General features: G+C 72.2%; 36 protein-coding genes. 19 read left to right on the forward strand and 17 right to left on the reverse strand.

Annotated features, from left to right (window positions below):
• The first annotated feature begins 114 nt into the window (after window positions 1-114).
• The 3 genes from AB0G50_RS31915 to AB0G50_RS31925 all read left to right on the forward strand — a co-directional run bounded on the left by AB0G50_RS31915 (window position 115) and on the right by AB0G50_RS31925 (window position 3175).
• Window positions 115-1056, forward strand: a complete 942-nt coding sequence (locus tag AB0G50_RS31915; RefSeq protein WP_360116278.1) for an alpha/beta hydrolase — start codon at window positions 115-117, stop codon at window positions 1054-1056.
• Window positions 1056-2024, forward strand: a complete 969-nt coding sequence (locus AB0G50_RS31920; RefSeq protein WP_360116281.1) for an aldo/keto reductase — start codon at window positions 1056-1058, stop codon at window positions 2022-2024. Before AB0G50_RS31915 ends, AB0G50_RS31920 begins: the two co-directional genes overlap by 1 nt.
• Window positions 2025-2119: 95 nt before the next feature.
• Window positions 2120-3175, forward strand: a complete 1056-nt coding sequence (locus tag AB0G50_RS31925) for a helix-turn-helix transcriptional regulator (protein ID WP_360116284.1) — start codon at window positions 2120-2122, stop codon at window positions 3173-3175.
• Between the two features lie 276 nt (window positions 3176-3451).
• Here the strand turns inward: AB0G50_RS31925 and AB0G50_RS31930 are convergent, their stop codons facing one another.
• Window positions 3452-3994 (reverse strand): LuxR C-terminal-related transcriptional regulator, encoded by a 543-nt coding sequence (locus tag AB0G50_RS31930; RefSeq protein WP_360116287.1) that lies wholly within the window; start codon window positions 3992-3994, stop codon window positions 3452-3454.
• Window positions 3995-4365: 371 nt separating this feature from the next.
• Here AB0G50_RS31930 and AB0G50_RS31935 point away from each other — a divergent pair, with 371 nt between their 5' ends.
• On the forward strand, window positions 4366-5004 hold the full coding sequence (locus tag AB0G50_RS31935) for a hypothetical protein (protein ID WP_360116290.1): 639 nt from the start codon (window positions 4366-4368) through the stop codon (window positions 5002-5004).
• Window positions 5005-5088: 84 nt separating this feature from the next.
• A complete protein-coding gene (locus AB0G50_RS31940; RefSeq protein WP_360116293.1) occupies window positions 5089-5661 on the forward strand; it encodes a hypothetical protein in 573 nt (190 codons plus the stop codon).
• Window positions 5662-5685: 24 nt separating this feature from the next.
• Here AB0G50_RS31940 and AB0G50_RS31945 read toward each other — a convergent pair whose 3' ends face one another.
• The 3 genes from AB0G50_RS31945 to AB0G50_RS31955 all read right to left on the reverse strand — a co-directional run bounded on the left by AB0G50_RS31945 (window position 5686) and on the right by AB0G50_RS31955 (window position 11314).
• On the reverse strand, window positions 5686-8727 hold the full coding sequence (locus AB0G50_RS31945) for an NACHT domain-containing protein (protein ID WP_360116296.1): 3042 nt from the start codon (window positions 8725-8727) through the stop codon (window positions 5686-5688).
• An 81-nt stretch (window positions 8728-8808) separates the two neighbouring features.
• Window positions 8809-10242, reverse strand: a complete 1434-nt coding sequence (locus tag AB0G50_RS31950) for an aldehyde dehydrogenase family protein (protein ID WP_360116299.1) — start codon at window positions 10240-10242, stop codon at window positions 8809-8811.
• 88 nt (window positions 10243-10330) lie between these two features.
• On the reverse strand, window positions 10331-11314 hold the full coding sequence (locus AB0G50_RS31955; RefSeq protein WP_360116302.1) for a helix-turn-helix domain-containing protein: 984 nt from the start codon (window positions 11312-11314) through the stop codon (window positions 10331-10333).
• 253 nt (window positions 11315-11567) lie between these two features.
• Here AB0G50_RS31955 and hpaD point away from each other — a divergent pair, with 253 nt between their 5' ends.
• From hpaD to AB0G50_RS32000, 9 genes are all read left to right on the forward strand, one after another.
• Window positions 11568-12434 carry a 3,4-dihydroxyphenylacetate 2,3-dioxygenase gene (gene hpaD / locus AB0G50_RS31960; RefSeq protein WP_360116305.1) on the forward strand — a complete coding sequence of 289 codons (867 nt, stop codon included), beginning with the start codon at window positions 11568-11570 and terminating at the stop codon, window positions 12432-12434.
• On the forward strand, window positions 12431-13828 hold the full coding sequence (locus AB0G50_RS31965; protein WP_360116308.1) for a fumarylacetoacetate hydrolase family protein: 1398 nt from the start codon (window positions 12431-12433) through the stop codon (window positions 13826-13828). Before hpaD ends, AB0G50_RS31965 begins: the two co-directional genes overlap by 4 nt.
• On the forward strand, window positions 13825-14499 hold the full coding sequence (locus tag AB0G50_RS31970; protein WP_360116310.1) for a GntR family transcriptional regulator: 675 nt from the start codon (window positions 13825-13827) through the stop codon (window positions 14497-14499). The genes AB0G50_RS31965 and AB0G50_RS31970 overlap by 4 nt, the downstream gene beginning before the upstream one ends.
• The gene (dapA, locus tag AB0G50_RS31975; protein WP_360116313.1) at window positions 14496-15422 is read left to right on the forward strand and encodes a 4-hydroxy-tetrahydrodipicolinate synthase; all 927 of its coding nucleotides are present in this window, start codon (window positions 14496-14498) and stop codon (window positions 15420-15422) included. Before AB0G50_RS31970 ends, dapA begins: the two co-directional genes overlap by 4 nt.
• A gap of 17 nt (window positions 15423-15439) precedes the next feature.
• On the forward strand, window positions 15440-16912 hold the full coding sequence (hpaE, locus tag AB0G50_RS31980) for a 5-carboxymethyl-2-hydroxymuconate semialdehyde dehydrogenase (RefSeq protein WP_360116316.1): 1473 nt from the start codon (window positions 15440-15442) through the stop codon (window positions 16910-16912).
• Between the two features lie 482 nt (window positions 16913-17394).
• On the forward strand, window positions 17395-17979 hold the full coding sequence (locus AB0G50_RS31985; protein ID WP_360116319.1) for an SDR family oxidoreductase: 585 nt from the start codon (window positions 17395-17397) through the stop codon (window positions 17977-17979).
• Window positions 17976-18764, forward strand: a complete 789-nt coding sequence (locus AB0G50_RS31990) for an SDR family oxidoreductase (RefSeq protein ID WP_360116322.1) — start codon at window positions 17976-17978, stop codon at window positions 18762-18764. The genes AB0G50_RS31985 and AB0G50_RS31990 overlap by 4 nt, the downstream gene beginning before the upstream one ends.
• A gap of 10 nt (window positions 18765-18774) precedes the next feature.
• Window positions 18775-19551: a molybdenum cofactor biosynthesis F family protein gene (locus AB0G50_RS31995; protein WP_360116324.1), complete on the forward strand. Its 777-nt coding sequence runs from the start codon at window positions 18775-18777 to the stop codon at window positions 19549-19551.
• A 10-nt stretch (window positions 19552-19561) separates the two neighbouring features.
• Complete coding sequence (locus AB0G50_RS32000; RefSeq protein ID WP_360116327.1) at window positions 19562-19951, forward strand: nuclear transport factor 2 family protein; 390 nt, start codon at window positions 19562-19564, stop codon at window positions 19949-19951.
• 634 nt (window positions 19952-20585) lie between these two features.
• Here AB0G50_RS32000 and AB0G50_RS32005 read toward each other — a convergent pair.
• The 3 genes from AB0G50_RS32005 to AB0G50_RS32015 all read right to left on the reverse strand — a co-directional run bounded on the left by AB0G50_RS32005 (window position 20586) and on the right by AB0G50_RS32015 (window position 25335).
• Window positions 20586-22655, reverse strand: coding sequence for a molybdopterin cofactor-binding domain-containing protein (locus AB0G50_RS32005; protein ID WP_360116329.1), 2070 nt, complete (start codon window positions 22653-22655; stop codon window positions 20586-20588).
• Window positions 22656-22745: 90 nt separating this feature from the next.
• Window positions 22746-23207: a (2Fe-2S)-binding protein gene (locus AB0G50_RS32010; RefSeq protein WP_360116332.1), complete on the reverse strand. Its 462-nt coding sequence runs from the start codon at window positions 23205-23207 to the stop codon at window positions 22746-22748.
• Window positions 23208-23295: 88 nt separating this feature from the next.
• Window positions 23296-25335 (reverse strand): diguanylate cyclase, encoded by a 2040-nt coding sequence (locus tag AB0G50_RS32015; RefSeq protein WP_360116335.1) that lies wholly within the window; start codon window positions 25333-25335, stop codon window positions 23296-23298.
• A 267-nt stretch (window positions 25336-25602) separates the two neighbouring features.
• Between AB0G50_RS32015 and AB0G50_RS32020 the strand changes: the two genes are divergently transcribed.
• Window positions 25603-26262: a transcriptional regulator gene (locus tag AB0G50_RS32020; protein ID WP_360116338.1), complete on the forward strand. Its 660-nt coding sequence runs from the start codon at window positions 25603-25605 to the stop codon at window positions 26260-26262.
• A 73-nt stretch (window positions 26263-26335) separates the two neighbouring features.
• Here the strand turns inward: AB0G50_RS32020 and AB0G50_RS32025 are convergent, their stop codons facing one another.
• Together AB0G50_RS32025 and AB0G50_RS32030 are read right to left on the reverse strand one after the other, a co-directional pair.
• The gene (locus AB0G50_RS32025; protein WP_360116341.1) at window positions 26336-28465 is read right to left on the reverse strand and encodes an EAL domain-containing protein; all 2130 of its coding nucleotides are present in this window, start codon (window positions 28463-28465) and stop codon (window positions 26336-26338) included.
• Window positions 28466-28641: 176 nt separating this feature from the next.
• Complete coding sequence (locus AB0G50_RS32030; protein WP_360116344.1) at window positions 28642-29853, reverse strand: cysteine desulfurase-like protein; 1212 nt, start codon at window positions 29851-29853, stop codon at window positions 28642-28644.
• Between the two features lie 239 nt (window positions 29854-30092).
• Between AB0G50_RS32030 and AB0G50_RS32035 the strand changes: the two genes are divergently transcribed.
• Both AB0G50_RS32035 and AB0G50_RS32040 read left to right on the forward strand, forming a co-directional pair.
• Complete coding sequence (locus tag AB0G50_RS32035) at window positions 30093-30434, forward strand: Lsr2 family protein (RefSeq protein WP_360116347.1); 342 nt, start codon at window positions 30093-30095, stop codon at window positions 30432-30434.
• Window positions 30435-31537: 1103 nt separating this feature from the next.
• On the forward strand, window positions 31538-32158 hold the full coding sequence (locus AB0G50_RS32040; RefSeq protein WP_360116350.1) for a DedA family protein: 621 nt from the start codon (window positions 31538-31540) through the stop codon (window positions 32156-32158).
• Between the two features lie 229 nt (window positions 32159-32387).
• Here the strand turns inward: AB0G50_RS32040 and AB0G50_RS32045 are convergent, their stop codons facing one another.
• The 7 genes from AB0G50_RS32045 to AB0G50_RS32075 form a co-directional block, all read right to left on the reverse strand.
• Window positions 32388-32981 carry a hypothetical protein gene (locus tag AB0G50_RS32045; RefSeq protein WP_360116353.1) on the reverse strand — a complete coding sequence of 198 codons (594 nt, stop codon included), beginning with the start codon at window positions 32979-32981 and terminating at the stop codon, window positions 32388-32390.
• 67 nt (window positions 32982-33048) lie between these two features.
• The gene (locus tag AB0G50_RS32050) at window positions 33049-35406 is read right to left on the reverse strand and encodes an immune inhibitor A domain-containing protein (RefSeq protein ID WP_360116356.1); all 2358 of its coding nucleotides are present in this window, start codon (window positions 35404-35406) and stop codon (window positions 33049-33051) included.
• 183 nt (window positions 35407-35589) lie between these two features.
• Window positions 35590-36183 (reverse strand): hypothetical protein, encoded by a 594-nt coding sequence (locus AB0G50_RS32055; RefSeq protein ID WP_360116359.1) that lies wholly within the window; start codon window positions 36181-36183, stop codon window positions 35590-35592.
• The gene (locus tag AB0G50_RS32060; RefSeq protein WP_360116362.1) at window positions 36180-37793 is read right to left on the reverse strand and encodes a substrate-binding domain-containing protein; all 1614 of its coding nucleotides are present in this window, start codon (window positions 37791-37793) and stop codon (window positions 36180-36182) included. Before AB0G50_RS32060 ends, AB0G50_RS32055 begins: the two co-directional genes overlap by 4 nt.
• Entirely contained in the window at window positions 37790-38941 is a 1152-nt protein-coding gene (locus AB0G50_RS32065; protein ID WP_360116365.1) for a toxic anion resistance protein, read from the reverse strand. Before AB0G50_RS32065 ends, AB0G50_RS32060 begins: the two co-directional genes overlap by 4 nt.
• Window positions 38941-40029: a hypothetical protein gene (locus tag AB0G50_RS32070; protein ID WP_360116368.1), complete on the reverse strand. Its 1089-nt coding sequence runs from the start codon at window positions 40027-40029 to the stop codon at window positions 38941-38943. Before AB0G50_RS32070 ends, AB0G50_RS32065 begins: the two co-directional genes overlap by 1 nt.
• A gap of 106 nt (window positions 40030-40135) precedes the next feature.
• Window positions 40136-41419, reverse strand: coding sequence for an MFS transporter (locus AB0G50_RS32075; protein ID WP_360116371.1), 1284 nt, complete (start codon window positions 41417-41419; stop codon window positions 40136-40138).
• A gap of 115 nt (window positions 41420-41534) precedes the next feature.
• Between AB0G50_RS32075 and AB0G50_RS32080 the strand changes: the two genes are divergently transcribed.
• The gene (locus AB0G50_RS32080) at window positions 41535-42329 is read left to right on the forward strand and encodes a TetR/AcrR family transcriptional regulator (protein ID WP_360116374.1); all 795 of its coding nucleotides are present in this window, start codon (window positions 41535-41537) and stop codon (window positions 42327-42329) included.
• Between the two features lie 11 nt (window positions 42330-42340).
• Here AB0G50_RS32080 and AB0G50_RS32085 read toward each other — a convergent pair whose 3' ends face one another.
• Entirely contained in the window at window positions 42341-42622 is a 282-nt protein-coding gene (locus AB0G50_RS32085) for a zinc-ribbon domain-containing protein (protein ID WP_360116377.1), read from the reverse strand.
• Between the two features lie 248 nt (window positions 42623-42870).
• On the opposite strand from AB0G50_RS32085, the gene AB0G50_RS32090 reads away from it, so the two are divergent.
• The gene (locus AB0G50_RS32090) at window positions 42871-43629 is read left to right on the forward strand and encodes an SAM-dependent methyltransferase (RefSeq protein WP_360116380.1); all 759 of its coding nucleotides are present in this window, start codon (window positions 42871-42873) and stop codon (window positions 43627-43629) included.
• Window positions 43630-43892 lie beyond the last annotated feature (263 nt).

A 43892-nucleotide genomic window follows, 5' to 3' on the forward strand; every position in this document is an offset into this window, starting at 1 on the left:
GGGTGCGCGACCGGTCGGGCCGACTCCCGTCCCGGCCCGGTGAGCACGGCGCCCACCGGGCCGACGCACGACCCACCTCCGCCGGTCGGCGGACCGGACACGAAAGGACTTCGGATGCCGCTGCACCCCGAGGCCGAGGCGGTGATCAAGGCGACCGACGCGGCCGGCGGGCTCATCCCGCTGGACGAGGGGCTCACGCCGGCCGGGATCCGGGCGAGGTTCGCCGCGTCCTGGCGGCCGTCGCCGGACGCCCGCGCGCTCGCGTCGGTCGTGGACCGGACCATCCCGGGCCCGGCGGGCGCACTGCCCGTCCGGGTGTACACGCCCGCGGGCGACGGCCCGTTCCCGGTCGTCGTCTGGTACCACGGCGGTGGCTGGGTCCTCGGCTCGCTGGACGAGAACGACTCGACCTGCCGCGTGCTGGCCGACGAGGTCGGCGCGGTCGTCGTGTCGGTGGACTACCGGCTCGCGCCCGAGCACCGCTTCCCCGCCGCGGCCGACGACGCGTACGCGGCCCTGGAGTGGGTCGCGGCGCACGGCGGCGAACTGGGCGTGGACGGCCGGATCGCGGTCGCGGGCGAGAGCGCGGGCGCGAACCTGGCCGCCGTGGTGGCGCTCAAGTCCCGCGACCTCGGCGGGCCGGCGATCCGGCACCAGCTGCTCGCCTCGCCGGTGCTGGCGCCGCCGGGCGACCGACCGTCCTACGTGGACTTCGCCACCGGCCACTTCCTCACCCGTGAGAGCATGGAGTGGTTCTTCGAGCAGTACCCCCGGTCGGCGCGCGACCTCGCCGACCCCTACCTGTCGCCGATCGCGGCCGACGACCTCTCGGGCGTCGCACCCGCCTCGGTGATGACCGCGGAATTCGACCCTCTGCGCGACGAGGGCGAGGACTACGCCCACCGGCTGCTCGACGCGGGCGTGCCGGTGCGACTGATCCGCTACGAGGGTCAGATCCACGGGTTCTTCGCCCTGCTGGCCGACCGGCTCTCCGTGTCCGCAGAAGCACACGCCACTGCCGCGTCCGCGTTGCGCGCGGCTTTCAAGGAGGCATGATGACAATCCCGAAGCGCCGGATCGGCGTCGACGGTCCCGAGGTCGGCGTGCTGGCCCTGGGCTCGTGGCACATCTACGACCGGATGTCGTTCCACGACGCGGTGGCCATGGTCCGGCACGCCGTCGACCAGGGCATCGACCTGTTCGACGTGGGTTACTACGCCGGGTTCAGCATCGACGGCAAGTCGGTGCCCGAGTCCTACACCGACGTGCTGTTCGGTCGGATCGTCCAGGCCGCGGGCGTGGCCCGGGAGGACTACAAGCTGTCGGTGAAGCTGTGGGTGAACGGCTTCCCCCAGCAGTCGATGGGCGACCAGCTCGACCGGCTGCTGTTCCGGGTCGGCACGGACCGCGCGGACTACGCCGTGCTGGGCGACCTGTTCGGCACCGAGCCGGACCTCGAGCTGCTCACCAAGCAGCTCGGCGAACTGGTCGCCGACGGCAGGCTCGGCGCGTGGGGCGTCAACAACTGGTCCGTCGACCACATCCGGGCGCTGCACGAGGCGGCCCGCGCGCAGGGCGTGCCGGGTCCGTCGATGGCGCAGCTGAAGTACAGCGTCGTGCGTCGGTCCATTCCGGACGGCGCGCCGTTCCGGTCGCTGGTCGACGAACTGGGCATCACCATCCAGGCGTCCGACGTGCTGGAGGGCGGCATCCTCGCGGGCAACTACACGCCCGAGCGGATGATCGGCCGCGACCCGGGCGGCATCCGGGACCAGATCGCCGACGCGGGCCGGCAGCTCGCGGTGATCGCGAAGGACTTCGACGCTACCGCGGCGCAGCTGGCCATCGCGTTCTGCCTGGCCGACCCGGTGGTGTCGACGGTGCTGTTCGGCACCAGCAGGCTGACCCAGCTCGAGCAGAACCTCAAGGCGGTCGAGTTGGCGCAGTCGCGCGGCTTCGAGGTGCGCCGCGCGGTGGACCACCTGTGGCTGGACCGCGACGTGGTGGATCCGACCGGTCACTGACAGTTTGGTGCGCAGAGCACCCGGCTTGACCCGCAGCGCACTGTGACGTGCGCTGCGGGTCCCGCCTATTGTCCGGCTCACCCGGTGGTCGTAAGTTGTCGATCTACCCCCACCAGGAGGCCCGGTCGATGGACACCACCCGCGTGGCGTCGGCGGTGCGCATCGGCGCCGCCCTGGGCAGTGGCGCGCACGTGGAGTGGGAAGAGGTCTTCGCCGGGTTGCGCAGCGCGCTCCCGCAGATGTGCGCGGTCCAGATCGCGGGCTGGGACCCGGTGGCGCGCCGGTTCGTGGTGATGGCCGAGGACGGCTACAACCGCTCGATCTCCCAGGAACTGGCGCACGAACTGCCGCGCACCCGGTGGGGCGGCCAGCTGTTCGACTCCGCGCGACCGCTGTTGATGAGCGACGAGGTCGAGCACGACTTCCGCGAGTCGCCGCACTACCAGGAACGGCTCCGGCCCGCCGGGTTCGAGGACGGCCTGTCCGCGGCGCTCAAGCTCGGCCGGCGTCAGGTGGTCGGCGTGCTGCACATGAACGCGCCGGTGCGCGCCGCGTTCGACGAGGACACCCGCGATTTCGTCGAGTCCGTCGGTCAGGCGCTCGCGCGTCGGGTGGACCCGTTGCACTGCCCCAAGTTCGACGCCTGGTTCGGTCCGGAGTGGACGGCCAGTTGGCTGCTGCCGACGGTCGCGGCGGTCGCGGGCCGCACCCCGTCACCGCTGTCGGGCGACCCGAGCCTGCGCGCGCTGGCGGAGTCGTTCGCCGCCCTGGGCGTCCGCACCGTCCCGTTCCTGTGGCCGTCGCGCGACGGCTGGTACCGGGTGCGGCTGATCAGGGTGTCGGACGGCCCGCGCGGCGGCGTGGTGGCCGCGAGCACCCCGTTCGAGAACCCGGCGGGGTTGACCGCCCGCGAGCTGGACATCGCGACGGGCCTGGTGGCGGGCCTGAGCAACCAGGCGATCGCGGAGAGCCTCGTGGTCAGCAGGCGCACGGTGGAGACCTACGTCGAACGCCTGCTGGGCAAGCTCGACTGCCAGTCCCGGGGCGAGGCGGCGGGCGTGGCCGCCCGCGCGGGCTACCTCCGCCCCTCCCCCGCCGGCATGGGCGAACTCTCCCGCCTGACCAGGGGCTCCGACCCGAACTGGCTGTAGCGACCGCGCGCGCCGCGCCGGCGTCCCGAACCGACCCGATCCCGCGGTGGCGGCACCCTCCCGCCCGGAGCCACCCCGAGCCGACCGCCGGACACCCCGCGGCCACCGACCCCGCCCGACCGCGAACCCCGCCCCCACCGCGCGCGGTGGCGAACACCCCCGCCTCAGGCCGGAGCCGAGCCACCGGTCCAGGCACACCTCGATCACCCGCGCCGTGCCGCCGTCCGGAGTGGACGGCGGGACGGACCTCCCCGGCCGGGCGACGCCCGCGTGGCGTCACTCCTCGGCGACCGACCTCGACCGCTCCCGGTCGTGGCCCATGAGGCCCGACCTCCAGGCGGTCACGATCAGCTGCTCCCGGTCGCGCAGCGCGCAGCGTTGCAGGATCCGCGACACGTGGCTCTTGACCGTGCTGATCTCCACGAAGAGGTCGGCCGCGATCTCCGCGTTGGACATGCCCTCGCCGATGAGCCGGACGATCCGCCGCTGCTGCTCGGTCAACCCGGCCGGGAACTCCTGCCGGCCGGCTCTCGGCAGCGGGACGGCGTGATCCTCCGCGGCGGGTTCGCACGCCGGCTCGGCGGCCGGGTCCGCCGGGGCGTCGTCCGGCAGGGTCGTCAAAGCGCGAACCGCGTCGGCCGACTCGTCGTAGAGCTCCTCGACCAGCCGGTCCAGCATCACCCGTTCGATCCGCCAGCGCCCCAGTACGCGGAACGCGGGCAGTCGCCTGCTCGCGATCAGCTCGGCGACATGGCGGGCGGACAACCCCAGCTCCCGTTGGACCTGGATCCTCGACAGGTACTCGTGCTGGTGGTGCAACGTTCCCTCCCGGTTGTCGAATACCGGCCCCGATCCGATTCCCGACCCCGGTCCGACGGCGAATCGGGCGACCCCGCCGCGAAGGGCGTCCTGGAGTCGGAACGGCACCCTTCCCGGGATGTCCGCCGTCAGCCGGAATTCGTCCTGCGGTCGTAGTCCTCCGGATTCCTCCCCCGGCCCGTTGAAGGACGCCCGGCGCGGCGACCAGCATTGTCCGTGTCGTCACCTGCGGTTCCGAGAGCACCACAGCAGGTGACGAACGGGTGGGAGCACACGCCGTGACCCGACCCGATTCGTCCGCGACGGCGCGGAATTCGCGCCGCGCCAGAACCCGGATCCGACGCGGTCCGGGAAATCCGAAAGGCGACACCATGACCTCGTACAAGCTCAACGTGATCAACAAGTCCGAACTGGACCGGCCCATCTTCGCGCTGTTCGCGAAGCTGCCCCAGACGAGCGACTACGACTCCCTGCACACCGCCTGGTTGACCCAGCAGGTCGACACCGGCAACCGCTACTCGTTCACCTGGGACGTCGCGTGGGGTCTCGCGTGGTCGGCGCAGGGCATCGGCAAGGGCGTCCGGTGGACGGCGGGCAACGAGCTGACCGCCGATCCGAACTCGACGGCCAAGAGCGCCGCGCGACTCGACTACGACGGCGACTTCACGCTGGACTTCGTGCCCGGCACGCCGACCGGCGACACGCTGACCGTGACCGACACCGGCAAGGTGCCGCTGCGCAGCGTGAAGCCCAGCTCGATCGGCGTCACCCTCGACGGGAACGTCGCCTGCGTGACGAACGCGGGTCCGAACCTGACCCAGACGTTCACCCTGCACCCGACCTACTTCATCGACGCGGGCAACTACGTGCAGGGCCAGATGGTCGACGGCTCCAGCGCCACCACCTACCAGGAGCTCGAGTTCGCCGGCGGCGTCACCGAGCTGACCGTGACCCTCAACCCGGACAACACCTGGACGTTCGGGTCCGTCGACGCGCCGAAGGCCGCCTGACCACACCACGGGACCCGGCCGCCGCCGGCCCCCGACCGGCGGCGGCCGGCCCTTGAGTCCACTGAGGAAGGAAGGAACGACACCATGGCCTGGATCCTGTGGGACACCGGCACGACCATCGACCGGGATGTCGACGTCCGGTCGCCCGACGGCGGCGGCGTCCGGTGGTTCCGGCGACTGGACCACACCGACGGCCGGTACCGCTACTCCCAGGACTCGACCTGGAACCGGAGCACCGACCGACTCCCGAGCGGACTCGACGAGGAGGCCCCGACCGTCCACGTGACCGACTCGGACGGCGCCCTCCGCTGCTTCGCGGCGCTCTCGGCCCTGGCCGTCGACCTCGCGGGCACGCTGGTGGCGATCGCCGTCGACGCTCCGGCCGTCGCGGAATGGGCCCGCAGGCGGGCACGGGCGACCGAGGCGGCGGTGGACTCGGCGAACGAGTCGCGGAACGAGGCCCAACGGGCGCGCAACGACATCGACCGCACCCGGCTCGTCCGGCTCGGTGTCCGGCAGCTGACGGACGCGCACAGCCACACGCTGGACGAAGTGCGGCACCGGAGCGGGCAGGTCGGGCGACACCTCGAGGTGCTGCTCGCGATCGCCGGACGTGGCCGGTCCATCGGCACGAGCCTCTACAGCGCGCTCAGGTGAGGGCGGGTGGTGGAGGGCGCGGTCTCAGCCGTCGACCCGGACGCGGGGCGGCAGCGTGCCGGCGACCGCGCCCTTCACCACCACGTCCACCTCCGCCAGCACCTCCAGCGCGGACGGGTCGAAGTCGGCCGCCGTCACGTCCAGCCGCACGCTCTCCAGGTTCGGCAGGCCGGCCAGCTCCTCGGCCTCCGCCGGGGTCAGGCCGCCGAGCACCGACACGGTCCGCAGCGCCGGGAACCGGGACACGCCCTCGACCGAGTTCGACCGCGACTTGAGCGACAGGTGCTCCAGCGGCAGCGACGCGGGCAGCGTGTGCAGGCCGTGCGCCAGGTCCGGGTGCTTCACGGTCAGGCTGGTCAGGTGCGCGCCGTCCAACGTGGCGAGCTTCGCGACCGGGCCGCCCGGGAACGGGACGCCGACCAGGTTCAGCGTGGTCACCGGCAGCCTGGCCAGCGCGGACAGGTCCTCCAGGGCGCTGAACACCGACAGCACCACCGTGCGCAGGCTCTCGGTGCCGAGCAGCCCGTCGAGCGACCGGCACACCTGGTTCGAGCGGATCTCCAGCCGGGTCAGCCGCGGCAGGTCGGCCAGCGGGCGCAGGCCGGCGCGCGGGTCGGCGAGTTGGAGGTCGCCCACCAGCACCACCCTGGTCAGCGTGCGCAGGTGCCGCAGCCCGCACAGCATGTGCCAGCGGTGCACCTCCAGCTCGCGGTCGCCGAAGTCCACCAGGCCGAGGTTCTCCGCGGCGTAGGTGTCGGAGTACTCCGTGTTGCGCCACGCCCGCAGCAGCTCGTTGGTGACCGCCGCGCCGTAGGCCCTGGTGAAGGGCTGGATCGAACCCCAGTCGCCGACCACGGCCAGCGTCCGGATCACGTACCGGGCGAGCTCCGCCGGGTCGGCACCGGTCAGCTCGGCCTGCTCGGCCAGCGCCACCGGGTCGGGCAGCAGTTCCGGCACGAAGGAGCCCGCCCTGGCCAGCAGCTCGGCGTCGTCGTACCCGCGCGGCGGCACGAGGTCGCGAACCGTGTCGACCACGTCCGCGCGCACCCGTTCGGGCTCGATCACGTCGACGTAGCCCAGCGAGGCGGCGGCGAGCAGCCGAAGCCGGTGGGCCTGCGCGGTCGGCAGCGACCGCCTGCGGGCGCGTTCGAGCAACCCGTGCAGCAGGTCGCCCGCCTCGTGCGCGCGGGCCTGGGCGGCGGCCATGAAGATCACCTCGTCCAGCTCCTTGGCCGCGTCGTGCGCGTTCTCCACGAGGTAGGCCAGGTCGCCGGACTTCACGAACTCGCCCGCCGCGAGGAAGTCCCGGAAGATCCGGTGGACGAACCGGATCCCGCCGTCGCCCTCGTCGTCGCGCAGCAGGCCGGTGCGCTCGACCAGGTGCCGCAGCACCTCCGGCGGGTCGAGGTCGGTCGACCGCAGGCCGGTCATCGCGCGCTCGATCCGGCGCCGGGCGGCCGCCTCGGTCACCACGTGCTCGCCGTTGCGCACCATGGGCGCGGCGAACCGCTCCAGCAGCACGACCTTCTCGTTGCCGGTCATCCGCAGCGCGGCGTCGACCGGCACGCCCCGGCGCACGTCCCACTCGCCGAGCAGCAGTTCCAGCGCCCGGCCGAGCAGGTCCTTGCGGCTGTGCGGCAGGTACATGTTCTCCCGCCGGTACAGCGCGCACAGCAGTGAGCACAGCAGCGGGCTCGACACCAGCTTCAGCACGTCGGGTCGGTTCTGCAACGCGTCCTTGAGCTTGTGCTCGCACCGCCGCAGCCAGTCGTGCGCGGACTCGGGCTCGTTCTGCCGCACCGCGCCGAACCAGTTGCCCACCAGGTCCTGCACGCCCGGCCCGCTCAACGGCATCAGCTCGAACCGGGCCAACCCCGGCTCGCCGTCCTCGGTCGGCGCGAGCCACGTCTCGTCCACCGCCGACGGCCGGGTGGTCACCACGTACCAGGCGTCCGGGTAGTTGCGCACCAGGCCCTCGAGCCAGGTGCGGGCCCGGTCGCGACCCTCGCGGAGCAGTTCGTCCACGCCGTCCACGAGCAGCAGCGCGCGGCCCTCGGCGAGCAGGCCGGTCACCCAGCGCTCGGGCTTCTCACCCGCCAGTGCGGGCGCGGTCGCCTGGACGAGGTCCTCGGCCAGCGGCAGGTCGCGGTCCGCGTACTGGCGCAGCGGCACGAAGAACGGCACCACGTCGCGCCACGCGCTGTCCGGGTCGGGCTGCCTGCCCGCCTGCGCAGTCACGTGTGCGAGCCAGTGCAGGAACGTCGTCTTGCCCGCGCCGGCGCGGCCGAACAGCAGCACCCGGCGCGCGGCCGTCACGGTGTGCGCGCCGTTCACGCCCTGACCGGTCAGCTCCACGTCCGAGCGGCGCTGCCAGCGGTCGATGGACGGCGGCGAGTAGAACGTGCCGAAGTCGTGCTTGGCGGGCCCGCCGATCTGGCCGCCCGCCTGGAACAGCTCGAACCGGGCGAACGCCCGGGACACCTCGGCCAGGTAGCGGCGCTCGAAGCGGGACCGCTCGTCCCGGTCCCGGCGCACCGGCGCCTCGGCCAGGTCGGTGACCGACAGCTTGAGCCCGTGCAGCCCGTCCAGCGACCGCCGCAGCCCGTCGGCCAGGTCGACCCCGCCGCGCGCCACCGCCGACCGCCAGATGCTGTCCACCTGGCGCGCCTGCTGCGCGATCTGCTCGCACGTCTCGTGCAGCAGCCGCCGGTAGGCCTGGCCGGCGGCTTCGCCGAGCCCCGCGTCCGGCGCCGGGCGCAACCGGGCGCGCAACGTCGCGGCGTCCACCACGACCTGGGGTTCCAGCTGGGCCACCCGCCCGATCGACGCGGCCAGCAGGGTCGTCGCGACCTCGCCGACGACCGCCTCCCAGTCCGCGTCGGTCAACGCCGGGAACTCGGCCGCGCGCAACTCCGCGAGGTCCGCGGCCGCGGCCGCCACCTGCCGCTCGACCGAGCCGAGCCGCTGCCCGCGCCGCGACAGCGCGCCGTCCACGAGCTTGCCCAACGCCCACTGGTGCAGTGCGGAGAAGGTCGCACCCAGCACCGTCGTCAACGGATCGATCACGGCCCCCCTGCCGACGCCACCGGTACTCCGGACCAAGGTAGCGAAAACAGGGGGGCCGCGACACGCACGGTGACTCCGAGGTCAGCCCTTCGGGCCGTGGTGGATCCAGGTGCCCTTCACCTCGGTGTACGCCTCCAGGGCGTACGGGCCCATCTCGCGGCCGTAGCCGCTGGACCGGAAGCCGCCCCACGGCGCGGCCGCGTCGGGGATGCACGGCATGTTCACGAACACCGCGCCGGACCGGATGCCGTCGGCGAGCCGGTGGGCGCTGCGCACGTCCTCGCTCCACACGGAGGCGCCGAGGCCGTACGGCGAGTCGTTCACCCGGAAGAGGAGCTCGTCCTCGTTGTCGTAGTCGAGCACCGCGAGGACCGGGCCGAAGACCTCCTCGCGGGCGATCTCCATGTCGTCCTTGACGTCGCAGAAGACCGTCGGGCGGTAGAAGTTGCCCGGACCGTCCACGGCCGAGCCGCCGGCCAGCAGCGACGCGCCCGCGTCGACCGCGCCGCGCACGAAGCCGTCCACCCGGTCGCGGTGCTCGGAGGTCACCAGCGGGCCGAGGTCGGTCGTGTCCTCGACGCCCGGGCCGAGCTTGAGCGCGGACACGGCCTTGGCGAGCTTCGTGGCGAACTCGTCGCGGCGCTGCGAGTCGACGTAGACCCGCGCGTAGGCGGCGCAGACCTGGCCGGAGTTGAGCAGACCGCCCATGACGGTGCCGGCGACGGCCGCGTCGATGTCGGCCTCGCGGGCCACGATCACCGGGGTCTTGCCGCCCAGCTCGAGCGTCACCCGCTTGAGGTCGGCGACGGAGGCGGTGAGGATCGAGCGGCCGACCTCGGTCGAGCCGGTGAACGACACCTTGTCCACGCCGGGGTGCTTCACCAGCGCCGCGCCGGTTTCCGGACCGCCGGTGACCAGGTTGACCACACCGGCCGGGAACCCGGCCTCGACGCACAGCTCGACCAGCCGGACGGTGGTCAGCGAGGTCTGCTCGGCAGGCTTGAGCACGGTGGTGTTGCCGCAGGCCAGCGCGGGCGCCAGCTTCCACGCCATGATCATCAGCGGGAAGTTCCACGGCGCGATCAGCGCGCACACGCCCACCGGGACCCGGCGGTCGAACTGGAGCGTGTTCGGGAACGCGACGGAGTTGACCGCGCCGGTCAGCTTGTCGGCCCAGCCCGCGTAGTACCGGAAGTGCGCCGCCGCGCCCGCCACGGACACGTTGCGCGAGATCGGCAGCGGCTGGCCCTGGTCGCGGGTCTCCAGCAGCGCCAGTTCCTCGGCGTTGGCCTCGATCAGGTCCGCGAGCTTCCACAGCAGCGCGCCGCGGGCGGATCCGGGTGTCGCGGACCACGACGCGAACGCGCCGCGCGCGGCGGACACCGCGGCGTCCACGTCCGCGACCGAAGCCGACGCGCACACGGCCAACGACGTGCCGTCCGCGGGGTCGTAGCTGGTGAACTCCTCGTCAGCGCGGACCCACCGGCCGTCGATGTAAAGACCTGTCGAGCGCATGTCGGCTCCCCTCCACTGGCAGAACGAGAGCAAGTGTCGGATGCCGGGGTGTCGCGAGGATTGAATCCGCGCGCACACCCGTTGACGCTCAGTGCGCCCGTGGCTCCAGGCTCGCCCGGCTCTCGAAGCTGCGCATGCGGTACTCGGAGGGCGACAGCCCGTACTCGGTCTTGAACGCCCGGCTCAGGTAGGAGGCGTCGACCAGACCCCAGCGGGCGCCGATGACGCCGATGGCCAACTGGTGCTTGGCCGGGTCGGCGAGGTCCTGGCCGCAGCGCTCCAGCCGCCGGTGCCGGATCCACGCGGACACCGTGGTCCCCGCCTCGCTGAACAGCTTGTGCAGGTACCGGGTGGAGATGTGGTGCGCCGCCGCGATGTCGCCCGGGGACAGCTCCGGGTCCTCCAGGTGCGTCTCCACATAGGACTTGATCTTCACCAGCATCGCCGCGCGGGTGCTCTCGGCCGGCACGTCGGCGTAGTCCACCTGGTCGGCGAGCGCGGTGCCGAGCAGGTCGACCACGTTGCGCGCCAGCCGGACGCTGCCGTGCACCTGGGGGTCGTCCATGTTGCGCGCCAGCTGCACGAGCGTGGTGGACACGATGCCGGAGACGCCCTGGCCGCCGACGAACCGGATCGCGGTCAGCTTCTCCACCTGGTTGCCCGGCAGGCACAGCATCGCGCGCGGGAACATCAGCACCAAAGTGGACGACACGTCGTCGAACGCGAGCGAGTACGGACGCGTGGTGTCGTAGATGGCGAAGTCGCCGGGGCGCAGCGCGGCCTGCCTGCCGTCTTGGCTGAGCTTCGCGGTGCCGTGCAGCTGGAGCGACAGCTTGTAGTAGTCGGGAGTGGACTTGGCGATGGCGCGGTTGGTCCGTCGCACGGTGTGCGCGTCCGCGGACGCCTCGTACACCGCGACGCTGCCCAGGTTCTGCCCGCGCAGCCGACCCCGGAACGCGGATCGCTCGCCGGCCGTCGCCTCCAGGGGCACGAACGTCTGCGACACCGCGGATTCCCACAGGTCGAACTGCTGGGCCGCGGGAACTCCCGCGGTGGTCAGCGCGTAGGACATCGCCGTCCTCCTATCCTGCACCCGACGTGACACTGGGTGACTGGCAGCGTTTCCCGCGAACGGGTGAAGAGTCAAGGGTTGTTGCCAACCCGTGAGTGTGCGGGCACTCGGTGCACTCCGGGACAACCGCCGTGCGTCTCAGGTCAACGGTACTCCGCCCCCGCTTTGTTAAACCTGTGATGCCGACCGCGAAGACGCGTCGGTGCTCGGATCGTATGCGATCCGCTACACGATCCCCTATGTGGAGGTGACCATGGGTGAGGTAGTGCTGGCCGCGAAGATCACGCACGTGCCGTCGATCTGGCTGTCCATCCAGGAGGGCAAGCACCACGGCATCCGCAAGCCCGCCGAGCTCGGCCTGGCCGAGATCGGTCGTCGGGCGCGTGCCCTCGGCGCCGACACCTTCGTGGTAGCGGACTCGCACTGGATGAACAGCATGGGCTTCCACCTGAACGGGAAGGCCAGGCACCACGGCAGCTACGCGTCCCACGAGCTGCCGCACTTCATCGCGGACCTCGAGTACGACTACCCCGGCGACCCGGAACTCGCGCAGCTGATCGGCGAGGAGATCCAGGCCGGCGGCCAGAAGGCCATGGTGCACGACGTCCGCGACCTCGGTCTCGAGTACGCGACGCTGGTGCCGATGCACTTCATGAACCGCGACGTGGAGAAGCCGCTGCGGATCGTCCCGATCGGGTGCAACATCTACTCGACGATCGACGAGAACCGCCGGGTCGGCGAGGCCATCGCCCGCGCCGCGCTGCGCTCCGACCGCAAGATCGCGTTCCTGGCGAGCGGGTCCCTGTCCCACCAGTTCCCGCCGAACGAGATCTCCTCGAACTACCTGAACACCATCAGCAACCCGTACAACGAGCAGACCGACCGCATGGTCCTCGACCAGTGGCGCGAGGGCCGCATCGCGGAGTTCCTGGCCGCGCTGCCCGCGTACAACCAGCGCTGCACCGGCGAGGCCGCGATGGCCGACACCGGGATGCTGTTCGGCATCCTCGGCTGGGACTCCTACGACGGTCACGGCGAGCAGTTGTGCGACTACTTCCCGTCCAGCGGCACCGGACAGGTCATCGTCGATTTCCCCGTTCCCGATCGGTTGCACTCATGAGCCACCCCCTCGGCCTCCGGCCGACGAAGATCATCGCGGTCCACCTCAACTTCCGCAGCCGCGCCGCCGAGCGCGGGCGGTTCCCCGAGGAGCCGTCCTACTTCCTCAAGCCGCCGTCGTCGCTCACCTGGTCGGACACCGAGTTGGTCCGGCCGCAGGGCACCGAGCTGTCGGCGTTCGAGGGCGAGATCGCGGTGATCATCGGCCGCTTCGCCAAGAACGTCTCCCGCGCGGACGCCCACGAGTACATCGCGGCCATCGCGCCGGCGAACGACTTCGGCGTGCACGACCTGCGCTACGCCGACCGCGGGTCCAACCTGCGCAGCAAGGGCGCGGACGGGTACACCCCGGTGGGTCGGGCCATCGACCCCGCCGAGGTGGACCTGGGCGACCTGCGGCTGCGCACGTGGGTCAACGGCGAGGTCGTGCAGGACGACAACACCTCCGACCTGCTGTTCGACTTCGCCTACCTGATCGCGGACCTGTCGCGGACGATCACGCTGGAGCCGGGCGACATCATCCTCACCGGCACCCCCACGGGCGCGACCACCTGCGAGCCGGGTGACGTGATCGAGGTCGGTATCAACGACTTCGAGCGCCTGCGCAACGTGATCGTGGAGGCCGACGAGGAGCTGCCCAAGCCCGGCGCGCGGCCGAAGGTCACCGCGGCGGACAAGTCGGCGGCGGTCGGCGGCGAGGTGCCGGCGATCAAGCCGGAGACCGAGAAGCTGCTCCAGCAGGTCTGCACCGCCACGATCTACAGCCAGCTGCGCAAGCGCGGCATCCACCACACCTTCTTCACCGGTCTCAAGCCGTTCCGGCCGGACCTGAAGATGGTCGGCGTCGCGCACACGCTGCGCTTCCTGCCGCTGCGCGAGGACCAGTTCACCGAGCGCGGCAACGGCATGAACGCGCAGAAGCGCGCCGTCGAGTCGATCGGGCCGGGCCAGATCCTGGTCATCGACGCCCGCGACGACCACGAGGCGGGCACGCTCGGCGACATCCTGGCGGCGCGGCTGATCAAGCGCGGCGCGGCCGGCGTGGTGTCGGACGGCTGCTTCCGGGACAGCCCGGCGTTCTCCGAGATCGAGCTCCCGTCCTACGCGGCGGGCGCGCACGCGGCCGTCCTCGGGCGCAAGCACGTGCCCTGGGAGGTCGGCGTCGACGTCGCGTGCGCCGGCGTCCTGGTCCGACCGGGCGACATCCTGGTGGGTGACGGCGAGGGCGTGATCCTGATCCCGCCGTCGATCGTGGACGAGGTCGCCCGCGACTCGGCCCAGCAGGAGCACGAGGAGAAGTTCATCCTCGAGCGCGTCGAGGCGGGCGAGTCGATCGACGGCCTGTACCCGCTGGGCAAGGCCAAGCGCGCCGAGTACGAGGACTGGGCCACGTGACCGCGGCCCCGGTCCGGTCCAAGACCCAGTACGCGTACGACACGCTGAAGGAACGGATCGTCGAGGGCCGCTACGGCCCCGGCGCCCGCCTGGTGTTCGACCGCATCGCCCGCGAGCTCGGGGTCAGCCCGGTCCCGGTCCGCGAGGCGGTGCGGCGGCTCCAGGCCGAGGGCTGGGTGGTGTTCGAGCCGAACGTCGGCGCGCAGGTGGCCGACTTCGCGCACGACGACTACCGGCACTGCATGGAGGCGCTCGCCCTGCTGGAAGGTCACGCGGTCGCCACGGCCGTGATCACCGACCAGGTGCTGAACCGGGCCGAGCACCTCAACGCGCTGATGCGGGAAAGCCTGGAGCGGTTCGACCCGCTCGGGTTCACCCGCCTCAACCGCGAGTTCCACCTGCTGCTGTGCGGTGCGTGCCCCAACCCGCGGCTGCGTGAACTGATCACCATCGAGTGGTCGCGGCTGGACTTCACCCGTCGCACCACGTTCAGCATCGTGCCCGGTCGCGCGGAAGAGTCCGTGGCCGAACACTCGGAGCTGCTCCGGCTGCTCCGGGCCGGCGCGCCCGCCGAGGTCGTGGAGCGGCACGCCCGCGACCACAAGCTCAACACCCTCCGAGCCGTGGATTCGAAGTCCGTGGCCCCGCTCCCAGGGGAGTTCCCGTCATGAAGTTCCGTTCCGACCCGACGACCATCCGCGGCTCGATCGCGCCCGTGGTCACCCCGTTCACCGCCACCGGCGAACTGGACACCGAGAGCCTGCGCGCGCTGGTGCGCTGGCAGAAGGAGTCCGGCTCGCACGGCGTCTCCATCGGCGGCTCCACCGGCGAGCCCAGCGCGCAGTCGGTCGAAGAGCGCATCACCGCGATGAAGGTCGTGGCCGAGGAGCTGAACGACGAGATCCCGTTCCTGCCGGGCACCGGCGCGGCGACGCTGGAGCACACGTTCGAGCTGACCGAGGCCGCGAGCAAGCTCGGCGCCGACCTCGCGCTGGTCATCACGCCGTACTACAGCCGGCCGACCCAGGAGGGTCTGATCGCCTGGTACGGCGCGGTCGCGCGGGAGTTCCCCGACCTGCCGATCGTGATCTACAACGTGCCCTCGCGCACCGCCGTGGACATCGCGCCGAGCACCGTCGCCAAGCTCCGCCGTGCGCACGACAACATCGTGGGCATCAAGGAGACCACCAAGGACTTCGAGCACTTCTCGCACGTGCTGCACCAGTGCGGCCGTGACTTCCTGATGTGGTCCGGCATCGAGCTGCTGTGCCTGCCGCTGCTGGCGATCGGCGGCCGCGGCTTCGTCAGCGCGCTGGCCAACATCGCGCCGGCCGCCGTCGCGAAGATGTACGAGCTCTACGTCGCGGGCGACCACGAGGCCGCCATCGACCTGCACTACCGCCTGCACCCGCTGGTCGACCTGCTCTTCGTGGAGACCAACCCGGCGCCGGCCAAGCACGTCCTCGCCGACCTCGGCCGCATCTCCAGCGGCTACGTCCGCCCGCCGCTGATCGAGCCGACCCCGGCCGGTCTCGAGCGCATCAACGCCCTCCGTGCCCAGGCCGAAGACCTGCTGATCCCGGCTTCGGCCTGAACCACCCAGGAGTCACCATGAGCATCCCCACGGAACTGCTGCACCACATCGACGGCAAGGACGTGCCCTCCGTCGACGGCGCGACCTTCGGCGTTGCCGACCCGGTCACCAACGTCGAGTACGGCCGCGTGGCCGCCGGCGGCCCGGCCGACATCGACCTGGCCGTCGCCGCCGCCACGCGCGCGTTCAACGAGGGCCCGTGGCCCAGGCTGTCGCACCGCGAGCGGGCCAACGTGCTCGTCCGCATCGCCGACGCCATCGAGGCGCGCTCGGACCGGCTGGCCGAGCTGGAGACGTTCGACACCGGTCTGCCGATCACCCAGGCCAAGGGCCAGGCGCACCGCGCGGCCGAGAACTTCCGCTACTTCGCGGACGTGATCGTGGCCCAGCACGAGGACGCCTACCTCGTGGGCGACAAGCAGGTCAACTACGCGATCCGCCAGCCGGCCGGCGTCGCGGGCCTGATCACGCCGTGGAACACCCCGTTCATGCTGGAGACGTGGAAGCTCGCCCCGAGCCTCGCGGCCGGCTGCACGGTCGTGCTGAAGCCCGCCGAGTGGTCGCCGCTGTCGGCGAGCCTGCTGGGCGAGATCATGGCCGAGGCGGGCGTGCCGCAGGGCGTGTTCAACCTCGTGCACGGCATCGGCGAGTCGGCGGGCGCCGCGCTGGTCGAGCACCCGGGCGTGCCCCGCCTGTCCTTCACCGGCGAGAGCGGCACGGGCCAGATCATCATGCGCACCGCGGCGCAGAACCTGAAGGAGGTGTCGATGGAGCTGGGCGGCAAGTCGCCGCTGGTGGTCTTCGCCGACGCCGACTTCGACCGCGCCGTCGACGCCGCCGTGTTCGGCGTCTTCTCGCTCAACGGCGAGCGCTGCACGGCCAGCTCGCGGGTCATCGTCCAGCGGGAGATCTACCACGACTTCGTCGCCGCGCTGGCCGCCCGCGCGTCGGCGGTCCGGGTGGGCCTGCCGAGCGACCCGACCACCGAGGTCGGCGCGCTGATCCACCCCGAGCACTACGCCCGGGTGCTGGAGTACGTCGAGATCGGCAAGTCCGAGGCCCGCCTCGTCGCCGGCGGCAGCCGTCCGGACCACCTGACCGAGGGCAACTTCCTCTCCCCCACCGTGTTCGCCGACGTGTCGCCGGACGCGCGGGTGTTCCAGGAGGAGATCTTCGGCCCGGTCGTCTGCGTGACGCCGTTCGAGACCGAGGAGGAGGGCGTCGCCCTCGCCAACGCCACCAAGTACGGCCTGGCGGCCTACGTGTGGACCGGCAACCTCCAGCGCGGCCACCGCGTGGCGCGGGCCATCCAGTCGGGCATGGTGTGGATCAACTCGCACAACGTGCGCGACCTCCGCACCCCGTTCGGCGGCATCAAGGCCAGCGGCGTCGGCCGTGAGGGCGGTGCGCACAGCATCGACTTCTACAGCGACCTGCGCGCCATCCACACCGCCGTCGGCGACCTGAAGCCCCCGCGCTTCGGAGCCTGACCGCGACCGTGTTCCGGCACGCGCGACCAGTGGTGCGCGTGCCGGAACACCGGCGGTGTCGGCGGTGTCCGGCGGCAGAGCCTCGGTTCACGCCCGGGAACGTCACGGGCGCGACCGGACATCGGACGGCGGAGCTTTCAGCCCTCCAGCCCGGGAAACGTCACGGGCACGGCGCCACCGGACAGCGGGCGGCAGAGCTTCGGCCCTCCGGCCCGGGAAACGTCACGAGCGCCGCGCGACCGGACGTCCGCGCGGCGGTCCACGCGTGCCGGAACCCCGGTGGCGGCGCGAGCGGACCGCGGTGGCGGAACTCCGCCCCGTCGGCGGGGTTGACGAACGAATCGGGCGGGTCGGCCCGCCTCCGGACGCGTTTCGCGGCCCGGTGGCGGAGTTGCCCGACGGCGTACAGCGGTTGACCGCGGGCGCACCCTTGGCCGCGCAACTCTCGGCTCGGGGCGCGCCCGCGATCTACCGTCCGCCGCATGGCTTTCGACGGCAAGGTCGCGCTGGTCACCTGGGCGGGTGCCGGTGTCGGCGCGGCGGTGGCACGACGGCTCGACGCCGGCGGCGCCCGGGTCGCCGTGCTGGACGACGACTCCACCGCGGTGGAGCTGGTCGGCGGAGACCTGAGGTGCGGCATGGCGGTGCGCGCGGACGCGAGTGACCCGGCCCAGCTGGACCACGGGGTGGATGCCGTCGTCGAGCACTACGGACGGTTGGACGTGCTGGTCACCGCGACGCCGTGGGGACCGTGTCCGACCGGGTCGGTGTTCGAAGTGGACGACCAGGGGTGGCACGACTCCCTCGGGTCCCGCTTGGACTCCGTGTTCTACAGCGTGCGGGCGGGGTTGCGGGTCATCCGCGGCGGAGTGATCGTCGCGGTGGCCGCGGGCTGTCCGCACCTGCCCCACCACACCGCGGCGGCCGGCATCACCGCACTGGTCGACCTGGTCGCCAAGGAGGCCGCACCGCTGGGCGTGCGGGTGCACGCCGTGCAAGCGCACTGCTCCCCCGATCCGCACGAGGTCGCCGAGACCGTCCTCGCCACCATTGGAGACAACGCATGAGGTTCACCGACCGGGTCGCCCTGATCACCGGCGCCGGCACCGGCATCGGAGCGGCCACCGCGCGCCGCGTCGTCGCCGAGGGCGGGAAGGTCGTGCTCGTGGGCCGCCGGCCCGTGCCGCTGTACGAGGTCGCCGAGCAGCTCGGTACGTCAGCCCTGGTGCTGCCGGCCGACGCCTCGGACAGCGCCGCGATGGGGGCGGTGGTCGAGCAGGCCACCGCCCACTTCGGTCGGGTCGACGTGATCGTGGCCAACGCGGGCGGGCACGGGCTCGGCGCGGCGGGCGACACCACCGACGCCGGCTGGCGCCAGGCCCTCGACGCGAACCTGACCAGCGCGTTCGTCACCATCCGGGCCGCGCTGCCCGGTCTGGTGAACGGCGGCGGCTCGGTCGTGCTGGTGTCCTCGCTCGCCGGCCTGTTCGCCGGTCCGGAGGTGCTCGGCTACACCGCCACCAAGCACGCGCTGATCGGCGTGACCCGCTCCATCGCCCGCGACTACGGCAAGCACGGCGTGCGGGCCAACGCGGTGTGCCCCGGCTGGGTGCGCACGGCGATGGCCGACGAGCAGATGGACCGGTTCGGCGAGTCCCGGGGCCTGACCCGGGAGCAGGCCTACGACCTGGTCACCGAGAACACCCCGCTGGGCAGGCCCGGCACCGCCGACGAGATCGCGAACGTGATCGCGTTCCTCGCCTCGTCGGACTCCGCCATCGTCAGCGGCGCCGTGGTGACCGCGGACGCGGGCGCCAGCGCGGTCGACCTGCCCACCATCGAACTCGCCTAGGAGGACACCGATGTCCGACGAGTGGAAGACCGTTGACGACTTCGCCAAGGGCATCGACGGCAACCGGTTGCCGGCGACGTCGAGCCTGGCCGGCGCGAAGTGGACGTTGAGGCACGACGACGGCGAGACCACCGAGCTGTCCTTCGTGGACGCGGGCTCGGTGCACTGGTCCACCGGCGACGCGCACGGCACCGACCGGTACGAGGCGGTGGAGGGCGCGCCGGGCACGCTGTTCGTGGACCGCACGTTCACCAGCCGGCCGCGGCAGGCCGAGGTGCACGTGGTGGACCTGGCGACGCGGCGGGTGCTGACCGTCGAGTCGACCATCGCCGAGGAGAACACCCCTGGTGTTCCCCAGGTGTCGCAGCGGTTCCGGCCCGGTGTGCTCGACCTCGGCGACGGTGTCGAGCCCTCGGGTGAGGCGCCGGCCGAGTCGCGTGACCTGATCGGGTTCCGGGCGCTCTACCGGTACAGCCCGAACCACCTGTACGAGCACGTGTACCTGAGCTCGACGCGGTACGCGTGGCAGTGCCTGGTCGGCGAGCAGCGCGGGCATGGCGACGTGGACCTGGCGACGGCGTGGAAGATCGCGGAGAACCGGTACGTGTTCACGTTCCGCGAGTTCCGCATCGCCGTGGCGACCACGTGGCTCTACGACCTCGACGCCCTGCGCACGACCGGCGCCTTCTTCGGCCTGTCCGGCTCGGGTGAGGTGCGCAACGCGCCGGGTGGCGCGTTCATCATCCCGCTCGGCCGGGTGTCCTACCCCGACGACCAACCCGTGTGAGGAAGCCTTCATGACCGCTTTCGACGTCGTCCGCGCCCACTACGAAGCCTCCGAGCGCGGCGACCTGGACGGCATGCTCGCCCCGATCGGCCCCGAGACCACCTGGACCGAGGCCGCCGGCGCCACCATGGGCGGCACGTACACCGGCCTGGACGAGATCAAGGAGAAGGTCTTCTTCCGCATCGGCGCGGAATGGGACGGCTTCGGCGCGACCGTCTCCGACCTGATCGACGGCGGCGACACGGTCGTGGCGCTGGGCCACTACTCGGGCACCAACAAGGCCACCGGCAAGTCCATCCACGTCCGCTTCGCGCACATCTGGCGCGTGGAGGGCGACACTGCGACCTCGTTCGAGCAGATCGCCGACACGGCCCTGCTCCGCGCCGCCGAGCCCGCCTGACGCACCACCGCTCCGACACCGACCGGTGCCGGCCACGGACCCGTTCCGCGGCCGGCACTGTTCGTTCAACAAGAGAATCGCCCCCTGGTTCAACGACAGGATCGTTGAACAACCAGACAATCCCACGATCGACAGCGCCGGCACGCAGAGAGTGCCGAGGCTGCGTGTGGCGCCGGGCCGCGGAGAGTGCAGAGGTCACGGAGGGTGCCGAGGTCACGGAGCAGACCAGGGCTGCGGAGGACGTCAGGGCAGCAGAGAACCGGCCGGGCCGCGGAGGGTGCGCGGCTGCGGAGAGCCAGTCGGGCATTGCGCCGAATTCCGCGATACCGCCGCGACAACGCGATCGACGCGACCGGCACGACCGACTTCCGGGCGCCGCACGCGCAAGCCAAGATTTCGGCACGCCTGCCCGCTGCCCGCGCGACCACCCGGTTCTCGATCATTGTTCCCACCGCGCCCGCGCCATTCCCGAACCGCCACCGCTCCCCCGACGGCACGCACACGGCACGCACTTTGCGAACCGCCACCACTTTCCCGACGGCACGTCTTTCCAGACCGGCACGGCATCTCCAGACCGGCGCGGCATCTCCGGACCGGCGCGGCGTTTCGGCCGTCTACCCACCACCGGTGCGATTCAGGCGGTCTCGCCGAAGTACGGCATTCCGGTGACCGGCACACCCGTCACCGCGGCGAAGGCGGCGGACAGGGCCGCGGCGGCGGGCGGGTAGGCCAGTTCGCCCAGGCCGCCCACCGGGTGGTCCGAGGGGACGATCACGACGTCCACCTCCGGCGCGCGGTCGATCCTCGTCCAGGCGTAGTCGCGGAAGCTCGACTGCTGGACCCGGCCGTCGCGCACGGTGATCCGCGCGCCGGTCACCGTCGCCACGGCGTCCATCACCGCGCCCTCGACCTGGGCCCGCACGCCCGACGGGTGCAGCGCCACGCCCACGTCCACCGCCGCCGTCACCTTCAGCGCCCTGGTCGCGTCCGTCGTCGCCACCACCGCGATCGCCGAGTCGTAGTCCGCGTGGCACGCCACACCGCCCACCTCGCCCGCCCGCGCGACCGCCGCGTCCAGCACCCGGCGCAGCCGCGAACCCGGCGGCAGCAGGCGACGGCGCAGGTCGGCCTGGCCGAGGCCGGCGCGAAGTCCCAGCGCCGACAGGAAGTTCTCCTCCGCGTACCCGAACTGCCCCGCGTACACCGACCGCCAGAACCCCGTGCGCAACGGCGCGGGCGACGACGTCACGGTCACCTCACCCGGCACCGAGTACGGGAAGTGGTCGCCACCGGCCCGGATGACCGCGGGGTTGTCGAACACCGGCAGGACGGTCAGCGGCCACGTCGCCACCTGGTGGTGCCGCCACGTCGGCACGCCCGCGCCGTCCACCACCGCGAACAGGCGGTGCACCGACATCGGCCGGTACGAGTCGTGCTTCAGGTCGTCCTCGCGGGTCCACTGCACGGTCACCGGCGCGTCCGCCGCCCGCGCGCAGGCGACCGCCTCGAACACCACGTCGGGCTCGATCCGCCGGCCGAACGCCCCACCGGCCAACGTCGGCTCGACCACCGCCGGCACGCCCAGCCGGGCCGCGAGCAACGTCCGCAACCCACCCGGGTCCTGCACCGGCGCCCACACCGCCACCCCGTCCGCGCCGAACCGCGCGGTGGCGTTCGCGGGTTCCATCGGCGCGTGCGCCAACAGCGGCAACCGGTAGGTCGCCGACACCACCGGCCCGGGCGCGACGGGCGGTGGCGGCAACGACGCCTCCAGGTCGGCGAGCCACCGGCGGCTGTCCGCGTCGGGCGTGCCGCCGGTCCACGTCACGCGCAGCAGGTCCCGCCCCCGCAACGCCTCGGGCATCGTGCGCGCGACCACCGCCACCCCGCCCTGCGCGCCGACCGCGGGCGTGAGCACCACGACCCGCACCACGCCGGCCGAGGACCGCGTCGCGCCGTCGTCCACCGACGCCACCGAGGCGCCGAGCCACGGCGGCCGCAGCACGACCGCGACCAGCGTGCCCGCGGGCCGGGTGTCGATCCCGTACCGGGCCCGCCCGGTCACGATCGCCGTCGCGTCCACCCGTCCGGCGTCGGTGCGCCCGAGCAACCGCCACCTCGCCGCCGGCAGCAACGACACCGCCACCTCGGCCGGGTCCAGCCGCGCCGCCTCCGCCACCAGCGCCCGGTACCGCAGCGACCCCCGTCGCCGGTGCCGCACCGAGCCGTCCCGCGCCTCGCACTCCTCGACCGGCACCCGCCAGCGCCGGGCCGCCGCCGCGACGAGCAGGCACCGCGCCTTCGCCGCCGCCCACCGCAGCGGCTCGTGCAGGTGCCGGGCGGAGGAGGAGTTCGCGACCACCTGCGAGCCGTACCGCGCGGTGTCACCGGTGGCCTGCTCCAGCACCACCTCGGCGGGCTCCACCACCAGTTCCTCCGCCACCAGCAGCGCGACCACGGTCCGCACGCCCTGCCCGGTGTCGGGCTTCGGCACGGTCGCGGTGATCCGACCACGCGCGTCCAGCCGCACGAACACCGTGGGCGCGAGCACCGCGCCGGACCCGGCCGGCGCGCCCACCACCAACACCCCGCCGACGAACTCCCGCCGGGTGATCACCCCGCACCACCCGCCGGCACCACGCCGGCACAAGCCCGCCAGGTGATCACGCCACACCACCCACACCCACCGCCGGTACGCGCCCACCCGCTCCCACCACCGACACCCCACCGGCGGGCGATCACCGCGCACCCACCCGACCCACCGCCGGCACCCCGCCGACGAACGCCCGGGTGATCACCCCTCACCGCGCGCGAGCCGCGCCGCCCGGCGCACCGCCGACCGGATCCGGGTGTAGGTGCCGCACCGGCACACGTTGTCCCGCAACGCCTCGTCGATCCGCGCGTCGTCCGGGTCGGGGTCGCGGGCCAGCAGCGCGACCGTCGTCATGATCTGCCCCGGTTGGCAGTACCCGCACTGCGCGACGTCCAACTCCCGCCACGCGCGCTGCGCCGGGTGGTCGGACAACCCCTCGATCGTGGTCACCCGACCGCGACCCACCTCGGACACCGGCGTGACGCACGGCCGCACCGCCGCACCGTCCACAAGGGACGTACAAGCACCACAGGCGCCCACGCCGCAGCCGTACTTCGGCCCGGTCAGGCCGAGTTGTTCGCGCAGCGCCCACAGCAGCGGCGTGTCGCCGGGCAGGTCCACCTCACGCCGCGAACCGTTGACGTGCAACCGGTATCGGGTCACCGCTCCCCCGTTCCGAGCCGAGAACCCCATCGTGGCGGCACCGGCCGGACCGGGCAATGCCCCGATCAGTCGCCGATCGACCCCGGGTTCAGGGCAGCCGGGTGCCGGTCCGGGACGGGAAGTCGAGGTCGCCGACCGCGCGCTGGTCGAGCAGCCCGAGGAACAGGTCGACCACGTCCGGGTCGAACGCGGTGCCGCGCGAGTCGCGCAGTTCGCGGACCGCGGCGTCGTGGCCCACCGCGCCGCGGTAGGGCCGGCCGGAGCGCATCGACGCCCACGCGTCGCACACCGCGACGATCCGCGCCTCGACCCGGATCGCGTCGCCGGACAGGCCCGCCGGGTAACCCGAGCCGTCCCAGCGCTCGTGGTGCTGGCGGACGGTGTCGGCCACGTCCACCTGGTCGCTCGACACGCCGACGAGGCGCGCGCCGCAGTCCGGGTGCGCGCGGACCCGTTCCCACTGCCGCGAGGTCAGCGGACCCTCCTGCGCCAGCAACTCCTCCGCCAGCACGATCATGCCCACGTCCAGCAGCCGTCCGGCCCGGTGCGCGGTGCGGACCTCGGTCTCGTCCAGGCTCAGCCGTTCCGCGACGGTCCGCGCCCACGCCGCGATCGCGAGGCTGCGCCCCGGGCACGCCAGCCGCAGGTCGACCAGGTCCGCCGCCTGGTCCAGGTAGTCGAGCAGCACGTCCGGCGCGGCCGGCACGGAGGTGCAGGCGACGGCGCGGTCCCGGCCGGACTCCTTGGCCAGGTACAGCGCGCGGTCGGCGACCGACACCAGCGCCGAGGCGGTGCCGTGGTGCGGCGCGAACGCGGCGGTGCCGGCGGACACCGTGACGGTGACCGAGTTGCGCCCGCTGACCGCGATCGGGTGGTGCGAGACGCCGTGCCGCAGCCGTTCGGCCAGCCGGGTCAGGTGCTCGGCGTCCGCGCCGGTGGCGATCAGCGCGAACTCCTCGCCGCCGTACCGGGCGAGCACGCCGTCCTGACCGGCCACCGCGCGCAGCCGGTCCGCGACCTCGACCAGCACCCGGTCGCCCGCCGGGTGCCCGAACCGGTCGTTGATCGACTTGAACCGGTCGACGTCGAGGATCACCACGCCGAGCGGCGCGCCCGTGCGGCGGGACCGGGCCACCTCCTCGGCCAGCCGGGCCTCGAAGAACCGGCGGCTGCGCAACCGGGTCAGGCTGTCGGTGATGGCGAGCAGGCGCTGGTCGACCGCGAGCCCGGCCAACCTGGTCGCGGTGAGGGCGAACAGCACCGCGCAGCCGGCCGCGATCACCGGCACGTCCCGGCGCTCGCCCTGGGCGTGCTGCACGATCAGCACGATCGGCCCGATCAGCGCGCCGGCGGACAGGATCGCGAGCCGGGGCCAGGTCAGCCGCGGCGCCGGCACCTCGGTCGGCTGCGCGAGCCTGGCCATCGCCGGGTGCAGCGCGCACGCGCCGAGCGCGAGGTTGCCGGTCAGCCAGATCGCGTCCAGGAAGTTGCCCGCCTCGTAGCTGAGCGACAGGCGTTGCAGCACGTAGACCGTGTCGGCGGTGAGGATCGCGGCGAGCCACCCGGTCAGCAGCACGAACGGCGCGCCCCGCCGGCCCGCGCCGAAGAACAGCCGCAGGGCCGCGAGCAGCAGCACGAGGTCCATGAGCGGGTAGGCCAGGGAGGTGAGCTCGATCAGCACCGGCGTGCCGAGCCGGGTCTGCGGTCCGATCACGAACACCCAGGACAGCAGGCCGGCCACGACGGTGAGCGACACGGCGTCGATCAGGCCGGGCAGGTCGCGGTCCGAGCGCCGGCGGCGGATGAACACCACCAGCGCCACCACGACGAGCGGGTAGTGCGCGAGGTAGAGGGCGTCCGCGGAGGACGGGTACTCGGTTTCGGCGAACACGTAGTGCGCGGTGTAGAACGTCGTGTCGGCCGCGGCGTAGACCAGCTGGCTCAATCCCAGGACGACCCACGGCGCTTTCGCGGCCGGGCGGTTGCGGAACAAACCCCAGAACACGGCGATGGCCGCGGACGCGCTCACCGAGCAGTAGACGACGACCCGCAGCGGAACGGTGGTCAGGAACAGGGGCAGGGCGTAGTAGACGCCCACCGATAACAGTCCCACGACCAGGTAGTCCACCCAGAGTCGGTGTCGCCTCCCGGCCGGGATTGCGCGACTGTCGACCGGTTCGGCTCCAGCGGCGCGCAATCCCTGCTCCTGTCTGCGGCTAGGCGATGGCTCCATTGGGCGCAGCCATGAGACCGGTAAACCGAAGCGCGGTCAATGGTTGTCGCCAACTCGTCATCCTGGTGGGGTGGAATGCACGTGCGGGTGCACGGCCCGGTGGTAGGCGGACGACGATCCGGGTGGATAGGGTACCGACGAGTGCGAAGGGGGCTGGGGCCGATGACAGAAACCGGCGCTGAACTGCTGGAACGGGTGCGCGCGGTGATCGCGGGCGGCACGAATCGACTGGTGCCGCTGATCGCCGCCGGAACGGCGCCGCGCAGTGCGCTGCGCGCGTTGGCGGCCGAAGAGCACCTCATCATCCGGAGTGACTGGCGAGCCTTCCTCGTGTTGGCGTCGCAGGCCCGCGGGCACGCCGCACGTGAGTTCTTCTCGTCGGTTGCCGGCGGCGAGGGACTCGCGTTGGCCAAACTGGGCGGTTTCGCGGCAGCCACCGGATTGTCCGCGGACGAGTTGGCCGCTTATCGGCCGTCGGCGGGCACCCAGGCGTACCCGTCGTACGTGACGTGGTTGACGTTGAACGGGAATCCGGAAGACGCGCTGCTGGCGATCCTGGCGAACTTCGCCGAATGGGGCGGTTATTGCGCCACCATCGCCGACGCGCTGCGCGCGCACTACGGTTTCGACGCCGAGGGCACCGCGTTCTTCGACTTCTTCGCCGAACCCGCGCCCGAACTGGACGAACTGGGCCTGCGCGCGCTGGACGAGGCCTTGGCCGCCGGCTGGCGGCCCACCACCGCGATCGACTACGCCCGGCTCCTGCACGAGTACGAGCTGCTGTTCTGGAACACCCTGGCCGACCGGCCGCCGGCGCCGTGACCCACCGCCGATCCCGCCGGAACCCCCGTGGCGCCGGCGGGGTCGGCGATCCCGACCGGGCACCGGCGGCTCACTACAGGCGGCCGCGGACCGAGGGTTGGGCGTCCCAGCGGTCGGCGAGGTCGGGTCGGCCGAACAGGTAGCCCTGGGCGTAGGCGCACCCCGCGCCGCGCAACCACTCGGCCTGCGCCGGCGTCTCGATGCCCTCGGCCACCGTGTCCGCGCCCAGCACCTCGGCCAGGTCGATGATGCAGCGGACCACGCCGGCGGTCCGCGACGTCTCGCCCAGCGCGCCGGTGAACGACTTGTCGATCTTCACCACGTCGAACGGGTACCGCTGGAGGTAGCTCAGCGACGAGTAGCCGGTGCCGAAGTCGTCCAGCGCCACCTTGACCCCGGTGCCCCGCACCTCCATCAACCCCCGCATCGCGCCCTCGTCCGCCCAGACCGACTCGGTCACCTCGATCGTCAGCCGCTCCGGCGGTAACCCGGTGGTCGCGAGCACCCGGTCCAACGACGGCAGGAACGCGGCGGAGGACAGCTGCCGGGTCGACACGTTCACCGTCACGCCCAGCTCCCGCCCCTGGTCCCGCCACCGCACCGCCTGGTCGCACGCGCCCGCGAGCACCCGGTTGCCCAGCGGCACGATGAGGCCGGTCTCCTCGGCCAACCCGATGAACGCGCCGGGCCCGAGCAGCCCCTGCCCCGGCCGCTGCCACCGCACGAGCGCCTCGGCGCCGGTGACCACGGACGTCGCCAGGTCCACGATCGGCTGGTAGTGCAGCACGAGCTGCCCCTCCTCGACCGCGGTGCGCAGGTCGGCCTTGTCCCGCTGCCGCGCCAGCACCTCCTCGGCCATCTCCCGGCGGAACAGCCGCATCCGCGAGCCGCCCTGGCGCTTGGCCACGTACATCGCGGTGTCGGCGTCGCGGAGCAGTTCGGCCACGCCGTCGCCCTCGCCGCCGACCGCGACGCCCACGCTGGCCCGGATCACCAGGTCGTAGCCGAGCCCGGCCAGCGGTCGGCCCAGCTCGGTCAGCACGCGGGTGGCCAGGCGGGCCGACTCGCGCACGTCGTGACCGGGCGCGAGCACCGCGAACTCGTCGCCGCCGATCCTGGCCGCGACGGCCACCGGCCCGACCGCGGCCGCGATGCGCTCGGCGGCGGACCGCAGGTACCAGTCGCCCGCCTCGTGCCCCTCGGTGTCGTTGACCTCCTTGAACTGGTCGAGGTCGACCACCAGCAGCCCGACGACCTCGCCCGACCGCAGCGCCTCCTCGAGCAGGTGCAGGAAGTGCGCCCGCCCGGCGAGCCCGGTCAGCTCGTCGGTCTCGGAGCGCAGCCGCAGCGCCTCCTCCCACTGCCGCCGCTTGCTCACGTCCACCGCCGCGACCAGCGTGTGGTCGGGCCCGGTGGTCCGGTCGACGGTCGCGGTGTGCACCGAGAGCACGCCGTCCGAGCCGTCCGGCCGGGGCACCCGCACCTCGACCGGCTCCACGTCGGCGCCCAGGCACCCCCGCGAGCAGCGGGTGATGTCCGCGCCGTGCGGGCAGGGCACGCGTTCGGGCCGGCCCGCGTCCCAGCCGAGCAGCGCGCGGGCGCGGTCGTTGTGCAGCCGGGGCTCGCCGTCGTCGTCCAGCAGCACCAGGCCGACCGGGCTGGCCCGGACGACCGCCTCGACGGTGCGCGCCGCGTTGTGCGCGAGCCGCGCCGACCACACCGTCTGGTGCAGCGCCATCGAGCCGATCACCAGGCCCACCAACGGCATCAGGCTGGCCGCCAGCCGGTCGCCGTCGACGCCGCCGTCGCGCACCGTCCACCAGACGAGTCCGATCAGGTAGCCGACGACCACCGGCACGGCCTCGCGCGGGTACTGCCCCGCGCCGCCGCGCACCGAGCGCCGGACCGTGACCGCGAACAGGAAGCTGATGGTGGGCTGCGGGGTCGGCAGCACCAGGAACGCGGCGAACGCGACGACGCCCTCCACCGCGGACATCGGCCAGCCGTCCTTGTCCGGCAACCACAACCAGCTCGCGAGCAGCAGCGCGACCAGGCCGGCGGGCACCAGGCGCACCGGGCTCGCGTCGGCGAGGGCCAACTGGAGGGCGAAGGCGACACCCGACACCCAGGAGAACGCCGTGGTGAGCCGGACGATGCGGCGCAACCCGGCCGAGGGGGCCTCGTCCAGCGGAGCACGAGCCACGCCCGGTTACCCCCAAGTCGCTGATGCGGTCGGTCCAATTCCCACTGGGAAGACCGCACTATCCTGACGCCGCCGACCCGGTGCAACCGCCATTCGGGTGATCAATCCCCCTTGAGTCCACTGTGGACGGATCCGGTCCGCCGTCCGTCCACAGTGGACTCCACGCGCGGCGGGCCTCAGCCGGTCTCGACCACGAACCGGGTCAGCCCCTCCAGCAGCCGGTCGACCTCGTCGTCGGTGGTGTAGGGCGCGATGCCGACGCGCAACCCGCCCGCGTCGCCGAGCCCGAGCCGCCGCGAGGTCTCCACCGCGTAGAAGGAGCCGGCGGGCGCGTTGACGTCGCGCACCGCGAGCAGCCGGTAGGCCGCGGCCGGGTCCCGGTTCTCGAAGGTGAGCAGCAGGGTCGGGGTGCGCAGCCGGGCGCGCGACCACAGCGTCACGCCCGGGACGTCCTCCAGCCCCTTCTCCACCCGCTCGCGCAACCGGCCCTCGTGCGCGGTGATGTGGCCGAACGCGGACCGCAGGCGGGTGCGCCGGTCGCTGGTGGCCGTGGTGGCCAGGTCGGCGAGGAACTCGACGGTGGCCGTGCAGCCGGCCAGCAGCTCGTAGGGCAGCGTGCCGAGTTCGAACCGCTCGGGCACCTCGTCGGAGGACGGCACGAGCTTGTCCGGCGCCAGCTCCTCCAGCACCTCGGGGCGCGCGGCCAGCACGCCGAGGTGCGGCCCGAGGAACTTGTACGGCGAGCAGGCGAAGAAGTCCGCGCCGGTCGCGGCCAGGTCGACGGACTCGTGCGCGGTCAGGTGCACGCCGTTGACGTGCAGCAGCGCGCCCCGCTCGTGGACCAGCGCGGCGATGTCGGGCAGCGGCGGCCGGGTGCCGATGAGGTTGGACGCGCCGGTCACCGCGACCAGCCGGGTGCGGTCGGACAGCACGGCGGCCACGTCGGGACCGGTCAGCTCCCCGGTCTCCGGGTCGAAGTCGGCCCACCGCACCACCGCGCCCACCGCCTCGGCGGCCTGCACCCACGGTCGCACGTTGGCGTCGTGGTCGAGTCGGGTCACGACCACCTCGTCACCCTCGCGCCAGGTCTTGGCCAGGGTGCGGGACAGGTCGTAGGTCAGCTGGGTCGTGCTGCGGCCGAAGACCACGCCGCGCGGATCGGCGCCCAGCAGGTCTCCCATCGCCCGTCGGGCCTCGCGCACCACGTCGTCGGCGGCGCGCTCGGCGGCGGTCACCCGGCCGCGGTTGGAGATGGACGAGGTCAGCGTCGCGTGGATGGCCTCCGCGACCGCGTCCGGCACCTGGGACCCGCCGGGTCCGTCGAAGTGCGCGATGCCGGACGCGAGCGAGGGGAACCTGGCCCGGAGGGCGTCGACGTCGTAGGTCATGCCACCCACTCTGGTGGTACCGGCGACGATGCTCAACGCCCGGTAACCGGGGCGTTGGAATCCCGCCGCGGCCGGAAGCCGGGGGTAAACAGCGGGGGCCATTTCGAAAAAGGCGCGTTGCGGCGTAGCGGACAACCGCCGGGTCGGTATAGTGCGCGGTATTGCGGAGCCGGACGCCCGTAGATAGTGCGCAGCGCCACTCCACACCCTGTTGTCGCGATGGATTGGATTCACTGAAGATGGCTCAGAAGACCATCGTCGAACTGATCGACGACCTGGACGGTGGGACGGCGGACGAGAGCGTGACGTTCGGCCTCGACGGCGTCGAGTACGCCATCGACCTCTCGTCGGAGAACGCCGGTCGGCTGCGCGAGTCGCTGGCGCCGTTCGTCGCGGGCGCGCGTCGTGCCGGTGGCCGCAAGGCGCGTTCCGCGACACGGACCGCGGTCAAGGCGGGCGGCGACCGGGAACAGAACCAGGCGATCCGGGAATGGGCGCGGCAGGAAGGCCACGAGGTCTCCGAGCGCGGCCGCATCCCCCAGAGCCTGCTGCTGAAGTTCCAGGAGGCGCACGGCTCCTGACCAGCACCGTCCCGACCCCGTCGTGCGCCCGTCAGCGGGTGGCGCGCGACGGGGTCGGTCATTTCCGGGGGTGCCGCTACGGCTACCCGAAGTGACCGCGCGGGGGGCTCGGGACATTTTCGGAGTGCGCCTCCGGACAGTTTGTAACTCCACCGGTGGCTGCGCCGATGGTCAGTCAGCATCGTTGGAGGTGGGACTTGGGAACGCTTCGCTCGGTTACCGGTCGACGGGCCGGTCGGTCCCGCCAGTGGGCGGCGCGCGGGCTGGTGGCCACGTTCCTCGTGCTGGCCGGGATTCAATTCGCCCTGGCCGCCGCCGACGGACTGTGGTGGCCGGTGGGCGTGGCGCTCGGGTCGATCGTGGCGGCCGCCACACTGGTGCCCGCGGCACGACCCCGGCGGACACCTTCGAGAAACCTCGTGCGGCCGCCGAATCACTTCCTGGAACAGCGTTATCGGATTCCCCACCACCCCCTCGACCAGGCCGCGGGCGAGCACCGTCGAGCCTCCTGACACAACCGGGGCGCGGATCCACCCACCCGGCGGGCCACGTCACGAATGGGTCACTTCGCCGATTCACCCTCACCTTCCGCGCCCGGCATTCGACTCGTAGGATCGTTCAACAACCCACTCGCGTACCTGGCCGGAGACGCCGTTCCGCCGAGCCCTTCCCACCGGACGTCCGCCGGACCACGCGTCCGAAAAGCCGGGGAGGCCGCGCTTTCGCGGTTCCACCGAGCGGAACAGGGCCTGAGTCGCACGGTGCGGCGCGCGCACGCCGACGGAGGGGTGAAGGGCCCGGCAATCCCGAATTCCCCGCGACGAATCGCGGTGGCCCCGTCTTCCGCGCCCATCCCGTCCGGGCCGGGCGACCTCCCCGCCGTGTCACCGCCGATCGGCGGACGACGCGGGCGTCCCGCGGTGCCGGCGGAACGCGCCGCCACGTCCCGGATCACCCGCCGACTCCCGATCACCCCGCGCGCACCCCGCCGGCGAGGGCCACAGGTCGGCGAACACCGGCCGTCGAAAGAGCGGGGAACGCGGGCGCGGCCCACCGCTCGGGGTACCGTGACGCCGTCGATTCCCGGGTGTGGAGGTTCGGACGTGCCGGTCGAGCAGTGGCTTGAGCTGATCCCGCCGCTGCTGGTGTACGTGGTGGTCGGGCTCGTGATCGGCGTCGAGAGCCTGGGCATCCCGCTGCCCGGCGAGATCGTGCTGGTCACCGCGGCCCTCATGGCGTCCCAGCACGACGAGCTGAACCCGATCTGGGTGGGTGTCGCGGCCTCCGCCGGCGCGATCGTCGGCGACAGCATCGGCTACGCCATCGGACGCCGGGGCGGGCAGCGGTTGTTCGACTGGGCGGGTCGCAAGTTCCCCAAGCACTTCGGGCCGCAGCACGTCGACCGGGCCCGGGAGTTCTTCGCCCGGCACGGCGCGTGGGCGGTCTTCTTCGGCCGGTTCGTCGCGCTGCTGCGCATCCTCGCGGGCCCGCTCGCCGGGTCGCTGCACATGCCCTACGGCAAGTTCCTCGCCGCGAACGCGGGCGGCGGCATCGTCTGGGCCGGCGGCACCACGGCCGCCATCTACTACCTCGGCGTGGTCGCCGAGAAGTGGCTGCACCGCTTCTCCTGGCTGGGCCTGGTCCTCGCGGTCGTCTTCGGCCTCGTCACCACGTTCGTCGTCCGCCGCAAGCTCGCCAAGAAGCACGAGGACGCCCCGCTCTAGCGCCACCGGCATTCCCCGCCGCCGGAGAACCGGTGCCGGGGGCGGCGCGCTCGATTCGATCTTGCCCGCCGCGGGATTCCACCGCGGCCGGCGCGAATCGACCGGGAATCGGGTGGCGCGGGGCGCGACGGCCCCGCTTCCACCGAATCCGCCGCGAGGTCGGGAATTGCGGCACCGGGAGGTCCGGAACCGGGGCGCTCGCGGTGAACCCGTCGACGCGGTCCCCCGGTCAGCCGCCGATCAGTGCGGGCACCAGCCGCTCGAACGCGCCGAAGTGGGAGGCCCTGATCGAGGCGTAGGCGTCGTCACCGGTCGCGGCGGACTTGGTCTGGAGCACGATGTCGACCGGCTGGCCGAGGTCGGGCAGGTTGATCAGGGATTTGCCCCTGGTGTTGGCGACCCGCGCGTAGTGGCCCGCGACCTGGCGCTGCTCGTTCGCGGTGTAGGAGCCCTTGAGGTTGTCGAACAACCGGGTGCCGTCGGCGAGTTTGTCGTCGTACACCGAGATCTCGACGAACTCGACGTCGGAGCGGCCCGTCGACGGGAAGGTCCACTTCCCGTAGGCGCGGATCGCGCCGGACGTGCCGGGGTCGGCCGAGCAGGTCGCCCGGTCCGCGGCGACCGCGCCCGCGTTGAGCCAGGACACCAGGTCCGCCGCCTTGATCGTGTCGCAGAGGCTCGCCCGCACCGGGCCGGCCGCGATCTCCTGGGTCGGGTTCGCCGGGGACGAGGCGCTCTGCGCGTTCTGCGCCTGGCCGCAGGCCGTCGCGGACAGTCCACACACGAGGATCAACCCGACCGCCGCGCCTTGAGATCTCACCATGTCCCACTACATCGCCGGCGGGGCGCCGGACGTGACAGTGGATCGATCACGTCCGGCGCCGGCGACGCTACTTCGTCTTGTAGAGCTTGACCTTCAGGGAGGTGCCCGCCTGGGACAGCACCTTCAGGCCGACGCCGACCGCGGGCAGCTTGACGCCCGTGTTCGGGGTTTCGGCGTACCAGTACTGCTTGGTGTCGTCGAACGTCGGCCGGGGTGCCTGGCCGCGCACGTACGACGCCTTCCCGTTGACGTGCAACGTGAACGAGTCGGACTTCTGGAGGCCGAACGGCGCGTCGTAGCCCGCGACCGTGGCGGGCCACGGCTGGCCGTCCAGGTTGTAGATCGGCGCCGGGTTGGCGTCGATCGGTAGGATCAGGCCCTCGCCCTGGTGCTCACTGGTGTTGTTGTCCAGGTACGCGGTGTCCCACAGCGACACGAGAAGGCCGTCCTGGTAGGGGAAGTGCTCCACCCAGCGCGGCTTGTCCGGGAAGCTGTACCGGTACGGGCCCGTCTTGTTGTACTTGCCGTAGGACTCGTAGGTCCGGTTCGACGCGATGTAGAACTGGTCGAACGCCTTGGTCTCGCTGCCGCCGGTGGCCCGGAAGTTCTTCAGGGTCCAGCCGGTACCGGTCTCCGCGCCGTCGGTGAACAGCGGGGCGCCGTCCGCGGTCACGGTGATCTCGTCGGCGAAGAAGCCCTGGAGGGCCAGGCCGCCGTCGGTCCGGTAGGCGATGCGCAGCTTGGTGTTCTTGCCCGCGTACGCGTCCAGCGGCACCTTCACGTCGACCCACTTGCCCGCCGACGAGCCGCTGATCGCGGGCGCGTCGCCGGAGTCGCGGATGAACGGCTTGCCGTCCACGGTGCCGTCCAGCTGGGTCCAGCTGCCGTCCGCGTTGGCCGCCTCGACGTAGAGGTAGTCGAAGTCCTGCTCGATCTCGAAGCGCGCCTTGAGCGACAGCGACGCCGAGGTCTTGCCGGTGAGGTCGACCGGGCGGCTCATGGAGTTGTCCAGGTCGTTGCCCTTGTCGCTCCACCACATCTTCGAGCCCGCGAACGGCGTGCCGTAGTCGAACGTCTTCTTCACGTCCGGCAGCACGACCACGAGCCCCTGCGCCTTGGCGCTGTTGTACTCGTGCGGTCCGAGTTCGAACGTGCGCTCCTGGCCCGCGACGCCCACCTCGTAGTCCAGCCAGCCGAGCTGGAGCTTGTCCCACGCGGACAGCTCGTTGGCCCGGGTGCCCGGCGCCTCGTTCGGCTCGCCGACGCGGGTCTGGCCCATCAGCGACCACCAGTTGACGCCGTTGGTGCCGCCGAGCGAGGTGTCGTAGTGGTCGGGCAGGCCGAGGTCGTGGCCGTACTCGTGGGCGAACACGCTCACGCCGCCGTTCTCGGGCTGCATGGTGTAGTCGCCGACCCACAGGCCGGTGTCGCCGATGGGCGCGCCGCCGAGCTTGTTGGTGCCCGGACCGGAGTTGTAGTTCTTGAACGCGTACCCGCGGTGGCTCCAGATGGCGTCCTCGCCCTGCCACGGGTCACGGTCGGCCTGGTCGCCACCCGCGTGCACGATCTGGAAGTGGTCGATGTAGCCGTCGGGCTCGTTGAAGTTGCCGTCGCCGTCGTAGTCGTAGCGGTCCCACTCGTCGTAGGCCGCGAGGTCGGCGCGGATCTGCTCGGTGGTGCGGCCCGCGGCCTTCTGGTCGGCGACCCACTGGGTGACGGCGTCGCGGACGAGGTCGTAGGCGTTGTTGCACAGGTTCGACGAGCACGGGTAGCCGTCGGAACGGCCGTAGCGCGCCTCGTTGTACTTCACCTTCACCCAGTCGGTGACGGTGCCGTTGACGCTGTAGCGGCCCGACGACTGCTTGTCGTAGTAGTTGGCCACCGAGTTGGCGCCCGGCGCGGTGGAGAAGTACAGGTTCTGGAAGTACTGCTTGCTGAAGTCCGACTGCCAGATCGTCGTGTTGTCGACGGCCCGGTTGGGCTGGGGGATCTGGTTGTGCCGCGGCCCGTCGAACCGGACCGGACCCGCCGTGGCGGGCGAGGTGTCCTGGTCGGGGTACTGCGGGTGGCGCTCGTCGCCGAACTCGGCCAGCACGACGAAGATCTTGTCCGTCTTCTCGCGCTCCAGCTCGACGTACTGGTCGACCTTCGCGCCGTTCTTCGCGCCCTTGTCCTTGGCCTTGCTGCCGAGCTTGACGACGGTGCTCTCGCCGCGCTTCTCGGTCGTGGCCTCGCCGGTCAGGACCTTCGACAGCGCCTCCTGGCGGAGCGCGCGCCGCTTGTCCTCCAGCGGGTTGGGCAGTTCGTCGGCCTTGGCCTGGGCCTGGTCGACGGGCGCCGCGGGCGGCGCCGCGACGGCAACGGTCGGCACGAACCCCGCCGTCACCAACGCGAGCGCGGCGGCGCTCACGATCAGTCTTCGCACGGTTCCCCCTAATTCCGGGTGACTGGACACACGTGCGGTGACCTTAGGTAGCAGATCGGCTGCGCAACACAGCCGGAAGTTGGGTGTGTTCCCGGGACTTGGTTCCCCTTTCGGGCGAATTTCGGGATCACTCGACCAGACGCAGTAGTGACGATCAGCCAACCCGGACAGACCGGGCGCGGCTCACCTCTCGTCGCGCTCGCGCAGGTAGCGGGTGTGGTCGGCCTGCCGCGTCACGTCCCGCGCGTACACCTGCTCGGCGACCCGGTGCGCCTCGGTCTCCAGCAGGTCCAACTGGGCCACCAGCTCCTCGCCCGCGCTGGGCTCCCCGGTGGACCGCCGCTTGACCGCGAACCACCACGGCAGGTTCAGGTAGGTCTGCACGGACAGCGGCAGGTCGGTCCTGGCCAGCCGCAGCACGGTGTGCCGCAGCTCCGGGTCGGCCGCGAGCCGCGCCGGTTCGGCCAGCAGGTCGGCGAGGATCGCCGCGATCCGGTGTACCGAGTCCACCGTGGACTCGGGCATCCGGGAGGCGCGGTCGCGCACCGACGCCACCAGCGCGTCCAGCTCCGCCCGCACCCGACCCGCCTCGGTGACCGCGTCCACCGGCACCAGGCGCACCCGTTCCGGCGGCGCGAGCAGCGCGCCCACCGCGTACAGCGCGACGACGACCAGCGGCCAGACCGGACCGACCACACCGGTCAGGTACAGCGCGAGTCCGACGAGACCGCCGACGCAGCCGACGAGGTTCTTGGTGGAGCCCAGGTAGCGGATCACTGGTAACCGCGGATCTCTTGGAAGACGTCGCCGAGCTGGGCCGACCGCGCGTCGAACACCTTGCCCCCGGACAGCGACGCCACCGTGGTCAGCTCGTCGCTGCTGCCCTCGCCGAACAGCACCGTGAACACCGGCACGCCCTTGACCGCCCGGCTCGGGTAGGAACCCCGGAAGTCGGCGAAGGTGGAGCCGTTGGAGTTCTCGCCGTCGGTCATCAGCACGATCGAGGTGAACCGGTCCGGGTCCTTCTCGACCAGCGGTCGCATCACCTCGAACGCCCTCGAGAGGCTGTCGTAGATGGCCGTGCCGCCGCCCGCCTCCAGCGTCTGCGCGTAGTTCTTGATCTCGTCCAGCTGCGGCTGCGGGTTCTGCTCGGGCAGCGTGAACGTGCGCGGCGAACCGGGTGTGGTGTTGAACGGCAGCAGCGTCACCTCCTCGCGGCTGCGGAACCGGCGGAACCGGCCGGTGAGCGAGCCGTCCGCGCCGGTGAGCCCGACCAGCGCGGTGCGCAGCGCGTCGATCCGGTCGCCCGCCATGGATCCCGAGGTGTCGAGCACGTACAGCGTGCGCGACGGCCGGCGCAGCTCGTCGAAGTAGGCGGCCAGCAGCCCGTCGACGGCCTGCGGGTTGGTCGGGAACGGCAGTTCCACCAGGTCCTTCACCGCGAACTGCGCGCCGAGGTCCACGCCGGGCACGACCGGCCGGCGCCGGGTCGTCTCCATGATCCGCTTCTGCACGTCCGGGGTGCGCAGGTGGTCGGAGAGCCTCTGGTGCGCGTCGCGCGCATCCTGACCCGCCGAGGACAGCAGGGTCAGCGGGTAGTCCGCGGTGACCACGCCGTCGCTCGGGTAGACCAGCGTCAACGGCTCGGGCAGCTTGCCGGAGGCGTTGAGGGACAACAGGACCGACTCGTAGTTGACCAGACCGTCGACCGGCGCGCCGCCGTCCTGCCCGCTCGCCCGCCGCTGGTAGGCGTCCGACAGCCAGCCCGAGGAACCGGCCGACAGCGTCTGCGCGCCGAAGAACTCCTTGAGCCTGGGCGTGACCGCGGCGATCTGGCCGGCGTCGATCGCGGTGCCCGCGCCCGCCAGTGCCGACGCCACGCCGACCAGCGCGCTGAACCCGGAGTTCGACGCGGACGGGTCGGTCATGCCGTAGCTGAACGCCTTCTTCCCCGCCTGCTCGGCGATGTCGCCCCAGCCGACCCGCTTGTCGGTCCAGCCGAGCTGCTTGGCCTTGGACTGCGACAACCCGAGCACCACCGGCGAGGACATGATCTTGACCTGGTTGCCGAGCCGCTTGGCCGCGTCCGGGATGCCGGACAGGTAGCGGTTGGAGGAGAACCAGATCGCGTCGTACTTGCCGTCGACACCGCCCGCCGCCAACTGCTCGGCGCCCTCGAGCGTGCCGGTGAAGGTGAACTTGACCGTGATGCCGGTGGCCTTCGCGGCCTCGTCCAGCACGGGTTGCAGGTCGGCCAGCTCACTGCCCGCGAGCACCCGCAGGGTGCCGGGTGTCGCCGGTCCGGCGGGTTCGGCCGGGTTCGGCGCGTCGTCCGAACAGCCGGCGAGCAGTCCCGCCGCGAGCACGGCGGCGAGCAGCTTCTTCATCGGTCCCCCTCGGCGGCGGCCGACTCGTTCGAGCGGCGCAGGTGGTCTTCGGCGCGGCGGATCTCGCCGGACAGCGCCTCGACGGTCGCGGCCATGGTGCGGGCGGCGTCCGCGCGGTAGCCGTCGACGGCGTCCATCGCCGCGTAGATCCGGTCGAACGACGTGCGCAGCGTCTCCACGGCCACCGCCGGGTCGCTGCCTATCCGGCGCACCTCGGCGCCCTGCAACTCCAGCAGCTCCGAGTTGGCCCGGATCAGGCCGTCCGTGGTGGCCTGCAAGGCGTTCACCTCGTCCAGCACGTCCCGCTGCCCCGCGAGCGCGCTGCTCACCAGCAGCGCGACCCGCAACGCGGCGACCGTGGTCGACACGGCCCGCTCGACGCCCCGGATCAGCTCGTCGTTGTTGCGCCGCACCAGGTCCAGCGCGAGGTAGCCCTGCGCGCTGACCGCGAGCTGGGTCAGCAGGTCCTGGTGGCGCTGCCGGATCGAGTACTGCACGTCCGAGCGCAGCGCGCGGGCGCGCATCGGGTCGGTGAGGTCGAAGATGCCCGCCTGCCGCTCGACCGCGGCGTCCACCGCCTCGGCGAACGCGGCGGACTCGGACAACCCGATCATGCCGCGCCACAGGCGTTCCCGCTCGCCCTTGATCGCCGCGTTGTCCCGCCGCAACAGGTCCTGCCTGCCGCGCAGGGCGAGCACGAGGTGGTTCACCGGCTCGTTGGCCGCCCGGTACCGGTCGAGCGCGCGCTTGGCCGCGCCCGCCGCCGGGAACACGCCGAACAGCTTGCGCCCGGTGATCGGCAGCTTCGACGGGTCCAGTTCGGCGACCGCGCGCCGCAGGTCGGCGAGGCTCGTGGTGGCGCCGGTCTGCGGCGAGTCGGCCCGCAGCGCCCGGGCCGACCGGTCCAGCATCGCGCCGGCGACGCCCGCCGCCGCGCGCATGTCCGCCTCGCCGACCGCGAGCAGGTCGTCCAGCACCGCGGTGAACTCGGGCGAGCGCACGTCGAGCGCCTCGAGCCTGCCCGCGAACAGCTCGGCCCGGCGGCCGATGTCGGCCCTGGCCTCGTCGGTGATCGTCATCAGACCCGCGGCGCGCTCGACGGGAATCGGCGCGACGGGTTCCGGTGGGGTGAGCGCGAAGTCGTCCATCAGTACTGCTTCGCGATCTCGTCCAGCATGCGCTCCAGCGTCTCGAACGACGGCGGTTCGATCGCGTCGACCAGGTCGGCGGGCACCGGTGCCTTGGCCTGCCCGACGACGTCGGCGAACAGCCGGGGATCGGTGGTGCGGAAGCCGAACGTGGCGGCGAGCCGGCCGAGCTCGGGGTCGGTGGTCAGCAGCTGCCCGACCTTGTCCCCGTTGCCGGACAACGGGACCAGCGTGTGCTTGGAGTAGATCGTCGGCGCGGTGTAGAGCAGCCGCATGTCGTCCCGGATCGAGCCGTCCGCGCGCACCAGCCGGTCGACGTACTGCGACTCGTAGATCAGCGCCATCGGGGTTTTGCCCATGCCGGCGGACAGGTAGTCCTCGAACGGGCCCTCCGTGCTGTTCTGGGTGTAACCCTGACCCAGGAACAGCTTCGCGACCTCCGGCAGCACCTTCTGCGCCTGCGCCTCGTCGCTGACCACCGCGTTGCCGTTGGCCACGAACGACGCGATCGCGAGGTACATCGCCGCCGAGTTCGACTCGCGCGGGTCCGTGGTGGTGACGAGGACGTTCTTGCGCGCGGGGTAGGCGGTGTTGCCGTCGAGCTGGTCCCAGCGCCTGCCCGGCTTGACGATCTTCTCCAGGTACGGCCCGATGTCGAGCACCCGGTAGTCGCCCGCGCCCTTGCGCACCACGCCTTCCTTCTCCAGCAGCGCCGCGATCGGCTCGAAGGTGGCGATCGCCATCGGCGACTGGAAGGGCGTGTAGACCGTGGTCACCTTGCGGTCGCGCTGGACGCGCTGCGCGGCGGGCGAGGACGACGGGAACACGAACTCGTACTTGGCCAGATCGACGCTGGTCGCGATCTGCCGCGAGCCCGCCGAGTCGACCTGGACCACGAGGCCGTGCTTGGCGAACGCGTCCACCACCCGCTGGTCCCGGAAGAACGCCTCCTTCTCGGAACCGATGACACCGCGCACGGTGGTGAGGTCGGCGGTGCCCGGGGAATCACCCGGGCGACCCCACACCACCACGGCGACCACGCCGAGCAACAACACCACTGCGAGGCCGATGGACAACCGGCGTTTCACGACGTTCACCCCAGTTCCGCTGTTCGGGCCGATCTTCCGTCACGTCCGGTGTGTTTGACGTGCGAAGGGGAATCCCGAAGAAGAACGATCAGTGAACGACAGGTGACTATTCGATCGGCGCGGGGTCGTTCTTCCGACCGCGCACCGCGTGCACACCCGCCGCTGCCGTGCCGACACAGAGCGCGGTCGCGCTGAGCGCCAACGACGTGTGCACGCCGACCGCGGTGCCGAGCAGGCCGACGGTGAACCCGCTGCCCGCGCGCAACCCGCCCGAGGACATGCCGTAGAGGCCGAGCACCCGGCCGCGGTCGGCCGGCTTGCTGCGCAACTGCACCACGGTCTGCGTGATGGACATGGACGCGAGGCTCGCCACGCCGCCGACCACCAGCAGCACCAACGCGAGCGCGTAGTTGCCGGTCACCGCGAACCCGATGCCGGACAGGCCGTAGATCGCGGTCGCGATGAGCGCGGACCGCACCGTGGACGGGATCCGGCCGGTGGCCTCCAGCAGGATGCCGCCGACCACACCGCCCGCGCCGTTGGCGAACAGCAGCACCCCGTAGGCGAGGCCCGCCGAGTCCGCGCCGAGGTCGTTGGCGAAGATCGGCATCGAGGACTGGAGCGAGGCGCCGATGAAGAACGAGCCGAGCCCGGCCAGCACGATCATGCTGACCAGCGTGCGATCCGTGCCGACCTCCCTGAGCACCCGCAACGACTCCAGCGCGCCGACCCGCGCCCGCACGTGCTTGTCGCGGGTGTGCCCGGTGAACTTGGTGCGCAGCAGGAAGAGTGTCAGCGGCAGGTAGAACAGCACGTTGACGAAGATGCCCGCGATCGGGCCGAGCCCGAGCAGCAGCGCCGAGCCGACCACCGGGCCGAACAGGATGCCGAGGCTGCGGAACGTGGCGTTGAGCCGCACCGCGCTCGGCAGTTCCTCCGGGCCGACGAAGTCGTGCAACATCATCTGCTCGGCGGGTGACCACAGCGCGCCCGCGATGCCGTGCAGCACGAGCAGGACGCACGCCTCCCACATGTGCAGCGAGTCGGTGACGAACAGCACACCCCAGGCGACCGAGACCAGCATGAACAGCACCTGCGCGGCCTGGATGACCCGGCGGCAGTCGAAGCGGTCGGCCAGCGCGCCGAACCACATCGAGAACAGCAGGAACGGCAGCCAGTGGCTGATCACCGCGAACCCGGCCAGCGCGGGCGAGTGGAACTTCTCCCACAGCACCCAGTAGGTGATCACGTGCTCGATGTTGTCGGCCATCATCGCGAGGCCGGTGCCGAACAGGTACGGGCGGCAGTCGCGGTTGCGCAGTGCGGCGAACCTGCGTGGCGCGGGAGCCGGTACCGGCTCGTGGGTCGGTACACCGCAGGCGGCACACATCTCCGGTCGGTTTCCTCTCGGGTTCGCCTCGCACGGCAGGGCTCGGCGCGACTACCGTAGGCGCACCGTTGCGTCCACTCTAGGACCTGAGCGCACGGCATGGGAAGGAGACCCAATGATCCGACCATCCCGCCATCACGGAAACCGGCACGGCCGCAGCGAGGAGGCCAGGCGCGCGGTGCTGGAGGCCGCCGACGGCCTGCTGGTCGAAAAGGGGTTCACCGGCGTCACGATGGAGGGCATCGCGCTGCGCGCGGGCGTGGCCAAGCAGACCGTCTACCGCTGGTGGAGCACGAAGACGGAGGTGCTGCTGGACGCGTTCCTCGAGGACTCGGCCGAGGAGCTGGTGCCGCCCGACCACGGCGACCTGGCCGCCGACCTGCGCGACTACCTGCGCCGGCTCGCGCATTTCCTGGGCGGCAGCGAGTCCGGCGCGGTGTTCCGGGCGCTGATCGCCCAGGCCCAGCACGACCCGGCGTTCGCCGCGGTGTTCCGGGAACGGCACCTCGACGCCCAGCGCGCCCGCGACCGGCTGCCCCTGGAACGCGCCCGCGACCGCGGCGAGCTGCCCGGGTCGGTGGACGTGGCGGCGGAGACCGAACGCCTGGTCGCGCCGCTGTACTACCGCGTGCTGGTGACCGGCGAGCCGCTGGACGAGGCGTTCGCCGACGCGGTGGCGCCCGCGCGCGAGCTGTCCGGCCGGGTGCGCGACCCGGACCGCTTCGCGGCGCTGCTGGGCCGCTACACCGGGTGCGCGGTGCCGGCCGGCGCGACCTCCGGCGACGGGTTCGCGCTGGGTCCGCTGACGGTGCGGCTGACCCGGTCCGCCGACGGGGTCGACGTGGTGGTGGCGGGCGTGGTCGACCGCGTCCTGGCCGCCCGGGTGGAGACGTTGTTCGACGTGCTGTGACGCGGCTCAGCTCACCGGTGCGGTTGCTGCTGCCCCACCGGCTGCTGGGGGTGGACCGGCTGGTGCTGCGCGAGCAGCTGCTGGGCCTGCTCCTTGGTGAGCCGGTTCGTCACGCCGCAGAACGCGCACTGGATCGAGTGCTTGACGCCGATCGGGAACAGCGGGATGAAGAAGAGGGTGAACTTGGTGACGTTCTTGCGCAGCGCGTGTGCGGCCGGGTTGCCGCACTGCCCGCACACGAGGGTCAGCATGGCGAGGACGAACACCTTCGTCCGGTAGCCCCAGATGATCAACGTTCCGCCCTTTCCCGCTGTCTCGGTCGTCGCCCAGCCTCGCACAACGGGGGCGGACTCCGTGCCACGTTCCCGGAATGTCCGGGTCGGACCGCGCGCGGTGTTCGGAGTGGACGGCCCTGGGCTCGGCGTTCGTCGGCCGCGGCTCGGGTTCCGCGGCGGCCGGCCGCCCGCGGCCGGGCGCGTCCCCGTCGTCCGACCGAAGCTCGGCGCTCGACCTCGGCTTCCGCGCGGCTAGGGTGCCGGGCGTGGAGAAAGGACGGCCGTCCACCACCGCGCGCTGGGTCGCGGCGCAGCGCGGCGGGTTCGAGCGGCCGCGTGCGCCGTTCGGCGACCCCGACGCGGACGAGCGGCTCGGGCTCGACGTCGCGGGCGGACTGCGGCCCTCGCCCGACGCGCCGCTGTACCGGTACCTGATGGCGCGCACGGCGTTCTTCGACCGGGTCGTGCTCGGCGCGCTGGAGCGGGACGTGCGGCAGGTCGTGGTCGCGGGCGCGGGGTACGACGGGCGGTCGTCGCGGTACGCCAAGCCGGGGGTGCGCTGGTTCGAGGTCGACCACCCGGACACCCAGCGCGACAAGCGCGCCCGCCTGGCCCGGCTCGGCGTGGTGACCGATCACGTGACGTTCGTGCCGGCCGACTTCACCACCGACGACGTGGCCGCCGGGCTCGCCGAGGTCCGGCGGGACCGGCCGACGCTCGTGCTGTGCGAGGGCGTCGCGGTGTACCTGGACCTGCCGGTGCTCAGGTCGCTCCTGCACGCCCTGCGCACCGCCGTCGGACCGGGCAGCCGGCTCGCGATCAGCCTCTCGGTGGACCGCGGACCCACCCCGACCCGCACCCGGTTCCGCGAGGCCGTCGCGGCGGTCGGCGAACCCGCGCGCACCTCGCTCACCGCGCCCGAGGCCACCGACCTGCTCGCCACCACCGGCTGGCGCCTGCTCCCCCCGACCCACCCCCGCGCGCACCGCGTCGGCCTGGCCATCGCCGAAGCCGACTCCCGGTAGCGGTTCGCGAGCAAGGACCACAACCCGCCGTTCGTGCCGTTCGCGCCGACACCCCGAGCGGCGGTGGTTCACGGACCAGGCCACCACCCGCGATCTACCGCGCCGGCACCTCCAGGCAACCCGGCTCGCGTGCCCGGCCACCACCCGTGCCCCGACCCGCGGCCGTCCGCGGGACGGCACCGGGACCGAGAAGCACGACAACCACGTGCTCAAGTCCACGTTCGAGGGCAACGAGATCCGCATCGTCAGCAACGGCGCGCAGG

Source organism: Actinosynnema sp. NPDC020468, assembly GCF_040642015.1.
Taxonomy (GTDB): Bacteria; Actinomycetota; Actinomycetes; order Mycobacteriales; family Pseudonocardiaceae; genus Actinosynnema.

Excerpts from the sequence above, each read along its gene's own strand:
- AB0G50_RS31950 (WP_360116299.1), bottom strand. The coding sequence starts at position 10,242 with ATGCGCTCGACAGGTCTTTACATCGACGGCCGGTGGGTCCGCGCTGAC.
- AB0G50_RS31915 (WP_360116278.1), top strand. The coding sequence starts at position 115 with ATGCCGCTGCACCCCGAGGCCGAGGCGGTGATCAAGGCGACCGACGCG.
- AB0G50_RS31990 (WP_360116322.1), top strand. The coding sequence starts at position 17,976 with ATGAGGTTCACCGACCGGGTCGCCCTGATCACCGGCGCCGGCACCGGC.
- AB0G50_RS31985 (WP_360116319.1), top strand. The coding sequence starts at position 17,395 with ATGGCTTTCGACGGCAAGGTCGCGCTGGTCACCTGGGCGGGTGCCGGT.
- AB0G50_RS31995 (WP_360116324.1), top strand. The coding sequence starts at position 18,775 with ATGTCCGACGAGTGGAAGACCGTTGACGACTTCGCCAAGGGCATCGAC.
- AB0G50_RS32035 (WP_360116347.1), top strand. The coding sequence starts at position 30,093 with ATGGCTCAGAAGACCATCGTCGAACTGATCGACGACCTGGACGGTGGG.
- hpaE (WP_360116316.1), top strand. The coding sequence starts at position 15,440 with ATGAGCATCCCCACGGAACTGCTGCACCACATCGACGGCAAGGACGTG.
- AB0G50_RS32000 (WP_360116327.1), top strand. The coding sequence starts at position 19,562 with ATGACCGCTTTCGACGTCGTCCGCGCCCACTACGAAGCCTCCGAGCGC.
- AB0G50_RS31965 (WP_360116308.1), top strand. The coding sequence starts at position 12,431 with ATGAGCCACCCCCTCGGCCTCCGGCCGACGAAGATCATCGCGGTCCAC.
- AB0G50_RS31920 (WP_360116281.1), top strand. The coding sequence starts at position 1,056 with ATGACAATCCCGAAGCGCCGGATCGGCGTCGACGGTCCCGAGGTCGGC.
- AB0G50_RS31940 (WP_360116293.1), top strand. The coding sequence starts at position 5,089 with ATGGCCTGGATCCTGTGGGACACCGGCACGACCATCGACCGGGATGTC.
- AB0G50_RS31935 (WP_360116290.1), top strand. The coding sequence starts at position 4,366 with ATGACCTCGTACAAGCTCAACGTGATCAACAAGTCCGAACTGGACCGG.
- hpaD (WP_360116305.1), top strand. The coding sequence starts at position 11,568 with ATGGGTGAGGTAGTGCTGGCCGCGAAGATCACGCACGTGCCGTCGATC.
- AB0G50_RS32030 (WP_360116344.1), bottom strand. The coding sequence starts at position 29,853 with ATGACCTACGACGTCGACGCCCTCCGGGCCAGGTTCCCCTCGCTCGCG.
- AB0G50_RS32060 (WP_360116362.1), bottom strand. The coding sequence starts at position 37,793 with ATGAAGAAGCTGCTCGCCGCCGTGCTCGCGGCGGGACTGCTCGCCGGC.
- AB0G50_RS31955 (WP_360116302.1), bottom strand. The coding sequence starts at position 11,314 with ATGTCCTACGCGCTGACCACCGCGGGAGTTCCCGCGGCCCAGCAGTTC.
- AB0G50_RS32065 (WP_360116365.1), bottom strand. The coding sequence starts at position 38,941 with ATGGACGACTTCGCGCTCACCCCACCGGAACCCGTCGCGCCGATTCCC.
- AB0G50_RS32075 (WP_360116371.1), bottom strand. The coding sequence starts at position 41,419 with ATGTGTGCCGCCTGCGGTGTACCGACCCACGAGCCGGTACCGGCTCCC.
- AB0G50_RS32080 (WP_360116374.1), top strand. The coding sequence starts at position 41,535 with ATGATCCGACCATCCCGCCATCACGGAAACCGGCACGGCCGCAGCGAG.
- dapA (WP_360116313.1), top strand. The coding sequence starts at position 14,496 with ATGAAGTTCCGTTCCGACCCGACGACCATCCGCGGCTCGATCGCGCCC.
- AB0G50_RS32020 (WP_360116338.1), top strand. The coding sequence starts at position 25,603 with ATGACAGAAACCGGCGCTGAACTGCTGGAACGGGTGCGCGCGGTGATC.
- AB0G50_RS32045 (WP_360116353.1), bottom strand. The coding sequence starts at position 32,981 with ATGGTGAGATCTCAAGGCGCGGCGGTCGGGTTGATCCTCGTGTGTGGA.